Source organism: Castellaniella caeni NBRC 101664 (assembly GCF_001592225.1).
GTDB classification, from domain to species: domain Bacteria; phylum Pseudomonadota; class Gammaproteobacteria; order Burkholderiales; family Burkholderiaceae_B; genus Castellaniella; species Castellaniella caeni.
Genome location: NZ_BCWN01000022.1, coordinates 1 through 56,019, shown reverse-complemented (window position 1 = coordinate 56,019; position 56,019 = coordinate 1). Strand labels below are relative to the sequence as shown.

The 56,019-nt window shown below is 65.8% G+C and carries 50 protein-coding genes, 1 tRNA gene and 1 pseudogene; 21 read left to right on the top strand and 31 right to left on the bottom strand.

Going from position 1 to position 56,019, the window contains the following annotated elements:
• Positions 1-40: 40 nt before the first annotated feature.
• The 9 genes from ychF to CCA01S_RS12675 all read right to left on the bottom strand — a co-directional run bounded on the left by ychF (position 41) and on the right by CCA01S_RS12675 (position 8,327).
• Positions 41-1,132, bottom strand: a complete 1,092-nt coding sequence (gene ychF / locus CCA01S_RS12715; protein ID WP_066459093.1) for a redox-regulated ATPase YchF — start codon at positions 1,130-1,132, stop codon at positions 41-43.
• Between the two features lie 57 nt (positions 1,133-1,189).
• Positions 1,190-1,987 (bottom strand): CPBP family glutamic-type intramembrane protease, encoded by a 798-nt coding sequence (locus CCA01S_RS12710; RefSeq protein WP_066459091.1) that lies wholly within the window; start codon positions 1,985-1,987, stop codon positions 1,190-1,192.
• Positions 1,988-2,263: 276 nt separating this feature from the next.
• Positions 2,264-2,854 (bottom strand): aminoacyl-tRNA hydrolase, encoded by a 591-nt coding sequence (gene pth / locus CCA01S_RS12705; RefSeq protein ID WP_066459089.1) that lies wholly within the window; start codon positions 2,852-2,854, stop codon positions 2,264-2,266.
• Between the two features lie 197 nt (positions 2,855-3,051).
• Positions 3,052-3,666, bottom strand: a complete 615-nt coding sequence (locus CCA01S_RS12700; RefSeq protein WP_066459088.1) for a 50S ribosomal protein L25/general stress protein Ctc — start codon at positions 3,664-3,666, stop codon at positions 3,052-3,054.
• Positions 3,667-3,759: 93 nt separating this feature from the next.
• Entirely contained in the window at positions 3,760-4,710 is a 951-nt protein-coding gene (locus CCA01S_RS12695) for a ribose-phosphate pyrophosphokinase (RefSeq protein WP_066459087.1), read from the bottom strand.
• A 90-nt stretch (positions 4,711-4,800) separates the two neighbouring features.
• Positions 4,801-4,877: transfer RNA gene (locus tag CCA01S_RS12690), tRNA-Gln, on the bottom strand.
• 5 nt (positions 4,878-4,882) lie between these two features.
• Positions 4,883-5,785, bottom strand: coding sequence for a 4-(cytidine 5'-diphospho)-2-C-methyl-D-erythritol kinase (gene ispE, locus CCA01S_RS12685; protein ID WP_066459086.1), 903 nt, complete (start codon positions 5,783-5,785; stop codon positions 4,883-4,885).
• 119 nt (positions 5,786-5,904) lie between these two features.
• Positions 5,905-6,501 carry an outer membrane lipoprotein LolB gene (locus CCA01S_RS12680; RefSeq protein WP_232305121.1) on the bottom strand — a complete coding sequence of 199 codons (597 nt, stop codon included), beginning with the start codon at positions 6,499-6,501 and terminating at the stop codon, positions 5,905-5,907.
• A 53-nt stretch (positions 6,502-6,554) separates the two neighbouring features.
• Entirely contained in the window at positions 6,555-8,327 is a 1,773-nt protein-coding gene (locus CCA01S_RS12675; protein ID WP_066459085.1) for a tetratricopeptide repeat protein, read from the bottom strand.
• An 85-nt stretch (positions 8,328-8,412) separates the two neighbouring features.
• Here CCA01S_RS12675 and mutM point away from each other — a divergent pair, with 85 nt between their 5' ends.
• Positions 8,413-9,240 (top strand): bifunctional DNA-formamidopyrimidine glycosylase/DNA-(apurinic or apyrimidinic site) lyase, encoded by an 828-nt coding sequence (gene mutM / locus CCA01S_RS12670; protein WP_066459081.1) that lies wholly within the window; start codon positions 8,413-8,415, stop codon positions 9,238-9,240.
• Between the two features lie 87 nt (positions 9,241-9,327).
• Here mutM and CCA01S_RS12665 read toward each other — a convergent pair whose 3' ends face one another.
• Positions 9,328-9,672 (bottom strand): RidA family protein, encoded by a 345-nt coding sequence (locus tag CCA01S_RS12665; protein ID WP_066459079.1) that lies wholly within the window; start codon positions 9,670-9,672, stop codon positions 9,328-9,330.
• A gap of 155 nt (positions 9,673-9,827) precedes the next feature.
• Positions 9,828-11,246, bottom strand: a complete 1,419-nt coding sequence (locus tag CCA01S_RS12660; protein WP_066459077.1) for an FAD-binding oxidoreductase — start codon at positions 11,244-11,246, stop codon at positions 9,828-9,830.
• 166 nt (positions 11,247-11,412) lie between these two features.
• Here CCA01S_RS12660 and CCA01S_RS12655 point away from each other — a divergent pair, with 166 nt between their 5' ends.
• Complete coding sequence (locus CCA01S_RS12655; RefSeq protein WP_066459075.1) at positions 11,413-12,798, top strand: phosphomannomutase/phosphoglucomutase; 1,386 nt, start codon at positions 11,413-11,415, stop codon at positions 12,796-12,798.
• Between the two features lie 84 nt (positions 12,799-12,882).
• Here CCA01S_RS12655 and CCA01S_RS16325 read toward each other — a convergent pair whose 3' ends face one another.
• The 9 genes and pseudogenes from CCA01S_RS16325 to gabD form a co-directional block, all read right to left on the bottom strand.
• Positions 12,883-14,070, bottom strand: a complete 1,188-nt coding sequence (locus CCA01S_RS16325; protein WP_066459110.1) for a glycosyltransferase family 4 protein — start codon at positions 14,068-14,070, stop codon at positions 12,883-12,885.
• A 318-nt stretch (positions 14,071-14,388) separates the two neighbouring features.
• Positions 14,389-15,444, bottom strand: a pseudogene (locus CCA01S_RS16320) (glycosyltransferase); the annotation flags it as partial.
• A 73-nt stretch (positions 15,445-15,517) separates the two neighbouring features.
• The gene (locus tag CCA01S_RS12645; RefSeq protein ID WP_066459074.1) at positions 15,518-16,624 is read right to left on the bottom strand and encodes a glycosyltransferase; all 1,107 of its coding nucleotides are present in this window, start codon (positions 16,622-16,624) and stop codon (positions 15,518-15,520) included.
• Positions 16,624-17,751 carry a glycosyltransferase family 4 protein gene (locus CCA01S_RS12640; RefSeq protein WP_232305119.1) on the bottom strand — a complete coding sequence of 376 codons (1,128 nt, stop codon included), beginning with the start codon at positions 17,749-17,751 and terminating at the stop codon, positions 16,624-16,626. Before CCA01S_RS12640 ends, CCA01S_RS12645 begins: the two co-directional genes overlap by 1 nt.
• Positions 17,748-19,109, bottom strand: coding sequence for a murein biosynthesis integral membrane protein MurJ (murJ, locus tag CCA01S_RS12635; protein ID WP_066459068.1), 1,362 nt, complete (start codon positions 19,107-19,109; stop codon positions 17,748-17,750). The genes CCA01S_RS12640 and murJ overlap by 4 nt, the downstream gene beginning before the upstream one ends.
• Before the next feature lie 84 nt (positions 19,110-19,193).
• On the bottom strand, positions 19,194-20,219 hold the full coding sequence (locus CCA01S_RS12630; protein ID WP_066459063.1) for an NAD-dependent epimerase/dehydratase family protein: 1,026 nt from the start codon (positions 20,217-20,219) through the stop codon (positions 19,194-19,196).
• A 9-nt stretch (positions 20,220-20,228) separates the two neighbouring features.
• Positions 20,229-21,503, bottom strand: coding sequence for a Vi polysaccharide biosynthesis UDP-N-acetylglucosamine C-6 dehydrogenase TviB (tviB, locus tag CCA01S_RS12625; protein WP_066459062.1), 1,275 nt, complete (start codon positions 21,501-21,503; stop codon positions 20,229-20,231).
• Positions 21,504-21,545: 42 nt separating this feature from the next.
• Positions 21,546-22,628, bottom strand: coding sequence for an MraY family glycosyltransferase (locus tag CCA01S_RS12620; protein ID WP_066459108.1), 1,083 nt, complete (start codon positions 22,626-22,628; stop codon positions 21,546-21,548).
• Positions 22,629-22,871: 243 nt separating this feature from the next.
• Positions 22,872-24,326 (bottom strand): NADP-dependent succinate-semialdehyde dehydrogenase, encoded by a 1,455-nt coding sequence (gene gabD, locus CCA01S_RS12615; RefSeq protein WP_066459060.1) that lies wholly within the window; start codon positions 24,324-24,326, stop codon positions 22,872-22,874.
• Positions 24,327-24,480: 154 nt separating this feature from the next.
• Here gabD and CCA01S_RS12610 point away from each other — a divergent pair, with 154 nt between their 5' ends.
• The 8 genes from CCA01S_RS12610 (at position 24,481) to CCA01S_RS12575 (ending at position 33,876) form a co-directional block, all read left to right on the top strand.
• Positions 24,481-25,263: an IclR family transcriptional regulator gene (locus tag CCA01S_RS12610; RefSeq protein ID WP_066459058.1), complete on the top strand. Its 783-nt coding sequence runs from the start codon at positions 24,481-24,483 to the stop codon at positions 25,261-25,263.
• A 394-nt stretch (positions 25,264-25,657) separates the two neighbouring features.
• Positions 25,658-26,233 (top strand): cytochrome b, encoded by a 576-nt coding sequence (locus CCA01S_RS12605; RefSeq protein WP_066459057.1) that lies wholly within the window; start codon positions 25,658-25,660, stop codon positions 26,231-26,233.
• 265 nt (positions 26,234-26,498) lie between these two features.
• Positions 26,499-27,107 carry a TetR/AcrR family transcriptional regulator gene (locus CCA01S_RS12600; RefSeq protein ID WP_066459055.1) on the top strand — a complete coding sequence of 203 codons (609 nt, stop codon included), beginning with the start codon at positions 26,499-26,501 and terminating at the stop codon, positions 27,105-27,107.
• Positions 27,108-27,222: 115 nt separating this feature from the next.
• Complete coding sequence (gene hlyD / locus CCA01S_RS12595) at positions 27,223-28,263, top strand: secretion protein HlyD (RefSeq protein ID WP_066459053.1); 1,041 nt, start codon at positions 27,223-27,225, stop codon at positions 28,261-28,263.
• Complete coding sequence (locus CCA01S_RS12590) at positions 28,223-30,040, top strand: ATP-binding cassette domain-containing protein (RefSeq protein WP_232305118.1); 1,818 nt, start codon at positions 28,223-28,225, stop codon at positions 30,038-30,040. The genes hlyD and CCA01S_RS12590 overlap by 41 nt, the downstream gene beginning before the upstream one ends.
• Positions 30,037-31,206, top strand: coding sequence for an ABC transporter permease (locus CCA01S_RS12585; protein WP_066459050.1), 1,170 nt, complete (start codon positions 30,037-30,039; stop codon positions 31,204-31,206). The genes CCA01S_RS12590 and CCA01S_RS12585 overlap by 4 nt, the downstream gene beginning before the upstream one ends.
• 4 nt (positions 31,207-31,210) lie before the next feature.
• A complete protein-coding gene (locus tag CCA01S_RS12580; protein ID WP_066459049.1) occupies positions 31,211-32,329 on the top strand; it encodes an ABC transporter permease in 1,119 nt (372 codons plus the stop codon).
• The gene (locus CCA01S_RS12575) at positions 32,326-33,876 is read left to right on the top strand and encodes an efflux transporter outer membrane subunit (protein ID WP_066459048.1); all 1,551 of its coding nucleotides are present in this window, start codon (positions 32,326-32,328) and stop codon (positions 33,874-33,876) included. Before CCA01S_RS12580 ends, CCA01S_RS12575 begins: the two co-directional genes overlap by 4 nt.
• A gap of 27 nt (positions 33,877-33,903) precedes the next feature.
• Here the strand turns inward: CCA01S_RS12575 and CCA01S_RS12570 are convergent, their stop codons facing one another.
• Positions 33,904-34,236 carry an ArsR/SmtB family transcription factor gene (locus CCA01S_RS12570; RefSeq protein ID WP_066459047.1) on the bottom strand — a complete coding sequence of 111 codons (333 nt, stop codon included), beginning with the start codon at positions 34,234-34,236 and terminating at the stop codon, positions 33,904-33,906.
• Between the two features lie 289 nt (positions 34,237-34,525).
• Here CCA01S_RS12570 and CCA01S_RS12565 point away from each other — a divergent pair, with 289 nt between their 5' ends.
• The 10 genes from CCA01S_RS12565 (at position 34,526) to CCA01S_RS12525 (ending at position 45,378) form a co-directional block, all read left to right on the top strand.
• A complete protein-coding gene (locus CCA01S_RS12565; protein WP_066459045.1) occupies positions 34,526-34,744 on the top strand; it encodes a hypothetical protein in 219 nt (72 codons plus the stop codon).
• Between the two features lie 171 nt (positions 34,745-34,915).
• Positions 34,916-35,107: a YgaP family membrane protein gene (locus tag CCA01S_RS12560; RefSeq protein ID WP_232305109.1), complete on the top strand. Its 192-nt coding sequence runs from the start codon at positions 34,916-34,918 to the stop codon at positions 35,105-35,107.
• A gap of 32 nt (positions 35,108-35,139) precedes the next feature.
• Positions 35,140-35,274: a hypothetical protein gene (locus tag CCA01S_RS16240; RefSeq protein ID WP_258005657.1), complete on the top strand. Its 135-nt coding sequence runs from the start codon at positions 35,140-35,142 to the stop codon at positions 35,272-35,274.
• Positions 35,274-36,380 carry an efflux RND transporter periplasmic adaptor subunit gene (locus tag CCA01S_RS12555; RefSeq protein WP_066459042.1) on the top strand — a complete coding sequence of 369 codons (1,107 nt, stop codon included), beginning with the start codon at positions 35,274-35,276 and terminating at the stop codon, positions 36,378-36,380. The genes CCA01S_RS16240 and CCA01S_RS12555 overlap by 1 nt, the downstream gene beginning before the upstream one ends.
• The gene (locus CCA01S_RS12550; RefSeq protein ID WP_066459040.1) at positions 36,377-39,625 is read left to right on the top strand and encodes an efflux RND transporter permease subunit; all 3,249 of its coding nucleotides are present in this window, start codon (positions 36,377-36,379) and stop codon (positions 39,623-39,625) included. Before CCA01S_RS12555 ends, CCA01S_RS12550 begins: the two co-directional genes overlap by 4 nt.
• Positions 39,622-41,109, top strand: a complete 1,488-nt coding sequence (locus tag CCA01S_RS12545) for an efflux transporter outer membrane subunit (RefSeq protein ID WP_066459038.1) — start codon at positions 39,622-39,624, stop codon at positions 41,107-41,109. The genes CCA01S_RS12550 and CCA01S_RS12545 overlap by 4 nt, the downstream gene beginning before the upstream one ends.
• Positions 41,110-41,289: 180 nt before the next feature.
• Positions 41,290-41,700, top strand: a complete 411-nt coding sequence (locus CCA01S_RS12540; protein ID WP_066459036.1) for a PepSY domain-containing protein — start codon at positions 41,290-41,292, stop codon at positions 41,698-41,700.
• A gap of 28 nt (positions 41,701-41,728) precedes the next feature.
• Complete coding sequence (locus CCA01S_RS12535) at positions 41,729-42,205, top strand: DUF2271 domain-containing protein (protein ID WP_066459035.1); 477 nt, start codon at positions 41,729-41,731, stop codon at positions 42,203-42,205.
• 10 nt (positions 42,206-42,215) lie between these two features.
• The gene (locus CCA01S_RS12530) at positions 42,216-44,420 is read left to right on the top strand and encodes a PepSY domain-containing protein (RefSeq protein ID WP_066459034.1); all 2,205 of its coding nucleotides are present in this window, start codon (positions 42,216-42,218) and stop codon (positions 44,418-44,420) included.
• Complete coding sequence (locus tag CCA01S_RS12525) at positions 44,401-45,378, top strand: FAD:protein FMN transferase (protein WP_066459033.1); 978 nt, start codon at positions 44,401-44,403, stop codon at positions 45,376-45,378. The genes CCA01S_RS12530 and CCA01S_RS12525 overlap by 20 nt, the downstream gene beginning before the upstream one ends.
• A gap of 99 nt (positions 45,379-45,477) precedes the next feature.
• On the opposite strand, the gene CCA01S_RS12520 is transcribed toward CCA01S_RS12525, so the two are convergent.
• The 10 genes from CCA01S_RS12520 to CCA01S_RS12475 all read right to left on the bottom strand — a co-directional run bounded on the left by CCA01S_RS12520 (position 45,478) and on the right by CCA01S_RS12475 (position 54,981).
• Positions 45,478-45,867: a cupredoxin domain-containing protein gene (locus tag CCA01S_RS12520; protein WP_066459029.1), complete on the bottom strand. Its 390-nt coding sequence runs from the start codon at positions 45,865-45,867 to the stop codon at positions 45,478-45,480.
• Positions 45,868-46,166: 299 nt separating this feature from the next.
• On the bottom strand, positions 46,167-47,024 hold the full coding sequence (locus CCA01S_RS12515; protein ID WP_066459028.1) for a fumarylacetoacetate hydrolase family protein: 858 nt from the start codon (positions 47,022-47,024) through the stop codon (positions 46,167-46,169).
• Between the two features lie 77 nt (positions 47,025-47,101).
• Positions 47,102-47,437 (bottom strand): L-rhamnose mutarotase, encoded by a 336-nt coding sequence (locus CCA01S_RS12510; protein WP_232305123.1) that lies wholly within the window; start codon positions 47,435-47,437, stop codon positions 47,102-47,104.
• Positions 47,438-47,474: 37 nt separating this feature from the next.
• Positions 47,475-48,248, bottom strand: a complete 774-nt coding sequence (locus CCA01S_RS12505) for an L-fucose dehydrogenase (protein ID WP_066459027.1) — start codon at positions 48,246-48,248, stop codon at positions 47,475-47,477.
• Between the two features lie 19 nt (positions 48,249-48,267).
• On the bottom strand, positions 48,268-49,143 hold the full coding sequence (locus CCA01S_RS12500) for an amidohydrolase family protein (RefSeq protein WP_066459103.1): 876 nt from the start codon (positions 49,141-49,143) through the stop codon (positions 48,268-48,270).
• A gap of 5 nt (positions 49,144-49,148) precedes the next feature.
• Positions 49,149-50,432 carry an L-fuconate dehydratase gene (locus CCA01S_RS12495; protein ID WP_066459026.1) on the bottom strand — a complete coding sequence of 428 codons (1,284 nt, stop codon included), beginning with the start codon at positions 50,430-50,432 and terminating at the stop codon, positions 49,149-49,151.
• Positions 50,433-50,464: 32 nt separating this feature from the next.
• Entirely contained in the window at positions 50,465-51,235 is a 771-nt protein-coding gene (locus CCA01S_RS12490; RefSeq protein WP_066459101.1) for an SDR family oxidoreductase, read from the bottom strand.
• Between the two features lie 164 nt (positions 51,236-51,399).
• Positions 51,400-52,374 carry an ABC transporter permease gene (locus CCA01S_RS12485; protein ID WP_232305108.1) on the bottom strand — a complete coding sequence of 325 codons (975 nt, stop codon included), beginning with the start codon at positions 52,372-52,374 and terminating at the stop codon, positions 51,400-51,402.
• Between the two features lie 22 nt (positions 52,375-52,396).
• Positions 52,397-53,941 carry a sugar ABC transporter ATP-binding protein gene (locus tag CCA01S_RS12480; protein ID WP_066459023.1) on the bottom strand — a complete coding sequence of 515 codons (1,545 nt, stop codon included), beginning with the start codon at positions 53,939-53,941 and terminating at the stop codon, positions 52,397-52,399.
• On the bottom strand, positions 53,938-54,981 hold the full coding sequence (locus tag CCA01S_RS12475) for a sugar ABC transporter substrate-binding protein (RefSeq protein ID WP_084386746.1): 1,044 nt from the start codon (positions 54,979-54,981) through the stop codon (positions 53,938-53,940). The genes CCA01S_RS12480 and CCA01S_RS12475 overlap by 4 nt, the downstream gene beginning before the upstream one ends.
• 210 nt (positions 54,982-55,191) lie before the next feature.
• On the opposite strand from CCA01S_RS12475, the gene CCA01S_RS12470 reads away from it, so the two are divergent.
• Positions 55,192-55,971 (top strand): IclR family transcriptional regulator, encoded by a 780-nt coding sequence (locus CCA01S_RS12470; protein WP_066459021.1) that lies wholly within the window; start codon positions 55,192-55,194, stop codon positions 55,969-55,971.
• Positions 55,972-56,019 lie beyond the last annotated feature (48 nt).

Genomic DNA, 56,019 nt, shown 5'->3' with positions numbered 1-56,019 from the left:
TTTCGGTATTACTCGGACTATCTCGGATTTGACTGGCTGGCTAGACGTTGAACAAGAAGTTCATCACGTCCCCATCCTTCACCACATAGTCCTTGCCTTCGGCGCGCATTTTCCCGGCTTCTTTGGCGCCTGATTCGCCCTTGCAGGCGATGAAATCGTCAAAGCCGATGGTTTGTGCGCGGATGAAGCCGCGCTCGAAGTCGGTGTGGATGACGCCGGCGGCCTGCGGCGCGGTGGCGCCCACGGGGATCGTCCAGGCGCGCACTTCCTTGACGCCCGCGGTGAAGTAGGTTTGCAGGCCCAGCAGCTGGTAGCCCGCGCGGATGACGCGATCCAGGCCGGGCTCGGTCATGCCCATGTCTTCGAGAAACACGCCCTTGTCTTCTTCGTCGAGATCGGCGATTTCGGCCTCAATCGCGGCGCACACCGCCACCACGGGGGCGCTCTCGGCGGCGGCGTAGTCTTGCACGGCTTTCAGGTGCGGGTTGTCCTCGAAGCCGTCGTCGCGCACGTTGGCCACGTACATGGCGCGCTTGGCGGTAATGAAGCAATAGCCCTTGATGAGCGCCTGCTCTTCGTCGTCCAGACCCAGGCTGCGCACCGATTTGCCCGCATCCAGCGCCGCCACCACGCGTTCGAGCAGGCCCACCAGGTGGATGGCCTCTTTGTCGCCGGAATTGGCCAGCTTGCGGTTCTTCTGCAGGATTTTGTCGGCAGTGGCCAGGTCGGCCAGGGCAAGCTCGGTATTGATGACTTCGATGTCGGAAATGGGATCGACGCGCCCAGCCACGTGCACGACGTTTTCGTCTTCGAAGCAGCGCACCACGTGGACGATGGCATCGGTCTCGCGGATGTTGGCCAGAAACTGGTTGCCCAGGCCCTCGCCCTTGGACGCGCCCGCCACCAGCCCGGCGATATCCACGAATTCGACCACGGCGGGCACGATGCGCTCGGGGCTGACGATGGCGGCCAGCTTGGCCAGGCGCGGATCGGGCACTTCGACCACGCCCACGTTGGGCTCGATGGTGCAGAAGGGATAGTTTTCCGCGGCAATGCCCGCCTTGGTCAGGGCGTTGAACAGAGTGGATTTACCGACGTTGGGCAGACCAACGATGCCGCATTGCAGTGCCATGGGGTTCCTGGATCAGAAAAGAGGGAAAAATCAGGGCCTTATTGTAGCCGCTAGGGTTCAATACGCCGCCACCTCGGGCAGGAAATGCAGTACCAGGCCGATGAGCAGCAACGGGCCGCCATTGAAGATGGCGTGCAACGCCATCGAAGCGCCGATGCCGCGCTTGACACGCATCCAGCCCAGCACCAGGCCGGTGACCCACTGAGGCAGCACCAGCAGGGGCAGCAGCACCACATTGAGCGCATTGAGCTGATAGTTGTACAAGTGCACGGCGGCAAACGCCAGGGCAGCCGCGTGAAACAGCACCGGGTACGCCCGGTGCATGCGTCGCCGCCAGCGCCAGGCCGCCGTCCAGCCGTTGTGCCAGCGGTATTGCGCCGGATACCACAACGGTGCCAGGGCCAGCAGCAGGGCCACGGCGGCCAGCAGCACGGACGTTGCCCCCGCCCCCTGCATCAGAATGGCGGCCATGAGCGGCACGAACCACCAGATCATGGCGGGCCGCCGCAGGGCATAGCGGAACGTCAGTTCTTCGACGATGGGCGCCCAGACGAGCGCCGTCAGCCAGGGCAGGTTATGAATGTCGAGCCGGTGTACGGCACCGCTGGCTTGCGCGGCGGACAGCGCCAGCGGCGCAAAGACGAAAATATTGACCATCCACAACAGCACGGCCCAGTGCAGCAGGCGCCACCAGGGCGCATTGAGGCGGAAATCGGCCCGCAGGCCCTGGCCCGTGCGATGCGCCGCCAGGCGCGGCCCAGGACGCGGGTGGACGATGAATTTCAGGAAATCGACGATTTCCTCGCCCATGGTGGGCAAACCCGCGGGGCGGCGAAGAAGGGTCAATACGGTCATCTGAATCCTGCTCGATGCTTCTTACACGACATATCATGCCAGCCCGCACGCTTGCCCGGCCACAGGCACTTTCCCGCACAGGAAGCCGCGATGGCCAAGCGCGAGTCGGGCCATCCTGGGCCAGCCGACTTCAACCACGACACCGAGTCTAGACGGACAACACGGCCAGACCCGGCATAAGCCACAGCGAGAATCAGGCTATCGCCAGCCACCGCGACACGGCATGGCAAGAATCACGGACACCGCACGGGAACATGTGGTTCAGTCCAAAAAACGTTAATTGCCCTGATGCAGCTGCTCGGTGGCTCGGTCGAACTCGCCATCCAGCAGTCGTGGCAGCTGCACCCGGCAGCGGTTGATGACCTCATCGATGCCGGGCATGTCTTCCTTGCGCGGCGGATGCAGCACGAAGTTGATCACCGACTGCGCCAGCCCCAGGCTGCGCGGATGCCCGATGCCGATACGCAGGCGCCAGAACTTGGGCGTGCCCAGCACCGCCTGGATGTCTTTCAGACCATTGTGCCCAGCATGCCCGCCGCCGAACTTGAGCTTGACGGCACCGGGCAGCAGATCCATTTCATCGTGCAGCACCAGGATTTCTTCGGGCTTGAGCTTGTAAAAACTGGCCAGCGCCCCAACGGCCTGCCCGGATTTGTTCATGAAGGTGATGGGTTTGGCGAGAATCACGGCCTGTCCCGCGTGACGCGCCTTGGCCACCCAGGCGAAAAACCCTTTCTCCAAAGTGAAATTGCACTTCAGATCGTCGGCAAAGTGGTCGGCGAGCCAGAAACCGGCGTTATGACGGGTGATTTCATACTCGGGGCCGGGGTTGCCCAGGCCCACGATGAGGCGGATGGGCGCGGTCATCTAGGAATCTGATCAAAATTATCAACAGCCCGCATTTTACCTGTGTCCCAGCCGCAGCTCGGCAAAGCAAGCCGGAAGGAATCGTTCCTCCCCACGACCCGGCGGCCAGATGAGAAATGCCCGCGAACGGAACAGGCGTCCCATCACGCGGGCATTTGCACCGCCCGATGCAACATCGGGCAGTCGGCCTGGCAGACTTACTCGGCAGCCGGGGCGGCGGGCGCGGCGGCATCGTCGTCGCTGCCCGTGCCCTTGGGCGCGGCGGCCTGGGCCAGCAGCGGGTTGACGTCGTCGCCGTGGGGCACGTACTTCACGCCGATCGGCAGCGTGATGTCGGCCAGGTGCACGCGGGAGTTGCCGATCATGCCGCTGAGGTCAACCTCGATGAACTGCGGCAGATTGGCCGGCAGGCAGGTGATGTCGAGCTCGGCCGGGCCGTGCGTGACGACTTGGCCAGCCAGCTTGACAGCCGGGCTTTGGTCGGCGTTGAGATAGTGCACGGGCACCTTGGTGCTGACGGCTTGCGACGCGTCAACGCGCTGGAAATCGACGTGCAGAACCTGGGGGCGATACGAGTGCCATTGCACGGCACGCACCAGCACGGGCTCGACCTTGCCGTCGAGATCCATGTCCAGAATGGAAGCGTGGAATTCTTCCTTGTTCAGGGCGTGGTAGATCTCGTTGTGGTCGAGTTCGATGTTGGCCGGGGCCGACTTGCCACCGTAAACGATGGCGGGCACGCGACCGGCGCGGCGCAGGCGGCGGCTCGCACTCGAACCCTGGACGCTACGCGAAGTGGCGGTGAATTTCATGGAAAACTCCAAAAACGGGGCCCGTGGGCCCCTGCATACCAGCAGCCGAAGCTGCGATGAATCCCCCGCCGCGACCAGCGGGAGACGAAAAAATCAATCGGCAAACAGCGAGCTGACCGACTCGGCCGTGGCGATGCGCAGAATGGTTTCACCCAGCAGCGAGGCGCACGACAGCTGGCGGATCTTGCCGCACTGACGGGCGGGTTCGGACAGCGGGATGGTGTCGGTGACGACCACTTCGTCGAGGGCCGATTCCTGGATGCGCTTGACGGCCTCGCCCGACAGCACGGGGTGCGTGCAATAGGCGTACACCGAGCCGGCGCCACGGTCTTTCAGGGCCTGCGCAGCCTTGCACAACGTGCCGGCGGTATCGACCATGTCGTCCATGATGAGGCAGGTTCGGCCATTGACGTCGCCGATGATGTTCATGACCTCGGACACATTGGCGCGCGGACGGCGCTTGTCGATGATGGCGAGGTCGGATTCGAGCTGCTTGGCCAGCGCACGCGCGCGCACCACGCCGCCGATGTCGGGCGAGACAACCACCAGGTTCTGGAAATTGCGGCTCCAGATGTCACCCAGCAGGATGGGGCCGGCGTAGATGTTGTCGACCGGGATGTCGAAGAAACCCTGGATCTGGTCGGCGTGGAGATCCATCATCATGACGCGATCGACACCGACGGACTGCAGCATGTTGGCCACGACCTTGGCCGAGATGGAGACGCGTGCCGAACGTGGGCGACGGTCTTGCCGGGCATAGCCGAAATACGGGATGGCCGCCGTGATGTTGCGCGCCGAGGCACGGCGCAGGGCATCGACCATCACCATGATTTCCATGAGATTGTCGTTCGTGGGCGCACAGGTGGGCTGCAGCACGAAGACGTCTTTGCCACGCACGTTTTCGTTGATTTCGACCATGACTTCGCCGTCGGAGAAGCGGCCTACCGTCATCTTGCCCAGCGACATATCCAGATGATTAACCACATCGACCGCCAGCCGGGGGTTGGCCGTGCCGGTGAAAATCATGAATCTGTCTTGTGCCATGGTATCGATACCAGAGTGTCAAATGACAAGGCTGTTGACCAGCGCCCCGATGGGGCCGACTCAACAGCCTGAAAGTGTGTCTGCAGTAGATGGCTGGGGAAGAAGGATTCGAACCTTCGCATGCCGGAATCAAAATCCGGTGCCTTAACCAGCTTGGCGATTCCCCAACTGCTCAATCGAGCCAGCTCTTGAGCGGATGGTCGTCCAGCCCCTGGCAAACCCAGAAACCTTCGACCTGCTCAACAGATGAGCCCTGTATTTTACTGATAATCCGGTCGAGTTGCATCCGGGCCTGCGCAATGCCGTAGCACCCGGCAAACAGGCACGAACCCGAACCTGTCATGCGGGCATCCAGGCCTGCGTGGCGCATGACGCCCAATAATTGGGCCACCACGGGATGATGCCGACTGACCGTGGCTTCCAGATCGTTGCGGCCAAAAAGGCTGCGGTGTTCTGTTTGCCAATCAGTAAAGACCGAGATTTTTACCGATTCTGAATTTCTTGTCAAATCGGGGTCGCGAAAGATGGCCGCGGTCTCGACGTGCGCCCGCGGGCGGATGATGCAGTAGGCCTGCGGCGGCAGGGCTACTGCCTGCAACTGCTCGCCCACGCCCTCGGCAAAAGCCGACTGGCCAAAGACGAAAACCGGCACATCGGCCCCCAGCGGCAGGGCCAGGCGCAGCAAATCGGCGCGCGTGAGGCCCGTGCCCCACAGGCGGTTCAAGGCGATCAGCGTGGTGGCGGCATCGCTCGACCCGCCGCCCAGGCCACCGCCCGCCGGAATGTGCTTGGCGCAGCGGATGCGCGCACCGAAGCGCGTACCGCTGGCCTGCTGCAGACTGCGCGCGGCGCGCACCACCAGGTCGGCCTCTGGCGCCAGGCCTGGCAGGGTCTCGCCGTCGCGCAGGATCAGGCCGTCGCCGGTGCGCTCGAAATCCAGGCGGTCGCACAGATCGACGAAGCGGAACACCGTCTGCAACTGGTGATAGCCATCCGGGCGGCGCCCCACGACATGCAAAAAAAGATTGAGCTTGGCGGGAGCCGGCACGTCGTACAAAGTCGAGCACGAGAGCACCGGCGCCCGGGCTGGCTGCGGCGACCCCAGCGACCGTAGCGGCTCGATGGCACCTGACGCGGCGCCCTGTGGCCCTGCATCGGGCAATGACGCGCACCGCCCGCCTGGCTTGCCCGCCATCAGCCGTGATCCACGAGGAACTGCAGGCGCCACTCGCCCTGGGCGTCCTGCCGGAACAGGCGGATGCGCCGCGGCCCCTGATCGTCGTAGGACGACAGGCGCACGTCCCAGCCATTTTGCTGAAACCGGGTCAGGCGCCCTTGTTCGTCGCGCTGCGCGCCCAACACGGGCTGGCCGGGCTCGGGCGCGCCGCGCATCCAGTCGCGCAGCCCGGCCACCGGCATCGGGTGGCCCCAGAGGCGTTCCAGCAAATCGTCGGGCGAGGCGGCGGTCTCGCGCGAGCCGTCGGCCCGTTCGAGCACAGCCATGCCGGGGCCGACCTGGATGCGGGCCAGCACGCTGCCCAGGGGCGTGCTGAGATCGAGCCGCAAGGTGCGGCCATCGTCACGCCAGGAAAACCCGCCTTGCGCCGCGTACGGCGCCTGCGCCACGGGCTGCAGATTGACGGCGAACCGGCCCAGGCGCTCGAAGGCGGGCCCCTGCCCGGCGATGCGTGCGGGCGCGGCACAGGCAGCCAGCCCGGCCGCCAGCAGCGATACACAGACGAGCCGCCAGAGGCGCGCGACCGCCTGTTCGCCCAGCCAGGTACGCGGCACCTTGCCCTGCCCTCGTACCCACGCGGCTCGCCCAGAGCAAAAGCCCGGCGCCGTCATGGCAGCTTGACCTGCAGGCGCTTGAGGGTATCGAGCAGCGTGGCATTGGCGGGATCGGCCTTCAGGCCCTCGGCCCAGATGCGTCGGGCTTCTTCGCGGCGCTTGAGCATCCACAGGGTTTCGCCCAGGTGCGCGGCAACATCCGCCGCGGGCAGCTGATCGTACGAACGCCGCAGGTATTCAAGCGCCCCCTGGTAGTCGTGCGTGCGAAACAGATACCAGCCGACGCTGTCGAGGATGTAAGGATTGTCGGGATCAAGATCAAGCGCCCGTTCGAGCAGGTCGCGCGCCTCGGGCAGCTGACGGTTGTCTTCGACGAAGGTGTAGCCCAGCGAGTTGTAGGCATTGGCGTTGTCGGGGTCGAGCTGGATGACGCGGCGCATGAGCGCTTCGAACTCGGCCTTCTTGCCCTGCTGCTGCAGCAGCATGCCCAGCTCGTATTTGATCTCGGCGGTGTCCGGCATGTCGAGATCGGCGGCCTTGAGCAGATCGATGGCCTGGTCGGTGCGGCCCGCATCGCGGTAGATGGAAGCCAGGGTGAGGCGCACCACCACCCGTTCGCGCCGATCCACCGGCTTGATGGCGTCGAGCGTGGCGCGCGCCCGGGCGAGGTCGCCCAGCTTGCCGTAGAGCACGGCCTCGTGCGTGAGCGCCTGGAATTTGAGCGTGGGCTCATCGATGCGCTGCAGCTGGCGGATGGCTTCTTTGAGGTCGTTCTGCCGCTCGGCGATCTGCACCAGCAGCAGGCGCGCGTCGGACACGTCGGCCTGCGCATTGGAGGCGCCGTCGGCCACGGTCTTGCGGCGTTGCTGCTCGATGGAAATGTATTCGGCCAGCAAGGCCTTGGCGGCATCGTAGCGCCCGGCCCGGGCATTGACCTCGGCCTCGGTATACAGCAGGTCGAAGTCTTCGGGGGTCTGCTTGCGCATCTGCCCCAGCAGGCGCAAGGCTTCGTCGAACTGCCCCTGGCCGGTGAGTCGGCTGACCAGCAGCAGCTGCAAGGGCCGCTGGTTGGGATGATTGGCCAGGAAGCCGTAGGTGTCGCGGATGGCCTGGCGCGGTTCGACGCGCAGGCCGTATTCGAGGATGCGCTGGGCCGCGTCGGTGGAATCGGGGTCGCGCGCCTGCGCCTTGTAGGCCTCGTCGATGGCGCGGCGGGGCTCGCCCGCGGCCCAGGCGGCATCGGACAGCGCCAGGTGCGCCAGCGCCGAGGTCTTGGCGACCCCCGCCAGCGCCTTGTCGAGCACGTCCAGGGCCAGGCGCTTGTCGGTCATCTTGGAGACGATCGCCACGGCCTGGATGATGGCCTGATCTTTGTCGTCCGCCGATTCGATGCGCCGCGCCAGGGTTTTGGCCAGGCCATCGGTCTGGCCGCTGGAGGCCGACAGGGCCAGCGAGGCGGCCACGGCCTCGGGATTGCCGGGGTCGAGCTTGGCCCACTCGCGCGCCGTCTGCAGGGCAAGCGCCAGGTTGCGCCCGGACATGGCCACCTGGAAGGCCTGGTGCGCCAGGCGCGGATCGAGCGTGTCGCGCGCCAGGCTGAGCAGCTCTTGCGCGGCGTCGTCGTACTGGCCCTGCTGGGCGGACAGTTCGGCCACCAGGATGCGGTACAGCAGTTCGGGCGTGAGCGTGACGGCCGGGGGCTCGCCGGGGCGCAAGCGGATGGTTTCCACCGTATCTGCGGGTGCCGGCGGTGGCGCAGCCCAGGCAGTCTCGTGCACAGCAGCCAGGGCCAGCACCACGGGCAATACAGAGGCGGGGAATCTCATTGGCGGTAACCAGGGCCGCAACGCGAGAACAGCCCGCGTCTAGTGGCAAAATTGCATCATCGAACCAGGATGTTATCACCCCGCCATGCCCGAACTGCCAGAAGTGGAAACAACCCGTCGTGGAATTGCCACGGTCATGCCCGGACAAATTTTGCGACAGTTGGTCGTGCACGATGCACGGCTGCGCTGGCCCATCCCCGACAGCCTGCCGGGCATCCTGCGCGGCACCCGGGTGCTGGCCTGCGAACGCCGGGGCAAATACCTCTTGATCCGCTTTCCCCACGGCACGCTCATCGTGCATCTGGGCATGTCGGGGTCGCTGCGGCGGGTGCCGCTCGACGCGCCCTTGCGCAAGCACGACCATGTGGAATGGATATTCGACGATGCCCGGTTTCTGCTGCACGACCCGCGCCGCTTCGGCGCCGTCCTGTGGCACCCTGCCGAGGCGGGGCCCATCGAGGCGCACCCGCTGCTCGCATCCCTGGGTACGGAACCCTTCGATCCGGCCTTTACGCCCGCGCATCTGTACGCGGGCATCCACGACCATCGCCAGTCCATCAAGCAATTGCTGCTGGCGGGCCGTGTCGTGGTGGGGGTGGGCAATATCTACGCGTCAGAATCCTTGTACCTGGCGGGGATCGACCCGCGCACGCCGGGCGCGCGCATTTCCCGCCCGCGCTGCGCCAAGCTGCACGCGGCCATTCTGGCCACGCTCACGCAAGCGCTCGAAGCGGGCGGCAGCACCTTGCGCGACTACGTCAATGCGCAAGGCACGCCCGGGGCTTACTTCACCCTGCACGCGGCGGTGTACGAACGCGCCGGGCAGCCCTGCCCGCGCTGCGGCACGCCCATCCGCCGTATCGTGCAAGGCCAGCGCGCTACGTATTTCTGCCCAGGTTGCCAAAAGCGCTGAAGCGTACAAAAGCAAAAAACCCGCTCGAAACATCATCTGAGCGGGTTGTCTGCATCGGGGCGGCTCTTGGCAGCCCGGCTGGCAGGCTCAGTCGAGCGCGGCCACGATGATGACTTCGAACTTCAGGCCAGGGGCGGCCAGACGGGCTTCGCCGGTGGCGCGCGCGGGCGGGTTGGCCGGGTCGATCCAGGCTTCCCAGACAGGGTTCATGGCGTCGAAGTCGGCCATATCGCGCAGCCAGATCGTGGCTTGCAGAACCTTGGACTTGCTGCTGCCCACCTGGGCCAGCAGCTCATCGACTCGCGCCAGAGCCGAGCGGGCCTGGGCCTGCACGTCGTCGCCGGTGCCGGTCTGGCCCGAGAGGTACACCGTGTTGCCGTGGACGACGGCACCGCTCATGCGCTTGCCGGGTTCAATACGCTGAATCGTCATGATTCAATCTCCGAGAGGGGGAAAATGGCGCCATGATAACCCGTGAGCCTCGAAGGTGCCGACGCGCCCCGCCCGCCGCCCCCCTCTATCGGGGCGCGCACCAGGCGGCAGGCATCGGCCACGGACGAGACGCGACGCCGTGCGGTGGCATCAGATCAATCCGCCACTAAGACCTTGCCCGGGTTCATGATGCCCTGGGGGTCGAGCGCCGCCTTGATGCGATGCATCATGGCCATCTCGACCGGGTCTTTGTAGCGTGGCAGGGCGTCGCGCTTGAGCTGGCCCACACCGTGTTCGGCGCTGATCGAGCCGCCCACCGCGTTGACCCGGTCGTGCACCAGGGCATAGACCTGATCCTGGCAGGCCAGCAGCTGGCCTTCGGCCCACTCGGGGCCGCGCGCGACGTTGTAGTGCAGGTTGCCGTCGCCCAGATGGCCGAAGATGACGTGGCGGATGCCCGGAAAAGCGGCCTGCAGGGCGGCGTTGGTGCCCAGCACGAACTCGGCCATCCGCGAAACGGGGATCGAGACATCGTGCTTGATGCTCTTGCCCGTCTGTTTTTCGGCCAGCGGGATGCTTTCACGCAGGTGCCACAGGGCGTGGCTTTGCGCCACCGATTCGGCGATCACGGCGTCGAGCACGATGCCCGCCTCGATGGCTTCGCCCACCACGACCTCGAAGCGCTCGCGCGCATGGGCCTCGGATTCGCTGTCGGAGAGCTCGAGCACGGCGTACCAGGGCAGATCGGCCGAGGGGCCCTCGAAGGGCAGGCGCTGCTGCGGAAAACACCGCACGACGTCTTTGAGGCAGCTGCCCGCCATGAGCTCGAAGCCGGTCAGCGACGCCCCCATGCCCGCGCGCGCGCGCCCCAGCATGGCGATGGCGGACTCGATGGAATCGAAGGCCAGCAGCGCCGTGCAGCGCGCCACGGGCAGCGGGTGCAGCTTGAGCGTGGCGGCGGTGATGACGCCCAGCGTGCCTTCGCTGCCAATGAAGAGGTCGCGCAGATCGTAGCCGGTATTGTCTTTGCGCAGGCCGCGCAGGCCGTGCCAGATGTCGCCTTGCGCGGTGACTACTTCCAGCCCCAGGGTGAGCTCGCGCATATTGCCGTAGCGCAGCACCTGCGTGCCCCCGGCATTGGTGGCCAGGTTGCCGCCGATCGTGCAGCTGCCCTCGGCGGCCAGGCTCAGGGGAAACAGCCGCCCGGCGTCGCGCGCGGCCTGCTGCACGGCCTGCAGAACGCAGCCCGCCTCGACGTCCATGGTGTCGTTGTCGGTGTCGATGCCACGCACGCGGTTGAGGCGCTGCAGCGACAGGATCACCGCCGTGCCGCTATCGTCAGGCGTGGCGCCGCCGCACAGGCCAGTGTTGCCGCCCTGGGGAATCACCGGCACCCCGTGCTGCGCGCAGTAGCGTACGACGGCGGCCACCTCGTCGGTGGCAGCGGGGCGCACCACGGCCAGGGCCTGGCCGCGATAGCGTTCGCGCCAATCGACGGCGTAGGGCTGCGCGTCGGCCCCGGCCAGAACCTGCGACTCACCCACCATCGCCCGCAATGCTTTCAGATGATCCATGACGAGAAAACCCTATGTCCTGTGCGAAGAGGGATTCATTGTATATGGGCGATAATTGACGCTGCGTCCCGGTGGCGTGCTTGGCGTCTTCACGCAAGGAAAACGCCGCTGCACGGCCCCCGATGCGCGCCCTGCTTCCATTACCGTTTCCCATGCGAGATCTGCCGTGACCGATTCCCTGCCCGCCGCCGTCTTCAAAGCCTACGACATCCGGGGCACCGTGCCCGGCCAGCTCAACGCCGCGTTTGCACGGCGCCTGGGGCTGGCCCTGGCGGCCATGGCGCGTCACGAAGGCATCCGCACCCTGGTGGTCGGCCACGACGGGCGCCTGAGCAGCCCCGCGCTGTCCGACGCCCTGCAAGACGGCCTGCACGCGGGCGGCATCGACACCACCGACCTCGGTCTCGTCCACACCCCGCTGGTGTACTTTGCCGCGCACGTAGGCGGCAGCGGTTCGGGCGTGGCCATCACGGGCAGCCACAACCCGCCTGACTACAACGGCTTCAAGCTGATGATGGGCGGGCGTACCCTGCACGGCGACGACATCCAGGCGCTGCGCGCCGCCATGGCCAACATCGCCGCGCCCCAGGGCACCGAGCCGGGCAGCCGCACTGCGCAAGACCTGGTCGATACCTACGTGCGCACCATTGCCGATCACGTCAGGCTCGCGCGCCCCATGCGCATCGCCATCGACTGCGGCAACGGCGTGGGCGCCGTGGCGGCGGGGCGGCTGTTTCGCGCGCTGGGCTGCCAGGTGGACGAGCTCTTCTGCACGGTGGACGGGCGCTTTCCCAACCACCACCCCGACCCGGCCGAACCGCAAAACCTGCAAGACCTCATCGGCCACCTGCGCGACAGCGACTGCGAAGTGGGCCTGGCCTTCGACGGCGACGCCGACCGGCTGGGCGTGGTGAGCAAATCCGGGCAGATCATCTGGCCCGACCGGCAAATGATTCTCTTCGCGCGCGACGTGCTCTCGCGCGAACCGGGCGCGTCCATCATCTACGACGTGAAATGCAGCCGCCACCTGGGGCAGGCCATCCGCGACGCGGGCGGCGTGCCCGAAATGTGGCAGACCGGGCACTCGCTCATCAAGGCGCGTCTGGCTGAAACCGGTGCGCCGCTGGCAGGCGAAATGAGCGGCCACTTGTTCTTCAAAGAACGCTGGTACGGTTTTGATGACGGCCTGTACGCCGGCGCCCGCCTGCTCGAAATCCTGTCGCGCAGCACCAACCCCGGCCGGGTGCTCGAAGCCCTGCCGCAGGGCATCTCCACCCCCGAACTCAAACTCGCCATGCGCGAGGGCGAGCCGCACCCCTTCGTGCGGCAGCTGCAAAGCCAGGGGCAGTTTCCCACGGCGATCAGGCGCGTGACGATCGACGGCATCCGCGCCGAATACGCCGACGGCTTTGGCCTGGCCCGGGCATCCAACACCACCCCGGTGGTGGTGCTGCGCTTCGAGGGCGACACACCCGAGGCCCTGGCGCGCATCCAGGGCGAATTTCGCGCGGCCATCCTGGCCTTGCTGCCTGGGTGCGCCTTGCCGTTTTAAAACAGCGGCCAGCGCAAAAACAGCGTAGCCACTTCGGGCAGCGCCCGGCGCTGCCCGACCGGCACGCGACTCAAATACGCCTGATCACAGGGGGTGCTTGCCTGACAGCTCGTCGTACACCGCCAGGTGCGCCTGCACCACGCCCTGCAGGCCAAAGTCCCGCTCGGCCAGGGCGCGGCCCGCGGCCCCCATGCGGGTGCGCAGATCGGCGTCGGCGGCCAGGCGGGCCACGGCATCGGCCAGCGCCTGGGCATCGCGGGCGGGCACCAGCAAGCCGCTGACGCCCGGCTCGATGACGTCGCGGCAGCCCGGCACGTCGGTGGTGACCACCGGGCGCCCGCAGGCCGCCGCCTCGATCAGTGACTTTGGCAGGCCCTCGCGGTACGACGGCAGGGTGACGATGTGGGCGCCGGCATAAAAGGCCGCCACGTCGTGGCATTCGCCCACGTAGTCGATCACCCCCTCGCGCTGCCAGGCCTGCAGCTGGGCGTCTTGCACCGAGGCCGGGTTTTCGAGGTCGGGGCTGCCCGCCAGCCGCCAGATCACGCCCCCGCCCCGGGCCGCCGACAGGCGGGCCGCTGCGACGAATTCTTCCACGCCCTTGTCGCGCAGCAGCCGTGCGGCCATCGCCACCACGACAGGCCCGTCGGGCAGAGGCCGGGGCGAGAACTGATCGAGATCGACACCCGAACCGCGGATCATCACCACCTGGCCGGGGCGCACGGCGCCCGCCCGCATCAGCATGTCGCGATCGGAGGGGTTCTGGAAAATGACGCGGCAGCGCGCGTGGCCCAGCGCCAGGCGGTACAGCACCAGCGCCAGGCGGCGCAAGACCCGCCGCTTGAGGTCGCGGCTCTGGATGAAGACGTAGCCCAGGCCGGAAATGGCCACCACGTAGGCGGGCACGCGTGCCAGGCGGCAGGCGATGCCGCCATAGAGCACCGATTTAAGGGTAACCGCGTGCACCACGGCGGGCCGCAGGCGGCGCAACAGGCGCCAGATGGCCCAGAAACTGCGCGCCTCCGTCCAGGGGCGCATGCTGGTGCGCGACAGAGGCAGCGTGTGGTGCGTCAGGCCCAGGGCTTCGAGCTGGGCCACCGCGGGCCCGCCCATGGATGCCACGTGTACGTCGTAGCCCGCATCGCGCGCGGCGATCGCCAGCGGCAAGCGGTGCGACACCAGGAAGGCCGGATTGGTGATGAAAAACAGCAGCCGGGGCGCCTGATTCGCGCGCACGGCCTGGCCGTCACGCGAAGCCGCCGAGACCTGCATGCCAGCATGAACCCCGGCCTGTTCGCCGCCCACGACCGCCGTCCCCGTGGCCGGCGGCTGAACGCGTGCGGCCCGTTGCACCCGCAGCCAGCGCCCCAGGCGGCCCGCCACACCGGCGTCGGCGGGAGAATCCGCCGCCAGGCGCGCCCAGACGGTCTGATAGCGCTCGACCATGGTTTGCAAGCCGTAGCGCTGTGCCACCGAGGCGCGCGCGGCCTCGCGGCGCGCGGGCCAGTCGGGCTGGCGCACGGCGGCCACAGCCTGGCCGATGGCCTGCGACAGGGCTGACGGGTTCTGGGCCGGGGCCACCCAGCCATGGTCGGCGACGATATCGGCGGCATCGCCCACGTCGGTGACCACGCACGCGGCGCCCGAGGCCATGGCCTCGCAGACCACGTTGGGAAAGCCCTCGGCCTTGCTGGAGAGCACGTGCACGTCCAGCCCGCGCATGAGCGCCGGGACATCGTCGCGGCGCCCCAGGAAGATCAGCTGATCGAGCACGCCGTACTGGCGCGCCAGCGCGATCAGTTCAGCGTTGTCGCACGACATGCCCAGGCCGATGAGCACGCAGCGCAGCCGCGCATCGGCCTGCAGGCTGAGCGCCAGGGCGGCCAGCAGGTTGGCATGATCTTTCAGGGGGTTCCAGCGGGCCACGCAGCCCAGCACGACGGCATCGTCGGACACGCCCCACTGGGCGCGCAGGGCCTCGCGCTGGGCGGCGTCCGGATGCCAGCGCGAAAAATCGTAACCGTTGGGCACGACCAGCATGCGGTCGGCCCGGTAGCCCCAGGCGCGGTGTACCTGAGCGGCCTTGCGCGCGCAAACCACAATCACGCCTGGCAGCCAACCCGACACCCGCGCACACAGCCAGGCCGTGGCGCGCGACGAGCGGCTGCTTTCGGCCAGGCTGACGCCCGAATTGCGCACGCCCCAGGCCAGCGCCCGGATGCCCGCCAGGCGCGCCACCAGACCGCCGATGAGATCGGCGTGATACATCCAGGTCTGGACGACGTCCGGGCGGCGCGCCCGCAGCAGGCGATACAGCTGCCACAGGCCGCGCAGCGAACCCACGGCCCCCTGCATGTCCAGCGTGACGACCTCGACCCCAGCCTCGCGCAGCGCGACGCCGATCACCCCTTCGGTGGTCATGGAGACCACCGTGTGCCGCGCCGTGCCGCCCGGGGCCGTCACCAGGCGCTGCAGCACGGTTTCCGCCCCGCCATGCAGCAGGCCGGAGATGACGTGCACGACCCGCAAGGGCGGCTGCGCGGCGGACTCGTCGGCCGCGTCGGGCAACGCAGCGCCCGCCCCCTGGGCGGCCGCGCGCGGCGGCTGGCCGGCGTCCGGTGCGGGCAAAGGGTTCTCGTGTTCCATATCGCTCATGGCGTGTCCTGTGATGCCCCGGCGGCGGGCCACCCGCGCCCCGGGTCTGTCCAGTATTGAAAGTTCATGTCGATGCAGGGCCATCGTCCCAGGCAGTATCCCAGGCTCGCAGCACCGCATCCAGACCGTAGCGGGCGCGCACGCTGGCCGCCGCCGCGTGCCCGGCGGCCACGCGCTGATCCGGGCTTTGCCGCATGACGCGCAGCAGGGCCTGCGCCAGCGCCGCTTCATCCTGAAACGGGACGAGTTCGGCGTAGCGGCCCGCCTGCGTGAGTTCTTGGGGCCCCGACGGGCAATCGTTGGCCACGCAGGGCAGGCCCAGCGCCATGGCTTCGAGCAGGGCATTGGGAAAGCCCTCGACGCGCGAACTGAGCACGAAGGCGTGCGCCGTGTACAGGTCGGCCCAGGGGTCGGCGCTGAAGCCCGGCAGCAGCACGCGGCCGGACAGGCCCAGCGCCTCGACCCGCTGTTGACAGGCGGCGCGCTGGGCGCCATCGCCCCAGATGACGAGATCCCACGCGGGGCAACGCTCGGCAAGCGTAGCAAACACCTCGATCAGGCGGTCGAACTGCTTGATGGGGTTGAAGCGCCCCAGCGCGGCCAGGCGGTAGCGCGGCCCGGGCGGTTCGACCTCGCGCACGCCCGGCAGATGATCGGGCAAGGGGTTGGGAATGGCCATCAGGCGGCGCACGCCGGGCGCCACCTGGCGCAGGTGTGGCACGCTTTGCCGCGTCTGCACCACCACGCGCCGCGCCCACGGGTACAGACGGCGGCGCGCCCAGCGCAGCACAGGTTCGAGGTTGACGCTGTGGGCGGGGTCGGTGCGTTCGGCCACCACCACGGGCAACCCCAGGCCGCGGGTGGCCAGCAAGGTGGTGACGTTGACGTTGGTGAGAAAGGACAGCACGCGGTCGGGGCGCAGCGCGCGAGCCAGCGCCCGCAAGGCCAGGATCTTGCCCAGCGGACGCCACCAGCGCGGCCCGCGCAGCCGATCGGCCAGCCACAGCAGCTCGACACCTGGTTCGAGCTGCTGCAGGCAGGTGCCGTGGCCGGAATAGCAGCACACCAGCGTGACGCGGTCACCGCGCCGCGCCCAGGCGTTGGCCAGGGTGGCGGCCACCCGCTCGGCCCCGCCGCCGTGCATGGAACTGACCAGAAACAGCGTATGCATCAATTCACCCGTCGTCCCTGAAAGACCTGCTCCCATAGCGCCATGATGCGCGCCGCGCTGAAGCGGTCGCGCACGTCCACCGCCCGGGCAGCATAGCGCGTCCGCAGCGCGGGGTCAGCCATCAGGTTTGCCAGTTGATGGGCCAGGGCGTCGGCATCCTGCACGGGACGCACCAGCACGCCGTCGATGCCGTCGCGGATGATCTCGCGCGGCCCGGTCTCGCAGTCGAAGGCCACGCAGGGCAGGCCGCTGGCCATGGCTTCGAGCAAGGTGTTGGACAAGCCCTCGGCCTGCGAACTCAGCACGTACAGATCGGACGCCGCGTACCAGGCGGCCATATTGCCCACGCGGCCCGGCAGCGCCACCCGGTCGCGCAGGCCCAGTTCGTCGCGCAACGCCTCCAGCGCGGCGCGTTCGGCGCCCTCGCCCAGAATCGTCAGATCCCAGTCGGGATGGATGCGGCTCAGCTGCGCGAAGGCGCGCAGCAGGCAGTCGAAGCCCTTGACCGCATGCAGGCGCCCGACGGCCAGCAGCCGATGGCGCCCCGGGTTCGGCGCGGGCGCGATGACGGGCGCGCCGTCTTCCAGCGGCCAGCGCACCGAATTGGGGATGACCTGCGCCCGCACGCCGGGCAGGTGGGCGTCGAGCCACTGCGCCGTGCCCTGGGTGAGCGCCACGACGGCATCGGCCTGCGGGTAGGTGCGCCGCCGCAGGCGCTGCCAGAGTTCGGGCAGGCGCTGGATGGGTGGATGGGTGTGCTCGGTGGCGACCACGCGACAGGCGCGCCCGCGCGCGGCCAGCACGGCCAGCACCGAGCCGCGCGTCATCATCCCCAGCACCACGCGCGGGCGCAGCCGCCGCACCAGGCGGCGCAGGCCCCAGTAGCGGCGCAGATTGCCCCAGACAGCGCCCAGCGGCCCCGTGCTGTTGCCCGCCAGCCCGAGGGCGTGGCGCTGCACGCCCTCGGCCAGCGCATAGGCATCCTGCTCCGCGCCCGTCTGGGTGACGACGGCCACCTGATACCCGCGAGCCTGCCAGTAGGCCGCCATATCGACCGCCACCCGCTCCGCCCCGCCCCCGCGCAGCGAATGGATGACGATCATGAGGTCGAGTCGAGAGGTGCTCATGGCGCTTCGTTCTGTGAAATCGGGCCGCCGGGCCGCACGCGCAGGGCCAGCAGCAGATAGCCCGTGTACGACATGGCGTACATCAGGCTGGTGGCCAGCATGATGCCGGCCACGCCCATGCGCGGGGCCAGCACGGCGTTCATCCCGGCCTTGACGAGAAAATTGACGACGGCAATCGTGGCCATCCAGCCATAGCGGTTCTGGCTGGCCAGCAACTGCACGAGAATCAGCACGCCGAAGAAAAACGGCAGCTGCAGCAGCCCCCAACGCAAGACTTCGGCCACGGCCAACGTGTTCTGGGCGGTGAAGGCGCCGCGCTCGAACAGCAGCGAGACGATCCAGGGCGCCAGCCACCAGCCCAGCACGACCACCACGGCGCCCACGGCCAGCATCGCCGCCGACCATTTCAGCGCCATGGCGCGCGCGTGCGCGGCGTCGCCGCGCCCCTGGATGTCGGCCAGCACCGGCAGCGCGGCGCGACCCACCGAGGCGGCGCCCAGGCCGATCATGAGCGACAGCAGGCGGGCCGCGTAGCCCAGCGTGGCGTTGGCGTTTTGCCCCAGCCGGGCCGCCGTGTATTGGTCGATGGGCCCGACAAAGCTCATGGCCAGCTGGCCCACCAGCATGATGCCCGCCGCCGCAGCCAGGCTGGACCACTGCGGCGACTGATGCCGCAAGCGCAGGCGCGTCGGCACGCCATCGGCGCGCTGCGCCAGGCGTCGCTGCAAGAATGACTGCAGGGCATAGCCCAGCAGCGTGCCCCACAGCAACGGCATCACGCCCGCCCCCGGCGGCGCCAGCAGCACCCAGACCAGGATCATGAGCGCGGGCACGCTGTCGAGCAAAGTATTGATGTGGCGCTCGTGCGCGCGCAGGCGCGCCGCGCTCAGTCCCGTCGAGATGGTGAACAGCGCCGCCGGGGCAAACCCCAGGATGAGCAGTCGGCTCATGCCCTGCACCGGGGCCGACAGCCCCTGGCCCGCCCACTGCAGCACCCAGGGCCAGACGGACACCAGCAACAGGCCGACGACGACCCCCAGGCCGATCGCCCAGGCCTGCAGCTCGCCCAGAAAGCGCCCGTGCAGATCACGATCCCCCTGGCGGCTGCGCACCAGCGCCGGGATGAGCACCACGGAGCACGAGCCCACCAGGGTGACCGGCAGCCAGTTGGCCATCGTCAGGGTGAACTGATAGGCGTCCACCACGTCGCTGATGCCGTAGCGGTAGGCCACCGCCATTTCCTTGAAGGCGCCGACGGCCTTGCCCATCAGCAGGAAAAACGCCACGCGCGCGGCGCCCAGGGCAATGCGCCGATGATCGGCGTGCAAGGTCATCAGCCGTTGCTTGAAGGAACGCATGGCCTAATCCGGAAAGAAGCTGCCAGGCCTTACGCGACTGCCCCTGTCTCGGTGGACGAAAACCCCCGGCACGCCGCTGCAGCCCTAGCGCAGGAACTGGATGTACCAGGGCATGGCCAGCTCGAGCCCGTGGAGGATGTCGAATTGCGGCTCGTAGCCCAGCAGTTCGCGCGCCTTGGAGACATCGGCCTGGGAATGGCGCACGTCGCCGGCGCGGAAGTCGGCGTAGCGCGGCGTGCGCGCGTAGCCGACCCCGTTGCGCCCGAGAATGTCGCGCAGGTAGCCGAACAGCTGGTTGAGGCTGGTGCGCGCATTGAAGGCCACGTTGTAGACCTGATTGACACCTTCCGACCCCGCCATCGATGCCAGCAGATTGGCCTGCACGACGTTCTGGATATAGCAGAAATCGCGGCTGGTCTCGCCGTCGCCGTTGATGACGACTTCCTGGTCGCGGATCATCGACGACACCCACTTGGGGATGACGGCGGCGTAGGCGCCGTCCGGGTCTTGCCGCTTGCCGAAGACGTTGAAGTAACGCAGCCCGATGGCGCGAAAATCGTAGGCGCGGGCAAAGACGTCGGCATACAGTTCGTTGACCAGCTTGGTGACGGCGTAGGGCGACAGCGGCTTGCCGATCTGGTCTTCGACCTTGGGCAGGCCCGGATGATCGCCATAGGTGGAACTGGACGCCGCATAAACGAACGACTGCACCCGCGCGTCGCGCGCCGCCACCAGCATGTTGAGCTGGCCGCCCACGTTGACAGCGTTGGTGGTCATCGGGTCTTTGAGCGAGCGCGGCACCGAGCCCAGGGCCGCCTGGTGCAGCACGTGCCGCACCCCTTCGACGGCGTGGTGGCAGGTGTCGATATCGCGGATGTCTCCCTCGATGAAGCGAAAGCGCGCCCACTGCTGCGGCGTGACCAGGCGCTGGACTTCGTCGAGGTTGTGCTGATAGCCGGTGGCGAAGTTGTCCAGCCCCACCACGGTCTGATCCAGGCCCAGCAGCGCTTCGAGCAGGTTGGAGCCGATGAAGCCGGCACACCCCGTGACCAGCCAGGTGCGCGGGCTGGCCTGAATCTCGGCGCGCGCCGCATCGTAACGTGTCGTCATGGCAAAACCTCAGAGACGCAGGTCGGATTCATTGGCCGCCAGCAGGTATTTCAGGTCGTAGAGCACGTGCTCGGACTTGCCCAGGGCGCGGATGGCCGCAGCCCCCATCTCGGCAAACTGGTGGTGCGCGACCGCCAGGATGATGCCATCATAGGCACCCTGCTGCGGCTTGGCCACCGGCGTGATGCCGTATTCGTGCTGCGCCTCGGCGGGATCGACCCAGGGATCATAGACATCGACGTCGATGCTGTATTCGCCCAGTTCGCGCACGATGTCCACGACACGGGTGTTGCGCAGGTCGGGGCAGTTTTCCTTGAAGGTCAGGCCCATCACCAGCACGTGCGAACGCTGCACCTGGATGCGGCGCTTGGTCATGGCCTTGACCAGCTGCGACACCACGTAGCCGCCCATCGAATCGTTGAGACGACGCCCCGCGAGGATGATCTCGGGGTGGTAGCCGATGGCCTGCGCCTTGTGCGTGAGGTAGTAGGGATCGACACCGATGCAGTGGCCGCCCACCAGCCCCGGGCGGAAGGGCAGGAAGTTCCATTTGGTGCCGGCGGCTTCGAGCACGTCGAGCGTGTCGATGCCCATGCGGTTGAAGATGAGCGCCAGTTCGTTGATGAGGGCGATGTTGACGTCGCGCTGGGTGTTTTCGATCACCTTGGCGGCTTCGGCCACCTTGATGGACGAGGCCTTGTGCGTGCCCGCCGTGATGATCTGACGGTACAAGGTATCGACCAGCTCGGCGACTTCGGGGGTGGAGCCCGAGGTCACCTTGCGGATGGTGGACACACGGTGCTGCTTGTCGCCCGGGTTGATGCGCTCGGGGCTGTAGCCCGCGTAGAAATCGACGTTGAATTTCAGGCCCGAGGTGCGTTCGAGCACGGGCACGCAGACTTCTTCCGTGGCCCCCGGATAGACGGTGGATTCGTAGATGACGGTGTCGCCGCGCTTGAGGATGCGGCCGATGGTTTCGCTGGCGCGCTCGAGCGGGGTGAGGTCGGGCTGTTTGTATTCGTCGATGGGCGTGGGCACCGTGACGATGAAGACGTTGGCACTCGCCAGTTCGGCGGGGTCGCTGGAAAAGCGCAGATGTGCGGCTTCGGCCAGTTCGGGGCCGGAAACTTCCAGGGTGTGGTCACGCCCGGCCCGCAGCTCATCGACACGCCGCGTGTTGATGTCGAAGCCCAGCACATCGCGCTGCTTGCCGAATTCGACAGCCAGCGGCAGGCCCACATAGCCCAGGCCGACGACGGCCAGACGGACGTCCTGAATGTTCATGAAACTCTCCCCGGCATCATTGCCGTATTGATCGAAGGAATTTTACTCGCGCCGACTGCGCCGCCCGATGGAAGGCAGCAGCAGCCAGCGGGGTCGCCGCCAGGTGACCAGGCGGATGTACAGCCAGATATAGACGGCGGCAAACAGCGCCATGCTCAGGCACAGCAGCCAGGCGCTGTCCCACCAGAGGGTGGCGGGCACCAGCCCGATGAGCGCCAGCACCCAAAGGTAGGGCGAGGTCATGGCGTTGCACAGGGCGGGCACGTCATGGCGGCTGTCGCGGCTGAAGGTGACGCGCACCAGGCGCCGGAAGACCAGCTGGTGCAGGTGCAGGGCGTCGGGCTGATCCACCGGCACGCCGCGCTTGAACTTGCGCCGCCAGATGGAAAAAAGGGTTTCGAACACCGGATAGAACAGCACCGCCAGCGCATAGAAGGGCGACACGCCGGGGTTGCGCACCACCAGCTGCACGGCCAGCTCGGCCAGCATGAAGCCCAGGAAATACGCCCCGCCGTCGCCCAGGAAGACGCGCCCGAAAGGGAAGTTCCAGACGAGAAAACCCAGGGTGGCCGACGCGAGCGCCAGGGCGATCATGAAGATGGGAATGTCTTGCACCTGCAGGGCCACCAGGGCCAGCGAGACGGCCATGAGCGTGGCGATCATGCCCGCCAGGCCGTTCATGCCGTCGATGATGTTGAGCGCGTGTGTGCAGCCGCCCACGGCGACGATGGTAAACACCAAGGAAATGACGGGCCAGTTGGACAGCAGCATGTCCACCCAGGACAGCCCCACGCGGGACACCCCGCCCAGCACCCACCAGGCGATGCCCGCCGAGATGAAGGCGGCCAGCAGCCGCTTGCCCGAACCGATTTCTTTGGTGATGTCTTCGAGCAGGCCCGCCACGAACACGGGCAGGGCCGCCACGAACAGGGCCGGCCACAGCCAGGTGAGCGTCATATTGTGCGGCCCCAGCACCAGCAGCCCGGCCAGACTGCCGGCCACGACGGCCAGGCCGCCCACGCGCGGCGCGGCCCGCTTGTGCATGGCCTGCGGCTTGTGCAGATCGTTGTCGCCCGTGAACCGGCCATGCCAGCGTTCGGACACGACGATCAGCCCGCCGACCATGAAGGCCACGATTCCGATAAGGGGCCAACTGAGCGAGGCGGACAAGCTGGAGACGTTCAAGGCGATCCTAAAAAGGCAAAACGAGATTATCGGCCAATTTTGTAACTTATGCTGCTGCGCGGAAGATACAGATGCAACAAAAGCGCCATGGAGGCGCTTTTGTTGCTGCCGCGTCCGGCGAACACAACGGTTCTTTGGACGCGTGGCGGCCCGCCCACGCGGGCCACTTGCCTGAACGTGGACTTAGAGGGCCATGCACAGGTACTTCACGACCAGGTAGTCGTCCAGCCCGTAGTGCGAGCCCTCGCGCCCCAGCCCCGACTGCTTCACGCCGCCAAAGGGCACGGCTTCGTTGGAGATGAGGCCGGTATTGATACCCACCATGCCGTATTCGAGCGCTTCGGCCACTTTCCAGACACGACCGATGTCGCGGCTGTAGAAGTAGGATGCCAGGCCGTACTCGGTATCGTTGGCCAGGGCGATGACTTCGGCGTCGTCCTTGAAGCGGAACAGCGGCGCCAGCGGGCCGAAGGTTTCTTCGCGCGCGAGCTTCATGCTGGTGGTGGCGTCGGCCAGCACGGTGGGCTCGAAGAAGGTGTGGCCCAGCGGGTGCGGCTTGCCGCCCGTGAGCACGCGTCCGCCGTGCGCCACGGCATCGGCGATGTGTTCCTGCACCTTGACCACGGCGGCGGCATCGATGAGCGGCCCCTGGGTGACCCCGTCTTCCAGGCCATTGCCCACGCGCAGCTTGTTCACGGCCCGCACCAGCTTCTCGCTGAAGGCGTCGTAGACGGCGTCTTGCACATAGAAGCGGTTGGTACACACGCAGGTCTGCCCGGCGTTGCGGTACTTGCTGGCGATGGCGCCTTCGACGGCGGCATCGAGGTCGGCGTCATCGAACACGATGAAGGGCGCGTTGCCCCCCAGTTCGAGCGACATCTTCTTGATGGTGGAGGCGCATTGTTCCATCAGCAGGCGCCCCACCTCGGTGGAGCCGGTGAACGACACCTTGCGCACCAGCGGATTGCTGGTCATTTCGCCGCCGATGGCCGACGCGCTGCCCGTGAGCACCGAGAACACCCCGGCGGGAATCCCGGCCTCTTCGGCCAGCACCGCCAGCGCCAGCGCGGAGAACGGGGTCTGCGAGGCGGGCTTGACCACCAGCGGGCAACCGGCGGCCAGGGCGGCGCCAGCCTTGCGGGTGATCATGGAGGAAGGGAAGTTCCAGGGCGTGATGGCGGCGCACACCCCGATGGGCTCTTTGGTGACCACGATGCGGCGGTCGGCGGCAAACGAGGGGATGACGTCGCCATAGGCGCGCTTGCCTTCTTCGGCGAACCATTCGAGGAAAGCGGCGCCGTAGGCGATTTCACCCTTGGATTCGGCCAGCGGCTTGCCCTGCTCTGCCGTCATGATGACAGCCAGGTCTTGCGCGTTGGCCGTCATGAGGTCGAACCAGCGGCGCAAGATGACGGCGCGCTGCTTGGCGGTGAGGGCGCGCCAGGCGCCCCAGGCGGCCTGCGCGCCTTCGATGGCGCGGCGGGTTTCGGCGGCGCGCATATTGGGCACCGTGCCAATGGTTTCGCCGGTGGCCGGGTTGGTGACGGGAATGGTCTCGGTTGAATCCGCCGCGCACCACTGGCCGTTGACGTAGGCCTGCTGGCGCAGGAGATCGGGTCGTTTCAAAGGCAACATCATCTCGCTCCGATTGATCGTTCATTATACTGAACGATATATGATATATTGAACGGAAAGATGATAGCGGCCCCTCTGGATTTCGTCAATCCGCGCGGTGGCGGCGCGTCCGTACCCGCCGCATATGGCGGCAACCTTACTCCGCCCCACGAACCCCATGCCCGCCGACAAACTCGCCGCCCCCGCCGTCGCCCGCGCCACCGCCGTCCTCGACTTCATGGCGCGCACCGGCAGCCCCGTCTCGCTGGCCACCCTGGCCAAGGCACTGGCCTTGCCCAAGAGCAGCCTGCACGGCCTGTGCACGACACTCGAACAGCTCAATCTCATCACCCGGGTGGACAGCGGATTGATGACGCTGGGCCCGCACGTCATGATGTGGGCCAACGCCTTCATGGCGCGGCTGGACATCACGCAAGAGTTTTTCGCCTCCTGGGATGACATGCGCGTGCTGCCCGAAGAAACCATCACCCTGTCGGTGCGCGACGGCGAGGAAGTGGTCTACATCGCCTGCCGCAACGGCAAGCATCCCCTGGGGCTGAGCTTTCACGCGGGCATGCGCATGCCCGCGGTGTACACGGCCACGGGGCTGGCCATGCTCAGCACCCTGCCCGACTCGGGCATCCGCAAGCTGTTTGGCGCACCCGCATACGCCTGGCCCGCGCCCTTCACCGCCAAGGGGGTGCGCGACACCGAGGGGCTCATCACCGAACTGCAGGACACCCGGCAGCGCGGCTACTCGATGGATCACGAGGGCGTGCGCGAGGGCATGTACTGCTACGGCGCCCCGGTCTTCGATTCGCACCACCCCGAAGCCGTGGCCGGCGTGGCCGTCAGCATCCGCTCGCTGGAAGCCAACCCGGCGCTCGAAGCGCGCGCGGGCCAGGCCATCCGCAAGCTGGCCGACCGGCTGTCCGAGCGGCTGGGGGCCTGGCGGGGATAAACACACTAAAACAACTCATGTTCCAGGCAGAAGGAAATCAGCTCCTGGTTGTTTTGCGCCAGAGCCCGCAGTTCACCCGCGACGAATTCACGGATCGTGAAGATCAGCATGGACGGGCGGCAGCGCTGTCATAACAACATCTTCGCAGAACGGCTCTGGCACTCGGCAAAATATGCAAGTTCGTATTCATCAAGGAAGGCCTTATAGCAACATCCGGATGAATGACAGATGAATACGTCCTTCATCATTGGTTCACCTGGTAATGCCCAGAATGACATCAAGCCCCGGCTCAATACCGGAACAATTCGGTGATATTCAAAGGAGCCATCACTATGCCTGCCAACACAAACATCGTTGCCCCTGATCCCTTGTGAACCTCGTCCAGGATGCCATCATGCAACAGCAGCCACTTGCCAACATCCAGGTTTCGTCATTTCATCCAATGTCAATCGCGGCGCACTGGTTGACCGTGATCCTTCTGATTGCCGTCTATGCGCTCATAGAATTACGAGGGATCTACCCCAAGGGCACTGCTGCGCATGATCTGATGAAGATATGGCATGAAATGCTGGGCCTGACGGTCTTCGGCCTTGTGTTCATCCGCCTGATCCTTCGCGGGATTTTTCCGGCCCCGGACATTCACCCCGCGCCACCCCTCTGGCAACACAGGCTGGCGACTGCCATGCATTGGACCCTGTATGCCTTTCTAGTGGTGATGCCGGTGCTGGGCTGGGTCGTCCTGAGCGCAAAAGGAAAGCCTGTGCCGCTGTATGGCTTGAATTTGCCAGCACTCGTTACGGCGGATCCCGCCTTTGCCAAGTCTATGGAGGCAATCCACGAGACCATTGGCAAAATTGGCTATGGCTTGATTGGTCTGCACGCGTTGGCGGCGCTTTGGCACCATTACATAATACGTGACGACACCTTGCACAACATGCTGCCTTCAGCGCACGCCAAAGGGTCGCTCTGATGCCAGTGAACTAACCTTGTTTTTCATTTGCTGACGCGATCTCGAGATCGCGTCAGCTTCATGGAAGCCAGCATACATGGATGGCCACCCACAGGTGACCATCACCTTCTCTCAGGCCCGTCACCCATCCGCAGCCCCATCGAAGTCTCGCCGAAGACTTGGCGCAGCAAGACTTCTTCCCGCAGGACGATCCAACTCGTCTTGCACCATCTGCATTTAACATATTATGATAGTGACTACTTACTAACTATTTGGAATCTGAACCGTGCGTCAACGTCCTCAATACCTGTCCGCCGAAGATCGCCGTGAAGCCACAGTGCAGGCTGTCGTCGACCTGGCGGCCGAGCAAAACCCGGCCGAGATCACGACTACGGCAATTGCCGACCGAATGGGTCTGACGCAGGGCGCATTGTTTCGTCACTTTCCTACCAAGGAAGCCATCCTGGAGGCGACGATGTCTTGGGTTGGCGAACGTCTTCTGGTTCGCGTGGACGAGGCCGCCGAAGACGCGGCATCCCCCGCTGCCGCACTCGAAGCCATGTTCATGACGCATATTGACTTCGTGGCCAAACGTCCCGGCGTTCCCCGCATGCTGTTCGGAGAGCTGCAACGCGCTGAGGAAACGCTGGCCAAGCGCATGGTGCAAAACCTGATTCGCCAGTACGAACAGCGCCTGCGCCGCCTGATGGAAGAGGGCAAGGCGCAAGGCGAACTGAGCGCGGAACTAAACGTGGAAGTCGCGGCGGCACTATTCATCGGCACAATCCAGGGCCTGGTCATGCAGTCTCTGCTGGCCGGCAATGCCAGCCAGATTCGCAGAGATGCACCCGCTGCATTTGCCATCTACCGCCGCGGCATCGGCAACAGCAAATGAAGCATTTGTCCAGTCTTCAGACAGCAGAACAATCCGCAGTCTGCTCAGGACTCCCGACCAATCAACACGGTGACACGCAGTGCAGCGCAGGATCTACTTTCGGCGGGAACCATCGATGACAAATTTGCACTTTCGCATAAGAAAAACCCATTGGGTCGTGATCATTCTTGCCCTGCTCGCTCTTGGCTGCGCACTGGCGTTCTGGTTCGCGCGCAGCCATGACCAGCAAGAGACATTGCGTCTTTACGGCAACGTCGATATCCGCGAGGTTCAACTGGCGTTCCGCCAGCCTGGGCGCGTCACACAAATGGCTTTTGACGAGGGCGATTTCGTCACAGCCGGCACGCGCCTGGCCGCGCTGGATGCGCAGCCGTATCGAGAAGCCCTTGGGGCGGCACAAGCCCAGGTACAGGTGGCGCAGGCAGAACTGGCCAAGATGCGCCGCGGCCTGCGTCCGCAGGAAATCACCCAGGCACGCGAGGCACTTAAGAAAGCGCAAGCGCTTGCAATTGATACCGAGCGCAACTTTCAACGTCAGAGCGGCCTGCTTGCGTCGGGTGCCAGCAGCCAGCGCACGGTCGATGCAGCACGCACTGCAAGAGATCAGGCGGTTGCGGGCGTCGAATCAGCCAAGGCCGTCCTGTCGCAGGCATCCGAGGGCTTTCGCAAGGAAGACATTGCTGCAGCAGAGGCGCGCCTTGCGGCCGCGCAGGCAGCCGCGGCGCAAGCCAGCACGGCCCTGGCGGACACCGAACTGACGGCACCCAGCAACGGCACCATCATTGCCCGGGTGCGCGAGCCCGGCAGCATGGTCGCCAGCCAGAGCACGGTCTACAGCCTGAGCCTGGACAAGCCCGTGTACGTGCGCGCCTACGTGGGCGAGCGGGATCTGGGCCGCATCGCACCCGGCACCGTGGTGCACGTCAAGAGCGACTTCGGGGAAAAGGTCTATCGCGGCCAGATCGGCTTCATCTCGCCGCGCGCCGAGTTCACCCCCAAGACGGTAGAGACGACGGACTTGCGCACGGATCTGGTCTACCGCCTGCGTATCGTGATCGACCAAGCCGACAGCGACACTGCCTTGCGTCAAGGCATGCCGGTGACGATAGCGATCGATGCCGAGCCAGCCTCCAGCGCGCGCACAGGGGAGCGTTAAGGTGCAGGAAAACGACACCATAGCCGCCACGCCGGTCAGTGCAAACACGGCTGCCACAGCCGTTGTCATCAAAGGCGTGGACAAGCATTTCGGCCAGGTACAGGCCCTGCGCGGGCTGAGCGCACACATCCACTACGGGCGGCTGACCGGTCTGGTCGGCCCGGATGGCGCCGGCAAGACCACGCTGATGCGCATCCTGACCGGCCTGCTGGTGCCCAATGCCGGCCACGTCACCCTGGCTGGCTTTGACGTGGTCAAGGACAACGACGCCATCCACGCCGCCAGCGGCTACATGCCGCAGCGCTTTGGCCTCTACGAAGATCTGTCGGTGATGGAGAACATGCGCCTGTATGCGCAGTTGCGCGGCATGGACGCCAATCGCAATGCCGATCTATTTGCGGAGTTGCTCGATTTCACTCGACTCGGGCCCTTCACCAAGCGCCTCGCCGGCAAGCTCTCCGGCGGTATGAAGCAAAAGCTGGGGCTGGCCTGTGCGCTGATGGCGCGGCCCAAGGTGCTGCTACTGGACGAGCCGGGTGTCGGCGTCGATCCGGTCAGCCGCCAGGATTTATGGCGCATGGTGCAGGCATTGACCGATAAGGGCATGGCCGTGGTCTGGTCTACCGCCTACCTGGACGAGGCCGAACGCTGCGAGAGCGTGTTGCTGCTGAACCAGGGGCAACTCTTGTTCGATGGCCCGCCGCAACAGCTGACGGCGCACCTCGAAGGTCGCAGCTTCCGACTGGAAAACGTCGGCACCGAGCGCCGGGCGGTTCTGACCGAGGCACTCGAACTGGAAAGCGTGAGCGATGGCGTGATCCAGGGCGCCGGGGTGCGCGTGGTACTGCGGGACGGTGCGCGGGCAAGCCAAATCCAAGCGCTGGCCGATAGCGTGCGTGTCGAACTGGCGCAGGTGCCCGCGCGCTTTGAAGACGCCTTCATTGATCTTCTCGGTGGTGGGCCAGGCGGTACATCAACCCTGGCAGAACGCCTGCCGCCGGTCGACCTGGGTTCCGACATTGCCGTCTCCTGCTGTAATCTCACCAAGCGTTTCGGCGAGTTCACCGCCACCGACCAAGTCAGTTTTGAAGTGCAAAAAGGCGAAATCTTCGGCCTGCTTGGCCCCAATGGTGCCGGCAAGTCCACCACCTTCAAGATGCTGTGCGGCCTACTGAAACCCACTGCGGGCGAGGCGCATGTGGTGGGGCACGATCTGCGCCGCGCCACCGGCGCGGCCAAGAGCCGGCTCGGCTACATGGCGCAGAAGTTCTCGCTCTACGGTCTGCTCTCGGTGCAGCAGAACCTGGAATTTTCGGCCGGTGTTTACGGACTGGAAGGCAACACCAGGCGCGAGCGCATCGCGGAAATGATCGAAACCTTCGACCTGGGCGACTGGCTGTCCGCCACGCCCGATTCCCTGCCGCTGGGGCACAAGCAGCGCCTGGCACTGGCTTGTTCGCTCATGCACCGTCCACCCGTGCTGTTCCTGGACGAACCCACCTCAGGCGTGGATCCGATCACCCGGCGCGAATTCTGGACCCACATCAACGGCTTGGCGCGCAAGGGCGTGACCATCATGGTCACCACCCATTTCATGGACGAGGCGGAGTACTGCGACCGCGTTGCCATGCTCTCGCGCGCACGCCTGATCGCACTCGACACGCCCGATGCGCTCAAGCGCGCCGCCGCGAATGCCGAACACCCCGACCCGACCATGGAGGACGCCTTCATTCACCTGGTCGAGTCGGCCGACCGCGAGTTGGAGGCCGCCGCATGAACGCCGTTGCAGAACACAAGGAAGGAGCTGCTTCGATGCAGCCCGACTTGCGCCGTTTCGACCTGCGACGCCTGGTGGCCCTGGTCACCAAGGAAAGTTACCAGGCGCTGCGTGACCCCTCGACGCTCTTGATCGCCTTCGTGCTGCCGGTGGTGTTGCTGCTGCTGTTCGCCTATGCGGTGTCGCTCGATGCCAAGGAGGTCCGCGTCGGCGTGGTGCTGGAAACGTCTGGCGCATCGGCGCAGTCGCTGGCCGCCGCCTTCTCGGGCACTCGATTCCTGAAGACGCAATTCGCCCACGACCGGCGCGAGGTGGCCGAGCAACTCGTCTCCGGTGCGCTGCGCGGCTACATCGTCATTCCGCAGGATTTCGAGCAGCGCCTGACCCAGCGCGGAGCAGAGCCGCTGGTGCAAATCATCACCGATGGCTCCTACCCCAACACGGCCAACTACGTCGAGAACTACGCCCGCGGCGTGGTGCAGTCCTGGCGCGCGGGGCTGGATGTCGCGGCACCCGCGCAGTCCGTTGTGCTGGAGCCGCGCTACTGGTTCAACCCCGAGCTGGAAAGCCGCCGCGCGCTGATCCCAGGCGCGATTGCCATCGTCATGACCATCATCGGCACCATGCTCACCGCGCTGGTGGTGGCGCGCGAATGGGAGCGCGGCACCATGGAAGCGGTGCTGTCCACGCCCGCCTCGGTGGCGGAAATCCTGATCGGCAAGCTGCTGCCCTACTTCGTGCTCGGCATGCTGTCCACGCTGGGCGCGGCGGCGCTGGCGGTGTTCGTCTTTGGCGTGCCAATGCGCGGTTCGCTGGCGGCGCTGCTGCTCTTGTCGGCGATGTTCATGGTGCCAGCGCTGGGCCAGGGCCTGCTAATTTCGTCGCTGGCGCGCAACCAGTTTCTGGCGGCGCAGATCGCGCTGTTCACGGGCTTTCTGCCAGCCTTCATGTTGTCGGGTTTCCTGTACGAAATCGACGCCATGCCAGCGCCGATCCGCGCCATTACCCGAGCCGTTCCGGCACGCTACTTCGTCGATTCGCTCAAGTCCGTGTTCCTGGCTGGCGACATCTGGGCGGTGTTCCTGCCCAACCTGGCGGCCATGGCTGCGATCGGGGCACTGTTCTTCCTGATCGCCAAGCGCGCCACGCGCAAGAACCTGGAGTGATGCCATGTGGACCTCCGCCTTCTCATTCACCCGCCTGCGCGCCCAGTTCATCAAGGAAGTGCTCAGCGTGCTGCGCGATCCGCGCAGCCGCATGGTGGTGTTCGTGCCGCCCATCCTGCAGCTGCTGGTGTTCGCCTTTGCCGCCACGCTCGAAGTGCACAACGTCGACATCGCCGTCTACAACCAGGACGCCGGACGTTGGTCGCACGAGCTGGTGCAGCGCCTGGACAGCGCCCGCTTCATCACCCACGTCCGGCATGTGGACAGCCAGCGGCAGCTGCACGAGATGATCGATCGGGGCGAGGTGATCGCCGCGCTCGCCATCCCCGTGGATTTCTCGCGTACCATCGCCGCCGGTGGCAGTGGCAAGGCCCAGGTGGTAGTCGATGGCCGTCGCAGCAACTCGGGCCAGATCACCGTCGCCTACCTGTCCACCATCGCCGCCGACGTCGGCGCCGAAGCCGTGCCCGACGCGCAGGCGCCGACGCCCGTGGTCGTGCGCCACTGGTTCAATCCAAACCTGATCTACCGCTGGTTCATCGTGCCCGGCCTCACAGGCATCCTGGCGCTATTCAGCGCGCTGCTCATCACCTCGCTGTCGATCGCACGCGAGCGCGAACTGGGCACCTTCGACCAGCTGCTGGTGTCACCCACCTCGACGCCGGAGATCATCATCTCCAAATCACTGCCGGCGCTCGCCATCGGCACGCTGCTGGGCCTGTCCATGATCAGCGTCGGCGTGTTCCTGTTCGGCATCCCGTTCACCGGCTCGTTTGCGCTGCTGCTCGTGAGCCTGGTGCTGTTCATCCTGTCGGTGGTCGGTATCGGCCTGATGATTTCCGCCGTCAGCATGACCCAGCAGCAGGCCATCCTGGGAGCGTTCGCCATCGGCGTGCCGGCGGTACTGATGTCGGGCTTTGCGACGCCTGTGGAAAACATGCCCCTCGTCCTGCAATGGCTGGCCCAGGCGATTCCGCTGACCCACTTCCTCATCATCGTCGAGGGCAGTTTCCTCAAGGCCATGCCGCCCGGCGACATTCTCGCCAGCCTGTGGCCCCTGGCGGCCATTGCCCTGACCACGCTCACGATGGCCACCGTATTCGTCCGAGGACGTCTGCAATGAAAACCACAGCCCGTCACTCTTCCTCGCGCACGCCCGCTGCGGAGCCAACACCCAGGCGCCTGCACCCACTCGCACTGGCCCTGTCCTGCGTGCTGTTGACTGCCTGTGCGGCCGTGGGCCCCGACTACCGCGAGCCGCCTCCGGTGGATATCGGCGCCGGTTGGACCTTGCCACTGACGAGCGAATCGCAGTCTGCAGATCTGGCGCGCTGGTGGTCCGCGTTCCATGACCCCATCCTCGACCGTCTGATGGGCACGGCGCTGGCACAGAACCTGGATCTGCGCCAAGCCGCGGCACGCATTGACGAAGCGCGTGCGCTGCGCGACCGCGCGGCAGGAGATCGACTTCCCGCCGTTAGCACCGGGGCCAGCGTCAATCGGCGCCGTCAAAGTAAAAACGGCCCCTTGCCCGTGGGCTCCGTCCCTGGGCTCGACGCCACCCAGACCATTTACGACGCGGGCTTTGACGCCGCCTGGGAGGTCGATCTGTTCGGCGCCAAGCGCCGCGCCCTGGAAGGCGCCAGCGCTCGCCTGCAAGCCACCGAAGTCGAAACACAGGGTGTGCGCATGCGCATCGTGGCCGAGGTCGCTCGCACTTGGTTCACCGCTGTTGGCGCTCATCAGGAATTACAAGCACAAAGAGCCATATTGGGCACGCTGCAGAAAACTCTGGAGCTGATACGCTTACGCCACGCGTCCGGCGATGCATCCGCCGCCGACGTGGAGGCTGCGTATGCGCAATGGGCCGCTGTCAATGCGCTGCTGCCGGATATCCAGGCACGTCAGCGCGCCGCAGTGCTTGGCCTGAGCGTGCTTTTGGGCGCCCCACCAGAGCGTGAATTGGCCTTGCTCGACGGCCCCTTGGTGCCGAGCACGCTGCGGGCCCTGCCGGTGGGCGAGCGTGCCGACCTGCTGCGCCGCCGCCCCGACGTGCTAGCTGCGGAGCGGCGCCTGGCGGCAAGTTCCGCCGATATCGGCGTAGCCACGGCCGAGCTGTTCCCCAAACTCTCCATCGGTGTGGGCGGGGGGTTCCAGGCGCTCAGCACAGGCAACTGGTTCGATGCGTCCAGTTCGCGTTTCTCCATCCTGCCGCTGGTTTCCTGGCGCCTGTTCGACGGTGGCCGCGTGCGCGCCGAAATCCGGGCGCGCGAGGCCGCCGAGCGGCAGGCTGCACTCGCCTATGAGCAAGCGGTATTGGCGGCGCTGGGCGACGCCGAACGCGCCCTGGGCGACTATCACGGCGGACTGGACACATTGAAGCGCCGCGCCATGGCCCTGGATGCGGCACGAACCAGCTACGGCTATGCCAAGGCCCGCTACGCCGCGGGCGATGTGCCTCTGGTGGAACTGCTGACCGCCCAGCGCAGCCTGCACGAAGCCGAGACCGCCGTTGCACGCGCGCACACCAACGCCGCTGTGCAATTGGTGGCGCTGTATAAGGCGCTCGGGGGCGGCTGGGATGCGCCTGCGCGAACAGCGTCAACCCCGGCCCGGTTCCTGCGGAAGTCCGGCGCAGAAACGCTTTCCATCCCATCCATTCATGGGTGAACGAACCCACGCCGCTCTTGCCGCGATTCAAGGATCGCTTTCTTGCGGCGCGCAATAAATACGATAGAGCGTCGCGATGATGACCTGCGCAGGGCCTTGCGGCAGCGAATACCACATGCTTTGCGCCTCGCGCCGCGTGGTCACGAGACCTTGACGCCTGAGCCGCGCCAGGTGCTGCGACAAAGCCGACAGGCTCAGATCAGGCAACTGCTCGTTAATCTGGCCCACGGTCATTTCATCGCCCGACAGCAGGCAAAGGATGCGCAGCCGCTGCGCATTCGCCAGCGCGCGCAGTAGTCGCGCTGCGTCGTCCGAGCTGGCCTGCAGCGCATCGGCGTCGAATGTGGATTCCTGAGTCATGGTGCCTCGTGCACTTGATCTGGTGGAGTGTTGAATCGTATTTTACCAATCGCTAATTAAGCGTATACTAAACTACGTACGGTGGGACAGTAGAAAAGGTTTGACGCCCATCAAGCAGCCGCTGCGAGCGGCGAATTACCTTGAGGCTTGATCTTCTGGAGGATCCCGCCATGGCAAGCATCGTCATTCTCGGCGCCGGTATCGGGGGCATGTCGGCAGCCTACACCATCAGGGATGCGCTCGCCCATCCAAGGCGCGCGCCACCTGGAACGCCCTGTGCCTCGCCGACATGGGCGACAGCGGCTTCGCTTTCATCGCGTTGCCGCAAATCCCGCCGCGCAATGTGACCAAGGCGATGACGGGCAAGTGGGTTCACCTGGCGAAAGTGGCCTACGAGAATTACTTCTTGCGCAAGATGCGCAAGGGCCAGGCCGACCCGGCCTACGAAACCACGGTCATGAAAATGTTCGGCATCACGCGCCTCAAGCGTGATGTCGCGCAGGAGTAAGACCGCATGGCTGCACACCGCGTCAGCACGCACCGCCCACGAGCTATCGAGCCTGGGGGGTGCGCACGACGCCTTGCCGTAGAAGCTGCCGCGGCAGGTATTGAAAAGTCTCACCGTCCGGCAGCGCGGCCCATCTGAACTCCGGGAGTTACGAAGATGAATATCGATCGAATGGTGATGCGTTTTGCCGGAACCATGGTGATTGCGAGTGTGGCGCTCGCGCACTTTATTTCGCCATGGTGGTTGCTGCTCGCGCTTTTCGTCGGCGCCAATTTGCTGCAGGCGTCGTTCACGGGCTTCTGCCCGCTCGCCCGCATCCTCGCCAAGCTGGGCCTGCAGCCGGGCTGTGCCTTCCAGAAATGACGGGCGGAATTCATTGCAACCAGGAACAAATCATGTACTACATCGTGGATAGCAAGAAACCGTTTGACCAGGCCGCGACCGATCTGGACGCCGCCGTCAAGCGCCACCATTCGGTTTACACCGAAGTCGGCGCTACGCGGATCGGCATGATCAACGAGGCAGCCTGATGCTCCTGCGTCGCCGACCGTCGGTCTCGCTGGCGAGCGTGCTGTTCCTGGCTGGCGTGCTCGCCTCCTGCGGGCAACGCCCGCAGGAAGTACCGCCTTTGCTTGCGCCGCCACCCTTCGCCACGCTGGAAATCGAGCCGCAGCAGGTAGTGCATGAGCAGCGGTGGGATGGCGTGATCGAGGCGGTTCAATCCACGATCGTCGCGGCGCAGACGAGCGGGCGCGTGGCCGAAATGCGCGTCGACGTGGGCGACCACGTCAAAAAAGGCGACATGCTGCTGCGCCTCACCGACGTGGAGCAGCAGTCGGCTCGCCACGGCGCCGACGCCGCCGTGGCGTCGGCGCGCGCCAATCGCGACGAAGCGCTGGCCAACTGGAAGCGCGCCTCGGAACTGTCACAGCGGGGATTGATCGCACGCGCACAACTGGATCAGGCGCTCGCGCGGCGCGACAACACCGAAGCCGCACTGCAGGCGGCTCAAGCCGCGCTGCGCGCCGCCCGGCAGCAAACGGATTACACCGTGGTACGCGCGCCGTTTGACGGCGTGGTCACGCGGCGTTTCGCGGACGTGGGCCAGGCGGTGCAGCCTGCACCGCCGCAGCCACTGATTGCCGTGGCGTCACTCGCCGCCTTGCGCGTCGACGTAGTGGTGCCGCAGAGCGCAGCGGCGGAGATCCGCTCGAACCCGGTGGCCGAGGTGTTGCCGACGCCTGCGCACACCGAACGCGTGCGCGCGCAGAGGGTCACGGTTCTTCCCTACGCCGATGCGGCCAGCCATACCTTTCAGGTACGTGTCGATCTGCCTGCCGGAACGCCGGGACTGTATCCGGGCATGACGGTGAAAGTGGCCTTCCGTTCCGCTCATGGGAGCGAGCAACTGCTGGTGCCCGAGCCGGCGCTCGTTCGCCACGGCGAAGTGCGCGGGGTTTACGTCGTCGGTGCCGACAACATCGTGACTTTGCGTCAGCTGCGCCTCGGCGAGCGCCGTGGTGACGCCGTCGAGGTGCTGTCGGGGCTGAGCGCGGGCGAGCGCGTCGCGGCCGATGCGGACGCTGCGGTCGTCTATCTCGCAAAGCTGCGTTCGAACGCAGGAAAAACACGATGAATGCCCTCGGCCAAATCGGATTTGCCGGGCGTGTCGCGCGCGTTTTCCAGGATCACCCACTCACGCCCATTCTGGCGCTCGCGGCGCTGCTGATCGGCTTTGCCGCGCTGATGATCACGCCGCGCGAGGAAGAGCCGCAGATCGACGTGACCATGGCCAATGTGATCGTGCCTTTTCCGGGTGCCGGCGTGCACGAGGTCGAACGTCTCGTCGCTACTCCGTTGGAGCAGCAGCTCGCCGGCATTCAAGGCATCAAGCACGTTTATTCGGTAAGCCGTCCGGGTGTGGCTGTCTTGACCGCCGAGTTCCAGGTCGGCGTGCCGCGCCAGGAGGCGCTGGTGCGCCTCTACAACCAGGTTTTCCAGAACCGTGACCTGTGGTCGCCGAATCTCGGCGTCGGGCAACCGCTGGTTCATGCGCGCGGTATTGATGACGTGCCGGTCATGGCCTTGACGCTCTGGAGCGATGATCCGGCGAGCGGCCCAGTGCAGCTCGCACAGGTCGCCCGCACGCTGGAAACCGAGCTCAAGCACATTGCCGGCACACGCGACGTCTACACGCTGGGCACGCCCGACCGCGCCGTGATGGTGCGGCTCGACCCGGCGCGGCTCGCGAGCTACGGCCTGACGGTCGAAGACCTCGCTCATTCGCTGCAAGCGGCCAACGTCGTGACGCAGGCTGGAGCGCGCGTCAACGACGATCGCGACATCCCGGTGACGGCCGGCAGGTTCCTCGCACATGCGAGCGACGTGAGCAACCTCGTGATCGGGCTGAAAGGCGGTCAGCCGGTATTTCTCTCCGACGTGGCTACTGTCCAAACCGGCGCCGACCTGCCCGACAAATATGTCTGGTTCGGGAGCCCGCCCGGTCGCGTCGGCCCCGCCAGCGGCACGGCTCTCGCCGTGACGCTGGCGATCACCAAGCTCTCCGGCGCCAACGCCGCCGACATTACCGCCACTGTCCGTGGGCGCATCGCTCAGCTCGAAGGCATCGTAATTCCCTCGGATGTGCACGTGGTGGTGACGCGCGACTACGGCAAGACCTCCACGGCCAAGGCCGACAGTCTGTTCCACGAACTCTCCTTTGCGACGCTCGCGGTGGTGCTGCTGGTGCTGCTGGCCCTCGGCTGGCGCGAAGGCCTGGTGGTGGGCGCGGCGGTCGTGATCACGTTGCTGCTGATGATGTTTGCGTCATGGGCCATGGGCTTCACCATCAACCGCGTATCGCTGTTCGCGCTGATTTTTTCCATTGGCATCCTGGTCGACGATGCCGTGGTCGTGGTGGAAAACATCCACCGTCACATGGCGCTTGGCGGGCGCACACTGCGCGCCGCGATTCCGGAAGCCGTGGGCGAAGTGGGTGGGCCCACCATCCTCGCCACCTTCACGGTGATCGCGGCGCTGCTGCCGATGGCCTTCGTCTCAGGCCTCATGGGGCCGTACATGCGGCCCATCCCGGTGAACGCCTCCGTCGGCATGCTGCTCTCGCTCGTGGTCGCGCTGGTGGTGACGCCTTGGCTCGCGCTCCATGTGCTGAAGCACACGTCGGCGACGGTGTCCGGGTTGACGCAGAGAGACGAACCCGCGACCACGCGGGAGACGCGCCTGCTGCGCTTCTTCCGCCATCTGATGACGCCCTTCGTTCACGGCAGACGTGCCCGGCGCCACCGCAACCTGCTGTTTGCGGCCATGGCCGCGCTAGTGCTGGCGGCAGTGGGGCTGATGGCCGTCAAGGCAGTGGTGCTGAAGATGCTGCCGTTCGACAACAAGTCGGAATTCCAGGTAGTGGTGAATATGCCCGCCGGTGCCACGCTGGAGGCCACCAACGCGGTGCTCGCCGAAATGGCCGGCGCACTGAACAGCGTGCCCGAGGTGAAGAACTACCAGGGCTACGCCGGGATCTCCTCGCCCATCACCTTCAACGGCCTAGTGCGCCAGTACTACCTGCGCTCCGGGCCCCTCGTGGGCGACCTTGAAGTGAATCTGGTCGACAACGGCGAACGCAAGCGCCAAAGCCACCAGATTGCGCTGGCGGTGCGTCCCATGCTCGCCGCCATCGGTGCGCGCCACGGCGCTGCGGTGCAAGTAGTGGAAGTACCGCCCGGCCCGCCGGTGCTGGCGCCGATCGTGGCGGAGATCTACGGCCCGGACTACGACAAGTTGCGCACTTTGGGGCTTGGCGTTGCAAAGCTCTTTCGCGGCGATAAGGATCTGGTCGATATCGACACCAGCGTCGAAGCTGGTGCGCGGCGCGATGTCATCGTGGTCGACCGTGAGCGCGCGGCGCGGCTGGGCGTGAGCCAAGCCGACATCGCGCGCACGCTGCAGGCGGCGCTCTCGGGCTACGACGCGACCTATCTGATGGACGGCGTGGCGCGCCATGCGATCCCGATCCGCCTGCGCCTGTCGGCCAGTGGCCAGGCATCGATGGAAGAGCTGCTCGCGCTGCGCGTACGCGCCGCTCGCGGCGCGCTGGTGCCGCTTTCGGCGCTGGTCACCGTGCACAAAGCCGACGCGGAGCAAGCGATCTACCACAAGGATCTGTTGCCTTACACCTACGTGACTGCGGACGATGCGGGCCACACCGACAGCCCGCTCTACGGCATGTTCGACATGGTGTCCAAGCTGGCGCACACCGCCGTTGCCTGGCAGCAGCTCGCACAGAACTTCGTCCACCAGCCCACCGGCGCCGCCGGTTACGCGGTCAAGTGGGACGGCGAATGGCAGATCACTTACGAGACCTTCCGTGACATGGGCATCGCCTATGGCGTCGGGCTGGTGCTGATTTATCTGCTGATCGTCGGCCACTTCCGGCGCTACGTGGTGCCGCTGATCATCATGGCGCCGATCCCGCTCACGGTGATCGGCGTGATGCCCGGGCACGCGCTCATGGGCGCGCAGTTCACCGCGACTTCGATGATCGGCATGATCGCACTCGCCGGCATCATCGTGCGCAATTCGATCCTGCTGATCGACTTCATCGACCTGGAACTGGGGCGTGGACAGCCGCTGGCGGACGCGGTGATTTCCGCCGCCGCGGTGCGCGCCAAGCCGATCGCGCTCACCGCCATAGCCGCGATGATCGGCGGCTTTTTCATCCTCGCCGACCCGATTTTCCAAGGGCTTGCGGTCTCGCTGATCTTCGGCGTGCTGGTGTCCACCATGCTCACGCTGCTGGTGATTCCGCTGCTGTATTACGCGTGGATTGCACGCGGCCACGACCCGGAAAAGGATGCCGCCCGATGATCGTCGCCCGAGCTCTCCGTGGGCATCACGTCCGCACTGCCCTGGTCATGGCGTTCGCCCTTGCAGGTTGCACCGCCGGCCCGGACTTCCACGCGCCCGCCGCGCCCGACGTGAGTCGCTACACCGCGCAGCCGCTCCCAGAAAAAACGGCCTCCGCGGCAACGGAGCTGGGCGCAGCGCAGCGCTTTCGCGTGGGACAGGACGTGGCCACCGAATGGTGGCGCAGCCTGGGCTCGGCACGGCTCGATGCGCTCATCCAGCAGGCACTCGCCGCCAACCCGACGCTCGCGGCCGCCCGCGCAACCTTGCGCCAGGCGCAAGAGACATACGCCGCGCAGGCCGGCGCCACGCGATATCCGCAAATCGATGCCAGCCTCGGCGCGCAGCGCCAGCGCGTCAACCCGACCGCGATGGGGCTGGTCGACGAGCCGCAGGCGCTTTCCATGTTCAACGACGATTTCAACCTGGTGAACGCCGGCATCGGCGTTCGTTACCGCTTCGACTTCGCGGGCGGCAGCCGACGCGCACTGGAGGCCCTGGCGGCGCGCACCGACTATCAGCACCGCGAACTCGATGCGACTCGCTTGGCGCTGGCGACGAACGTGGCCACTGCGGCCATCGTGCGTGCCCGGCTGGCGGGCCAGATCGCTGCGACGCAGGCCATGATCTCCGCACGAAGCGAACAGTTGGAACTGACGCGCGAAGGCGCGCGCATCGGTCAGATCCCGCCGGACGACGTGCTCTCGTTGCAAGCCCAGGTCGAAACGGCGCGCACCGCACTGCCGGCGTTGCGCACGCAACTCGAAAAAACGGAGCACCTGCTCGCGATTCTCGGAGGCCAAGCCCCAGGCGCAGCGAGTGTGCCGAATTTCACGCTGGCCGAATTCAAGCTGTCGGCAGAGCTGCCAGTCTTGCTGCCATCTGAATTAGTACGTCGCCGCCCCGATATCCAGGCTGCCGAAGCGCTGCTGCACGCGGCCACCGCCAACTATGGCATCGCGGTCGCCAAGCTCTACCCGCAACTGGACCTGAGCGCCAACCTCGGAGCGCAGGCGCTCACCATGGGCGCTTTGTTCGGCCCCGGAACCGCAGTCTGGAGCGCGATCGCGCAACTGACGCAACCGCTTTTTCGCCCTGGCCTTCCGGCGGAAAGGCGCGCGGCGCTGGCGGCGATCGATGCTGCGGCCGCAAACTATCAGGCAGTGGTTCTCAGCGCCTTGCGCGAAGTGGCCGATGCGCTGCGCGCGCTCAACAACGACGCCGAGGCGCTGGCAGCTTCAGCCGCCGCCGATCAAGCCGCGCGCGCTTCGGTGGAGAACATCCGCGACCAGCACGAACTGGGCGCGGCGAGCCATGTGCAACTGCTGGTCGCACAGCAGCAAGCCGACAACGCACGTACCCGCTTGATTGCGGCGCAGGCGCAGCGCTTGATCGATAACGTGGCGCTCTATCAGGCGCTGGGTGGGGGCGCATCTTCACAGTAGGCAAGCCCTTTCACCTTGCCTTCTATTCCGGGCGCGGGGCTACCCGCACTGGCAAGAACCCGACCTACCATTGCCTCGGTCGGATGAACGCAAGATGAACCATCGGTTCAACACCGGTTCACGCGCGGTTTGCCAGAATCATCGGCATCAGCAGCGCTTGTGCTGTGAAAGGAACCGATGATGAAACAAGCCCCACATTTCAAACCACAGCGGGCCATCCTGGCCTTGATATTGACGGTGGTCTCCTTACCAGTGTTGGCATCCAGCGATTGCGACGCGCCGACCTCGCAATGGCAGTCGCGCGAGGCCGTGCGCGAGCTGGCGGCGCAGCAGGGCTGGCAGATTGAGCGACTGAAGATCGATGACGGTTGCTACGAAATCCGTGGCACCGACGCCCAGGGTCGGCGCTTCAAGGCCAAGCTCGATCCCGAGACCCTGCAGGTGCTGAAGATCAAGTCGCGCGAGCACGATGACCATCACAAGGATCGGGAGCGCGAGCACCGGCGCGACCACACATCGCAGGACGCCGACGCCGCCCCTTCCTCACCCCTCTTTACCCCGGGCGGCACGCCGCGCGGCCAGGTGCAATGAACTTCTTCTCATCTTCCAGGAGAATCCCATGTCCAAACCCCTGATCACCGCCATTGCCGCAGCCTGTGCGCTGGCCGTGCCCGCCCTCGGCCAGGCGCGCGAAGTCACCATCGCCACCCAGCTGAAGAACTACGGCGGCGACGGCGCCTACCTGGCGGTCTACCTGATCGATGCCAAGGGTGCCTACGTCGGCACACTCTGGGTGGCCGGTGGCAAGGCCAAGTACTACAAGCACCTGGCGGACTGGAATCGCTTCTCGTCTGGTGACGCCAAGCGTCTGCAAGGGGTGACCGGCGCCAGCGTCGGCGCCGGTCGCACGCTCAAGGTGACGGCCGATCTGGCTGATGCGCTGATTGACGCCGGCTATGAAATTCGCATCGACGCCGCAGTCGAAGACATGCGCGACAGTCCGGCCGAGGTGCGTCTGCCTCTGACGGCGGCAAACGTCGGCAAGCCGCAGGCAGGCAAGCAGTACATCCAGTCGGCCAGCTTCCAGCTGAAGTAAGGAGTCAGACATGAACTGGAAAGCCATCCATCGATGGCTAGGCCTGAGCCTGGGCACACTGGCGCTGGTACTCAGCCTCTCGGGTGCGCTGCTGGCACTGGATCCGGTGCAACAGGCCTGGCAGGCGCCGACGGCGTCGACCGACCTGCCGGTGGCCACGCTGGTGCAACAGGTGCGGCAGGCCATGCCCGACGTCGAGGAAATCCGCCGCCTGCCCTCGGGCGCAATCGCGGCCTTCGGTTTCGACGGCGATCAGGCGCAGGCGCGCTACGTCGATGCGACCAGCGGCCAGTTACTGGGCAACTACCAGCCCTCCAGCCTGCCGCGCTGGGTCAAGAACCTGCACCGCGCGCTACTGCTGGGCGATGGCGGACGCTGGGGCACGGCGGCCACCGCGCTGGCCATGGTGGTGCTCTCGATCTCGGGCCTGGTGCTGTTGCTGCACCGCATGGGCGGTTGGCGCCATGTGGCAGGCCGGGTGCGCGGCACGCTGGCGCAGCGCCTGCATGTGCTGGCGGGTCGGATAGTCCTGGTCTTGCTGCTGCTGTCATCGATCACAGCGCTGACCATGAGCGCCTCGACCCTGGGATTGGTCGAGCTGGAAGCCGGGCCCGAGCCCGACGTCATTTCCAGTGTCAGCGAGGAGGCCGACCTGGCGCCGACGCAGCTTGCGCTGCTGCGCGATCTTGGCGTCGGCGAGCTGCGCCGCGTCAACCTCCCCGGTGCGGATGATCCCACCGATACCTGGCAGGTGGCGACGACGCGCGGCCAGGGCTGGATCGACCGCCACAGCGGTGATACCTTGGCTTGGCAAGAGGCGACCCTGATGCAGCGGCTCGATGACTGGGCACGTGTGCTGCACACTGGCGAGAGCGCCTGGCCCTGGGCCGTAGTGATGGGTCTCGCCGGCCTCTCCGTGCTGCTGTTCTGGCTCACCGGTGTACTGATCTGGCGGCAAGTTCGACAAAACTTCATACGCATTGATGACAACAGCGCGTTGCAGCAGGCCGAAGTGCTGATCTTCGTCGCCAGCGAGGGCGGCAGCACCTGGGGCTTTGCCCAGGCGCTGCACGCCGCGCTGGTTCGTGCCGGGCGGCGCGTGCACAGCTCGGGTCTGGAGCACTTTCAGATCACGCCGACGGCACGCCAGGTGTTCGTCCTCGCCGCCACGCACGGCGACGGCCAGCCACCCACGCATGCACGCCATGCGCTGGCGCGCATCACTGCACAAGGTGTCAGCAGCGTGCCGGTGACCGTGCTGGGCTTTGGCGATCGCCAGTACCCGGCCTTCGGCGCTTTTGCCCAGACGATCGACGAGGCGCTGCGCACCAAGGGACACCCGACCTTGCTGCCGCTGGAGATCATCCACCAACAGTCGGCGCAGCAGTTCGTCCGCTGGGGCGAGGCGCTGGTGCAGACGTTGGGCCAGCCGCTGGCGATCGAATACCGGCCACGCCTGCCAACCACCACGGCGCTGATGCTGGTCGAGCGGCGCGACTACCCCAGCCAGGCGGATCGACCCACGGCCATCCTGCGCTTTGCCTGGCCGCGCCAGCCGTGGTTGGCGCGCGTGCTCGGGCGCGGCCTGGCGCGCTTCGAGGCGGGCGACCTGGTGGGTATCGTAGCGCCCGGCAGCACGGTGGCGCGCTATTACTCGCTGGCTTCAGGCAGCGCCGACGGTTTTCTGGAAATCTGCGTGCGCCAGTGGCCCGGTGGTGTGTGCTCGACGCACCTGCTGGGACTCAAGCCGGGGGACAGCACACAGGCCTTCATCCGCGCCAACCCAGGCTTTGCCCTGAGCGGTCGGCATCCGAGCGTGCTGCTGATCGGCGCCGGCACCGGCGTAGCGCCGCTGGCAGGCTTCATCCGGCGCAACGACCAGCGCACACCCATGCATCTGTACTTCGGCGCGCGCGACCCGGCCACCGATTATTACTTCGGGTCCGAGATCGAGCGCTGGCGGGCCGAGCAGCGCGTGGCCAGCGTCAACACCATCTTCTCGCGCGTGCCCGGCGGCGGCTATGTGCAAGATATCCTGCGCCGCGATGCTGAACGCCTGCGCACGCTGCTGGCCGCCGGCGCCGCCGTGCGCGTCTGTGGCAGCCGCCCCATGGCTCAGGGCGTGATCGAGGTACTCGACGCGCTGCTGGCGCCGCTGGGCCTTGACGTGAACACACTGAAAACCGAGGGGCGCTATGCCGAAGACCTGTTCTGAGCCATTACACCGGCTGCAACTGTTCGGGCCGACCATGGGCACACACTGGGCCGTACGCTGCGACGTACCGTCGGCGCTGGACGTGGGTGCGCTGCGCCAGGCGCTGACTGATACAGTCGAGCAGGTGGACGAGCAGATGTCGCCCTGGAAGCCCGAGAGCGCACTGAACCAGCTCAACCGCGCGCCGGTGGGCGATTGGCTAGCGCTACCGCCCCAACTGCTGGAGGTACTGGCGCGCGCGCTCGAAGTCTGCCGCCTGAGCGACGGAGTATTTGATCCCGCCGTCGGTGCACTGGTCGATGCCTGGGGCTTTGGCGCGGCGCGCGACACGCCGGATGCCGAGGCCATCCGCGCCGCTCGCCATACCGAACGCCCGCCGACACCGCAAGCCCTTGAGCTGGATCTGGCCGCGGGCCGGGTGCGCAAGCACGCGCCGCTACAGCTCGACCTATGTGGCATCGCCAAGGGCTATGCGGTCGATCGCCTGTGTACCGTGCTTGGGCAGCACGGCGTGCACCACGCTCTGGCGGCGCTCGATGGCGAGTTGCGCACCATCGGCGCCCAGGCCAGTGGCGCGCCCTGGGCCGTGGCACTGGAGAATCCCCGACCCGATGTACGCACCGCACAGGGCGTGATCGAACTGCAGGATCTGGCAGTCGCCACCTCGGGTGACTACCGGCATTTCGTGCAGGTCGGCGAGGTGCGTCTGGCGCACAGCATGGATGGGCGCAGCCGCACGCCAGTGAACAACGGCGTCGCCAGCGTCACGGTGCTGGCGCCCGCCTGCATCGATGCCGACGCCTGGGCCACCGCATTGCTGGTGGCCGGCCCGAGCGAGGGTCTGGCGTTGGCACACCGGCACGGCCTGGAGGCGCTGTGGCTGTTGCGCCGAGGTAAGGCGCTGGTTGAGTTGGGTTCGGGGCGTTTTGCCACGCCTACGGCGCCGGACGCGGCATGAGCGCGCGGCGAATAGCACAATCGGCATCGCCGCAGCCCTGCTGCGGCATCAGCGCGCTGGCCGACGACCACCAGGATCGTCCCAACCGGCAGCAGCCCATCACTCTTGGCTGACGACGAATTGCCCTTTCATGCCCGCTTCGTAGTGTCCTGGGATCAGACAGGCAAAGTCGAGTGTGCCGGGAGTGGCAAATGTCCAGGTAAGGGTGCCTTGGTGGCCAGGATCGAGCGTGATGGCATTGGCTTCATGGTGTGCGGGCATGTCAGGGTGCTGACGCATTTGTTGCGCGTGTGCCTGAAGCTCATCGAGTTTGCCAATGGTCAGTTCGTGTTGCAGTTTGCCTGTATTTTTGATGTCCAGGGTGATGGTTTCACCGACATGCACGGCGATGGTGCTGGGGTGAAAACGCATGGTGTCGTCCATGGCGACGTGAACGATGCGCGTGGCCGACGGATGGCCCGCATGCGTGCCTGTGGCGGGGTGGGACATTGTTGCACCATGAGCGCTGGCTACGCCGCTGAGACCGGCAAAAGTGAGACTGAAAAGTATTGATGTTGCCTGGTGGTGTCGGCGCATGGGGTCTCCCGGTGAATTAGAGGAATTTCCGGATTTTGATGCTTGTCATGGTGGCAAGGTCAACGGGTAACGATGGCCAGGGCCAATGAGATATCCGCAAGCGGTGCTAGGCTGCTGTTCAAAACTGAAGGGTGCGCAAGGGCAAAAAAAGCCCAGGTTCCGAAGTTCCTGGGCCAAGTCCCTGCTGAGAACTACACTACGGAAACCATACGTCAGTCGAGCAGCGACTGATTCCAAGGGTGCACGATCTGCGTCTGTTCACCCAGCCCTTGAATACCCAGGCGCACCACATCACCCGCCTTCAGATAGACCGGCGGTTTTTGCCCCAGGCCAACGCCCGGGGGCGTCCCGGTCGAAATGACGTCTCCTGGATACAAGGTGGTGAACTGGCTGATGTAGTGCACCAGATACGCGACATTGAAAATCATGGTGCGGGTATTGCCATCCTGATAGCGGTGCCCATTGACGTCGAGCCACATCGACAAGTTCTGCGGGTCGGCCACCTCGTCCGCGGTGACCAGCCAGGGCCCCAGGGGGGCGAAGGTATCGCAGCCCTTGCCTTTGTCCCAGGTGCCGCCGCGCTTGAGCTGGTATTCGCGCTCGGAAACATCGTTGATCACGCAGTACCCGGCGACGTGCGCCAGGGCTTCGGCCTGGCTGACATAGCGCGCCTGCGTCCCGATGACGACGCCCAGCTCCACCTCCCAATCGGTTTCGACCGACCCCTGCGGCAACACGATGGGATCATTCGGCCCGGTCGGCCGCGACCACTTGGAAAACAGGACGGGCTCCTGCGGAATCTCAGCCCCGGTTTCCGCCGCATGATCGCGATAGTTCAAGCCCACGCAGATGAGCTTGCCGACCCGCGCAACGGGCGGCCCGATACGGACGGCGTCGTCCAGGATCGGCAGCGCGCCCAGATCCAGCGCGCGCAAGGCGGACAGGCCGGCTGGCGCCAGCACATCGGGCGTGACGTCCGGCACGACACCGGACAAGTCCCGCAAACGCCCATCCGGATCCAGCACGGCCGGCTTTTCTTGCCCTGACGGGCCCACACGCAACAACTTCATTTCACTCTCCTCGTTTCATGCCCGGAACCAGGGCCCAGCGGCCCGCCTCATATCAGGCCGACAGATCGAACCACCGTTCAAACCGCATCAGCGCCCGACGACAGCCGAAAAATACAGCGCGCAGGCACCCACTTGCACCCATCGGGCGTCCATGGCGTAGGCTGCTGGAACGTCCACATCAAACGCTCCCACGCCTGCAGGCTGGGGTCTTCCTGCTCGGCCTGCCGCATGCGCGCGGCGTCAAATTTCTGCTCGTCCACCTCCATCACCATGCACAGGCGCGTGCCCAGACGGTAGATCTCCATGTCGAGCACCCCCTGCCGTTCCAGATGCGCCCGCACCTCCGGCCAGACCGCCCGGTGGTGGGCCTCGTACTGTTCAATCAACAGCGGATCATCCCGCAAATCCAGCATCAACACGTCGCGACGTATCATCGTCCGCTCCGTCACGCTACAGGGCCCGATCCAGATGGACGTACCCACCATCGGGCACGAGCCACTGCCCGGTGGTGTGGGACGAACGAGCGGACAACAGAAAGACGACGGTATCGGCGATCTCCGCATCCGTGGTCATGCGGCGTCCCAGCGGGATGCGCGATTCGATCCGCTGGCGCGCCTGTTCAGGGTCGGCAAATGTCCGCAGCCACTTGGCGTACAACGGCGTCATGACTTCCGCGGGCAGCACGGCATTGACGCGCACGCCATCGCCCGCCAGCGCCGCGGCCCACTCCCGCGTCAATGCCAGTTGCGCCCCCTTGGCGGCACAATAACCGCTGGTATGACCCTGCCCGGTCAGGGCCGTCTTGGATGAAATATTGACGATGGCACCCCGCGAAGCCTTCAAGGCATCCAGGCAGGCATGCGCCATCACGTAGTAATGAATCAGGTTTTTTTCCAGCGACTGGACAAAGGCGGCGCGCCCCGCCTCCAGGCCGACACTGTCGTTGACCCCGGCGTTGTTCACCAGGCCATCGATACGCCCCTGCTGCCGCAGCACACTCGACACGGCCTGCAGACACGCGGCTTCATCCTGCAAATCCAGTTGGTGAAACACATGACGCCCCCCCGTTGCCCGCAGGGCGGCCAGAAACTCGGGGCTCAGGGGGCTGCGCCCGAAAATCACGGGAATCGCCCCTTCGCGGGCCAACTGCAGGCTGATGGCGCCGCCAATACCGGCCCCGCCACCGGTCACGATGACCACTTTGTCTTGCAACTTCAAGTCCATGTTTGCCTCGAACGGATACTTACACTAACTGATAGATCCGGGCGGCATTCACCCCCCGGAAGCCACGTAACTCGTCATGCGACAAGCGGGCCTGAGACCAGGCGCGAACCAGCGCAAGAACCTGCGCATAGGGCCGCGCCACCGTGCAGACCGGCCAGTCGGAACCAAACAAGATGCGGTCTGCCCCGAACGCTTCCAGCACCACGTCCAGATAGGGCCAGAACAGTGCGGCATCCGTGGCGGCCTGCCCAGCGACCTGGGCGGAGACTTCCGTCACCAGCCCCGAGAGCTTGACCGACACATGCGGCAAAGACGCCAGGTGCTCTACCTGCCGCCGCCACTGCACGAAAGCCGGCGCATGCACCTTGCCGTCGATGGCCGGCTTGCCGATATGATCCAGGATCATGGGCTGGGCATCATGTGCCCGGCAAAACGCATACAGCCCGGAAAATTGATGCGCCCGCACCAGCAACTCGAAGACTCGACCGGCGTCTTGCACCGCCCGGACACCCTGGTTGAAAACCGGGCTGGCCAGCAGGGCGGCGGGGTCTGGCTCATCTTGCAACATGGGCCGGCAGCCGCGAAACAAGGGATCCGCCGCCCAGCGCTCCAGGCGCTGCGGCGCCGAGGGCGACGACAGATCGAGCCAACCAACGACGGCCCGAATCCAGGGATGCCGATGCGCCAGGCCCAGCAGCCAGTCGTTCTCCGCTTCCGAGGCCCGGGCCTGCACCGCGACCCCCGCCTGCACCCCGTTCGCGGACAACAGCGGCCACGCCTGCTCCGGCAGGCAATCCCTTCCAAGCGCCGACATCTCTGGGCCGATCCACGGATATTTCGCCGGAACGTAGCGCCAGAAATGCAGGTGTGCGTCCACGCCGAGCTCTGCCTGCATCACGATCACCCCCGGTAGCGGTAGGTTTCCAGCGACTGGCGCTTCATCTCGATGGAGTAGCCAGGGCGCGACGGCGGCATGTAGGCCGCGTGACGAATAGTGCAGGGGTCCAGGAAATGCTCGTGCAAGTGATCGACGTATTCGATGACGCGGCCTTCTTTCGTACCCGAGACGCAGAGATAGTCGATCATCGACAGATGCTGCACGTATTCGCACAAACCCACGCCGCCCGCATGCGGGCACACGGGCAGCCCGTACTTCGCCGCCATCAGCATGACCGCCAGGACTTCATTCAGCCCGCCCAGACGGCAGGCATCGATCTGTACGACGTCCACCGCGCCTTCCATGATGAACTGCTTGAACAGGATCCGGTTCTGGCACATTTCCCCGGTCGCCACGCGCATCGAGCCCGCCACGGCTTGCCGGATACGCCGGTGGCCGGCAACGTCGTCCGGGCTGGTGGGTTCTTCGATGAACCAGGGGCGGGAAAACGCCAGCTGCTTCAGCCAGTCGATCGCCTGATCGACTTCCCAGATCTGATTGGCGTCGATCATCAGAATCCGATCGGGCCCCAGCACTTCCCGGGCGATGTGCAAGCGCCGGATATCGTCGTCGAGATCGCGTCCGACCTTCAATTTGATGTGCGTGAAGCCTTGATCGACCGCTTCTTGCGCCAGACGCCGCAGCTTCGCATCATCGTAGCCCAGCCAGCCGGCGGACGTCGTGTAGCAGGGGTAGCCGTTTTCCAGCAGATCGGCGCGGCGCGCGGCCTTGCCCGCTTCACCACGCCGAAACAGCGCCAGCGCCTCGTCAGGGGTGATGCAATCGGTGATGTAGCGAAAATCGATCAGCTTGACCAGTTCTTCCGGGCTCATGTCCGCCACGAGCTGCCAGACCGGCTTGCCCACCACCTTGGCCCATAAATCCCATACGGCATTGACGACCGCCCCCGTCGCCAGATGGATGGCGCCCTTGTCCGGCCCGATCCAGCGCAGCTGGCTATCGGACGTCATGAACCGCCAGAACCGGCCCAGGTCCTCGGTGATCCAGGAGAGTTCCATCCCCACCAGCCGATCGGCCAGCGCGCGGATGGCGGCGCAGCAGACTTCGTTGCCCCGACCGATGGTAAACGTCAGGCCATGCCCTTCCAGGCCCGCCACGCTCGTTCGCAACACGACGTACGCCGCGGAATAGTCGGGGTCCAGGTTCATGGCGTCCGATCCGTCCAGCTGCTTCGAGGTGGGGAAACGGACATCCAGTACTTCAAAGGATTGAATGACGGTGGTCATAGATTGCGGTCCCTTATCGTCTACTTGGCGCATCAGTTCGACCAGCCGCCGTCGATGACGTGGACCGTGCCCGTCGTGAATGCCGACTCGGGCGAAGCCAGGTAGACCACCAGGGCGGCGACCTCTTCGGGGCTGCCGATCCGGCCCACCGGCTGGCGCGCCACGAAGGCGGCGCGTACCGCCGCGCTGTCCATGCCGCTTTTCTCGGCCTGGGCGCTGATGCGCCCGGCCAGCGACGGGGAGTCGATGGTTCCGGGACAAATGGCATTGCACCGGATGCCCGCTGTCACGAAGTCCGCCGCGACCGCCTTGCTCAGGCCGATGACGGCGGCCTTGGTCGTGCCATAAACGAAGCGGTTCGGCACGCCCTTGATGCTGGACGCCGCCGACGACATATTGATGATGGAACCCGATTGCCGCGCCAGCATGCCGGGCAGAAACGCGCGGATCGTCCGGTACATCGACTTCACGTTCAGCTCGAAGCTGAAGTTCCAGTCGTGCTCCGTGCTGTCGAGAATCGTGCCGCTGGCCACGAACCCGGCGCAGTTGAACAGGACATCGACCGCGCCAAGCCGGGCGGCGAAATCGGCCACGGCCGCATCGTTGCAGACATCCAGCACGGCGGTCTTTACCGCCAGGCCTTCCGCCGCGGCCTCTCGGGCCAGCGTTTCGAGCGCATCCGGATTGATGTCCGTTGCCCAGACCAGCCCCCCCTCACGCGCCAGCGCCAAGGCGCTGGCACGCCCGATGCCCTGCCCGGCGGCGGTAATCACTGCGGTTTTATTTGCGATTCTTCCTGACATCATTATCAACCTCGACTTGATCAATCACTTTCCCAGGGCGCGCACAAGGTGCGAAACCCCCTGGTGCGCAGGGCACTGCCCTTGCACACCACGACAAAATTCGGATTTCCGGATTGCCCGGGCGGCGTACGGGCACGGCGGCCCGCCCGTCTCCGTCCGTACGGCTATTGCTGGTTCTCGCCCGTCAATTTCGCCAACATGAGCGACCCCAGGATGATGGCGCCGTAAATGGCCTGAATCCAGAAGGACGGCACCTGCGCCAGGGTCAACAGGTTCTGCACGACGCCCAGCAGCAGCACCCCGCACAAGGCGCCAAACATCGTGCCCTTGCCGCCGTCCAGCGATACGCCGCCGATCACGGCCGCGGCAAACACGGTGAAAATCATGCCATTGCCCTGGTTGGCGCTGACCGCCCCCACGTAGCCCATCATGATGACGCCCCCCAGCGCGGCCAGCATGCCCGCCAGCACGAACACGCCCCAGACCACACGATCGACCTGAATGCCGGCGGCCCTGGCCGCGGCGGCATTGCCGCCAATGGCATACAGGGCGCGCCCCAGGCGGTGCCGCTTGAGGAACAGGCCGGCCAGCATGAAGGCCACCAGGGCAAGCCAGACCGACAGGGGCAGGCCCGCGAATTTCTCGGTTGCCAGGGCAAAAAACACGGGCGGCATGTCAAAGAGCGTGCCGCCTCGGGTCGCGCCCACCAGGATGCCGCGCAGGACGATCAGCATCGCCAGGGTGACGATGAAAGCATTCAAGCGCAGCTTGACGACCAGAAACCCATTGACCAGCCCGATCCCGGCCCCGACGACGAGAATCGCCAGCAGCCCGAGGGCGACCGGCCACTCGGTGCCAAACCCGGAAGCGCTTGCGGGAATCACCAGCATGGCGCCCAACGCCGGAGCGATCCCCACGGTGGATTCCAGGGACAGGTCGAACTTCCCCGTCAGGATGACCAGCGACTCGGCCAGCACGACCAGTGCCAATGCGGCGGACGCACTGAGGATGCTGATCAGGTTGGCTTCCGTCAGAAAGATCGGATTGGTGATCGCCCCGACGAGGCACAACACGATCAACGCGGGAATCAGGGCGAAATCGCGCACCCGCCCCAGACTCGGTATTTTTTTCTGGCTCATGATTGGCTTTTTCATCATTGCATCAGCACTCATCGAGAACTACCCCCTCTATTGCGGCAATCAGCTCGCCGTCTTCCCAGCCTGCGGGAAACTCGGCATGCACCTCGCCATGCAGCATGACCACGACCCGATCGCACACGCGCAAGTCATCCAGCTCGGTACTGACCAGCAACACGGCCTTGCCCTGTGACTTGAGTTCATCCACCACAGCCAGCAGCGCCTGCTTGGACTTCACATCGACACCCGCGGTCGGATCGATCAGCACCAGGACATCGGGATGCGTGGAGAGCGCCCGGGCCATCACGACCTTTTGCTGATTGCCGCCGGACAGCCCCGACACCGCTTGCTCTGGCCCCTGGGCCACGACACCAAGCGAGCGCATCGCGGCCAATGCCGTTGCCCGCTCGCGCGCCAGGCTGATGAAGCCTGCCCGGCCCAGGCGGCCCATAACCGGCATCGTGGCGTTACGGGCAATCGACTGCCCCAGGACGAGCCCTTCGTGGTGGCGCTCTTTGGGCACGCAGCCCACCCCCAGCGCCAGGGCCGCCGCGATATCGCCCGTCGGCAGCGTCCGCCCACGAACCCGGATGGCGCCCGTGGCATACGGCTTCAGCCCGGCCACCGCCTCGCCCAGTTCGGTGCGCCCGCTGCTGGTGGAACCCGTCAGGCCCAGCACCTCGCCCTGGCGGATCGCGAGATCGACGTGCTTGAAATGCTCGCCACCGACCCCTTCCAGGGACAACAAGACCGGCGTATCGGCGGCCAAGGCGGCACTGGCCCGAGGCGCGCTGCTTCTGTCAGCCGCCTCGCCCGTCATCGCCTCGATCAGGCGGGTCTTGTCGATTTCGCCCACCGGGCCGGTGACGATATGGCGCGCGTCGCGCAATACCGTGACGGTCTGGCAGATGTCGTAGATCTCCTGCAGATGATGGGAGATGAACAGAAAGGTGACCCCTCTGTCCTGCAGCTCGCGGATGCGCTTGAACAAACGCCGGATTTCTTCACCATCCAGCTGCGCGGTCGGTTCGTCCAGAATGATGAAGTGCGCCCCATACGACAGCGCCCGGGCGATCTCGACTTGCTGCCTGGACTCGATGCCCAGGCTGTCGGCCAGCGCGTCCTCGGCCACGTCGATGTGCCATTCGTCCAGCAGCGCGCGGGCCGCTTCATTCAGGCGGCGCCAGTCGATCAGTCCATGGCGGCACGGCTGCCGATTGATGAACAGGTTCTCCGCAACCGTCAGGTTGCGGATGATGGTGGAATGCTGATAGACGCAGGCAACATGCTTGCGCCAGGCCAGCGGGTCGCTCACGGGCGGAGCAGCCTGCCCACCGAACAGAACCTGGCCGACATCCGGCGCCCTCAAGCCCGTCAGCATCGACACCAGCGTGGACTTGCCCGCTCCGTTACGCCCGACCAGCGCATGCGACTCTCCGGCATATACCGCCAGACTCACGTCATTGAGCGCCGTCATGGCCCCGAAGCGTTTGACGAGCCCGCGCGCCTCGACGACGGGCGCCTGGCTGGGCGCCGCTGCGGCGGCGGGCGAACGAGACAGCTGGCTCATTTCTGGTTGGCCCACAGCCGGGGGTTATCGACGTTCTCGCGCGTCACGACCGGCGCGGGCAACTGATCTTCGAGAATACCAGGCGCCACTTCGACAATCGTGCTGCCGTGGTCGGTCGGGCCCGGCTTGAACGTCGTCCCTTTCATCGCCTCGCGCGCATAGTAAAGACCATACATGGCGTAGAGGTCGGCGGGCTGGGAGATGGTGGCATCGATTTCGCCCTTGCGAATCGCATCGTATTCTTGCGGAATACCGTCATTGCTGACGACGACGATGTGCTTGGGGTCGCCGACCGGATAGAGCAGGCCTTTGCGGCGCAGTGTCTGCAGGGTGGGCGAAAGATAGACGCCCCCGGCATGCATGTAAATGCCCTTGACGTCCGGATTGGCCGACAGCAGGCTGTCCAGCCCGGCGGCGGCCGCATCGGCCTTCCAGCCCGCGGCGATCTCGAGCACCTGGAGATTCGGATACTGCTTCATGCAGGTGCGAAACGCCTCGGCCCGGTCGCGCCCGTTGACGGAGGCCAGATCGCCCATGATCTGTACGACCTTGCCGGTTTTCACGTGCTCGCCCAGGTATTGGCATGATTTCGTGCCATAGGCCACGTTATCGGCACGCACCACCATCGCCACCTTGCCGCTCGTGGGCGCCACGTCCACCGCCACGACCGGGATGTTCTTGGCGGCGGCATTGTCCAGGGCCCGGCGCACGGCGGCGGAATCAAGCGGCGCCACCACAAGACCCTTGGCCCCCAGGTTGATCAGGTTCGACACGTCCGTGATCTGCTTGACCGGGTCCTGGTCGGAGTTCAAGGGTGCGAGAATATCGACCTTCAGCTTGGCCGCCATCTCGGGGATGTATTTGTTGTAGGCCTGCCAGAAGGGCGACGTCAGCATCGGCAAGACGACCCCCACGGGCTGGCTTGCCTGAGCCTGGCTGGCAACGCCCAGGCCGGACACCAACGCCGCGACGGCCACCAGCCTGGCAAACCCATGCCCCGCCCGCAGCCCCCGTTTGAACCCACGCTTTGATTGCACCATGCTTGTCTCCGAAAAGCCCTCTTCAAAGGAGTTGATGAGGGTGTTGTTGATATTTTCATTAGTGAACATAATGTTCATATATTGATATAAAGAAGTCAATTGCCCAAGAATCGGTGTTTACCCTAAACACACACCGACAGCAGAAGCTTCAACGATTGAATACACTGAAGGCCGCATTACCCCCCTGAAAGAGACTCCAGCCACAGGCATATGAACGCTGCACCCAAGGCCACACCAGAAGACACTCGATACCGCGCACCGGCCCTCGACAAGGGGTTGGACATCCTGGAACTGCTTGCGGGCCATCTGCAAGGCATGACGCGCGCAGAGATCATCAAGGCGCTGAACCGCAGCCCCAGCGAGATCTACCGCATGCTCGAACGGCTGGTCGCCCGCCGCTACGTCATCCGCTCAACCGAGGGCGATCGCTACTCGCTCAGCCTGAAGCTGCTGGCGCTGGGCCTGTGCCATCCGCCCATTGGCCGCCTGGTCGCGCTGGCGCAACCCCTGATGAACCAGTTCTCGGCACAAGCGGAACAATCCTGTCATCTGGGTGTATACGACCAGGGCAATGTGCTGGTCATCGCCCAGGTGCCGGGCCCCGGGGTCTGGGGAATGGCCGTGCGCATCGGCGCCCACGTCGGGCTCGTCGATACCTGCTCGGGCCAGGTGCTGCTGGCATTCCAGACGGCAGAGCAGCGCGCGCGCATGCTGGCGGAACACCGTGCCGTCCAGGGTGAAGTCCCCTTTCCGCAAGAAAAACTCGAGGCGTCCTGTCAACGGATCGCCGCGCAAGGCCACGAGTGCCGGGAAAGCCTGCAGTCGTATGGCGTCACGGATATTTCCAGCCCCATCCTGGGGCCCGACGGTCACGCCATCGCCGTGCTCACGTCACCCTATATCCGCCGGATCGACCAGCACGCGGGCCCCTCGCTCGAAACCGCCCTGACGCTGCTGCAAGAGGCGGCTGCCGCTCTGTCTCCAAGATAGGCACACCCGGCGCTTTCTTGTCCCGCGCCGGATCTGGCCCGTCGGCGG

What these genes read in the sequence shown, in the direction of transcription:
- CCA01S_RS12585 (WP_066459050.1), top strand. Translation starts at nt 30,037, where the DNA reads ATGAACGCCGTTGCAGAACACAAGGAAGGAGCTGCTTCGATGCAGCCC.
- CCA01S_RS12610 (WP_066459058.1), top strand. Translation starts at nt 24,481, where the DNA reads ATGCCCGCCGACAAACTCGCCGCCCCCGCCGTCGCCCGCGCCACCGCC.
- CCA01S_RS12570 (WP_066459047.1), bottom strand. Translation starts at nt 34,236, where the DNA reads ATGACTCAGGAATCCACATTCGACGCCGATGCGCTGCAGGCCAGCTCG.
- CCA01S_RS12530 (WP_066459034.1), top strand. Translation starts at nt 42,216, where the DNA reads ATGAACTGGAAAGCCATCCATCGATGGCTAGGCCTGAGCCTGGGCACA.
- CCA01S_RS12550 (WP_066459040.1), top strand. Translation starts at nt 36,377, where the DNA reads ATGAATGCCCTCGGCCAAATCGGATTTGCCGGGCGTGTCGCGCGCGTT.
- CCA01S_RS16325 (WP_066459110.1), bottom strand. Translation starts at nt 14,070, where the DNA reads ATGCAGGTCTCGGCGGCTTCGCGTGACGGCCAGGCCGTGCGCGCGAAT.
- CCA01S_RS12620 (WP_066459108.1), bottom strand. Translation starts at nt 22,628, where the DNA reads ATGGTCGGCGGGCTGATCGTCGTGTCCGAACGCTGGCATGGCCGGTTC.
- CCA01S_RS12645 (WP_066459074.1), bottom strand. Translation starts at nt 16,624, where the DNA reads ATGCATACGCTGTTTCTGGTCAGTTCCATGCACGGCGGCGGGGCCGAG.
- CCA01S_RS12515 (WP_066459028.1), bottom strand. Translation starts at nt 47,024, where the DNA reads ATGAAGTTGTTGCGTGTGGGCCCGTCAGGGCAAGAAAAGCCGGCCGTG.
- CCA01S_RS12510 (WP_232305123.1), bottom strand. Translation starts at nt 47,437, where the DNA reads ATGCTGGATTTGCGGGATGATCCGCTGTTGATTGAACAGTACGAGGCC.
- CCA01S_RS12555 (WP_066459042.1), top strand. Translation starts at nt 35,274, where the DNA reads ATGCTCCTGCGTCGCCGACCGTCGGTCTCGCTGGCGAGCGTGCTGTTC.
- CCA01S_RS12470 (WP_066459021.1), top strand. Translation starts at nt 55,192, where the DNA reads ATGAACGCTGCACCCAAGGCCACACCAGAAGACACTCGATACCGCGCA.
- tviB (WP_066459062.1), bottom strand. Translation starts at nt 21,503, where the DNA reads ATGAACATTCAGGACGTCCGTCTGGCCGTCGTCGGCCTGGGCTATGTG.
- CCA01S_RS12660 (WP_066459077.1), bottom strand. Translation starts at nt 11,246, where the DNA reads ATGGATCATCTGAAAGCATTGCGGGCGATGGTGGGTGAGTCGCAGGTT.
- CCA01S_RS12695 (WP_066459087.1), bottom strand. Translation starts at nt 4,710, where the DNA reads ATGGCACAAGACAGATTCATGATTTTCACCGGCACGGCCAACCCCCGG.
- CCA01S_RS12580 (WP_066459049.1), top strand. Translation starts at nt 31,211, where the DNA reads ATGTGGACCTCCGCCTTCTCATTCACCCGCCTGCGCGCCCAGTTCATC.
- hlyD (WP_066459053.1), top strand. Translation starts at nt 27,223, where the DNA reads ATGACAAATTTGCACTTTCGCATAAGAAAAACCCATTGGGTCGTGATC.
- CCA01S_RS12675 (WP_066459085.1), bottom strand. Translation starts at nt 8,327, where the DNA reads ATGAGATTCCCCGCCTCTGTATTGCCCGTGGTGCTGGCCCTGGCTGCT.
- CCA01S_RS12560 (WP_232305109.1), top strand. Translation starts at nt 34,916, where the DNA reads ATGGTGATGCGTTTTGCCGGAACCATGGTGATTGCGAGTGTGGCGCTC.
- CCA01S_RS12565 (WP_066459045.1), top strand. Translation starts at nt 34,526, where the DNA reads ATGGGCGACAGCGGCTTCGCTTTCATCGCGTTGCCGCAAATCCCGCCG.
- CCA01S_RS12590 (WP_232305118.1), top strand. Translation starts at nt 28,223, where the DNA reads ATGCCGAGCCAGCCTCCAGCGCGCGCACAGGGGAGCGTTAAGGTGCAG.
- CCA01S_RS12605 (WP_066459057.1), top strand. Translation starts at nt 25,658, where the DNA reads ATGCAACAGCAGCCACTTGCCAACATCCAGGTTTCGTCATTTCATCCA.
- CCA01S_RS12700 (WP_066459088.1), bottom strand. Translation starts at nt 3,666, where the DNA reads ATGAAATTCACCGCCACTTCGCGTAGCGTCCAGGGTTCGAGTGCGAGC.
- CCA01S_RS12495 (WP_066459026.1), bottom strand. Translation starts at nt 50,432, where the DNA reads ATGACCACCGTCATTCAATCCTTTGAAGTACTGGATGTCCGTTTCCCC.
- CCA01S_RS12710 (WP_066459091.1), bottom strand. Translation starts at nt 1,987, where the DNA reads ATGACCGTATTGACCCTTCTTCGCCGCCCCGCGGGTTTGCCCACCATG.
- murJ (WP_066459068.1), bottom strand. Translation starts at nt 19,109, where the DNA reads ATGCGTTCCTTCAAGCAACGGCTGATGACCTTGCACGCCGATCATCGG.
- CCA01S_RS16240 (WP_258005657.1), top strand. Translation starts at nt 35,140, where the DNA reads ATGTACTACATCGTGGATAGCAAGAAACCGTTTGACCAGGCCGCGACC.
- CCA01S_RS12545 (WP_066459038.1), top strand. Translation starts at nt 39,622, where the DNA reads ATGATCGTCGCCCGAGCTCTCCGTGGGCATCACGTCCGCACTGCCCTG.
- CCA01S_RS12540 (WP_066459036.1), top strand. Translation starts at nt 41,290, where the DNA reads ATGAAACAAGCCCCACATTTCAAACCACAGCGGGCCATCCTGGCCTTG.
- gabD (WP_066459060.1), bottom strand. Translation starts at nt 24,326, where the DNA reads ATGATGTTGCCTTTGAAACGACCCGATCTCCTGCGCCAGCAGGCCTAC.
- mutM (WP_066459081.1), top strand. Translation starts at nt 8,413, where the DNA reads ATGCCCGAACTGCCAGAAGTGGAAACAACCCGTCGTGGAATTGCCACG.
- CCA01S_RS12535 (WP_066459035.1), top strand. Translation starts at nt 41,729, where the DNA reads ATGTCCAAACCCCTGATCACCGCCATTGCCGCAGCCTGTGCGCTGGCC.
- CCA01S_RS12665 (WP_066459079.1), bottom strand. Translation starts at nt 9,672, where the DNA reads ATGACGATTCAGCGTATTGAACCCGGCAAGCGCATGAGCGGTGCCGTC.
- CCA01S_RS12525 (WP_066459033.1), top strand. Translation starts at nt 44,401, where the DNA reads ATGCCGAAGACCTGTTCTGAGCCATTACACCGGCTGCAACTGTTCGGG.
- CCA01S_RS12505 (WP_066459027.1), bottom strand. Translation starts at nt 48,248, where the DNA reads ATGGACTTGAAGTTGCAAGACAAAGTGGTCATCGTGACCGGTGGCGGG.
- CCA01S_RS12520 (WP_066459029.1), bottom strand. Translation starts at nt 45,867, where the DNA reads ATGTCCCACCCCGCCACAGGCACGCATGCGGGCCATCCGTCGGCCACG.
- CCA01S_RS12480 (WP_066459023.1), bottom strand. Translation starts at nt 53,941, where the DNA reads ATGAGCCAGCTGTCTCGTTCGCCCGCCGCCGCAGCGGCGCCCAGCCAG.
- CCA01S_RS12490 (WP_066459101.1), bottom strand. Translation starts at nt 51,235, where the DNA reads ATGTCAGGAAGAATCGCAAATAAAACCGCAGTGATTACCGCCGCCGGG.
- CCA01S_RS12575 (WP_066459048.1), top strand. Translation starts at nt 32,326, where the DNA reads ATGAAAACCACAGCCCGTCACTCTTCCTCGCGCACGCCCGCTGCGGAG.
- CCA01S_RS12475 (WP_084386746.1), bottom strand. Translation starts at nt 54,981, where the DNA reads ATGGTGCAATCAAAGCGTGGGTTCAAACGGGGGCTGCGGGCGGGGCAT.
- CCA01S_RS12640 (WP_232305119.1), bottom strand. Translation starts at nt 17,751, where the DNA reads ATGAGCACCTCTCGACTCGACCTCATGATCGTCATCCATTCGCTGCGC.
- CCA01S_RS12630 (WP_066459063.1), bottom strand. Translation starts at nt 20,219, where the DNA reads ATGACGACACGTTACGATGCGGCGCGCGCCGAGATTCAGGCCAGCCCG.
- CCA01S_RS12485 (WP_232305108.1), bottom strand. Translation starts at nt 52,374, where the DNA reads ATGAGCCAGAAAAAAATACCGAGTCTGGGGCGGGTGCGCGATTTCGCC.
- CCA01S_RS12500 (WP_066459103.1), bottom strand. Translation starts at nt 49,143, where the DNA reads ATGCAGGCAGAGCTCGGCGTGGACGCACACCTGCATTTCTGGCGCTAC.
- pth (WP_066459089.1), bottom strand. Translation starts at nt 2,854, where the DNA reads ATGACCGCGCCCATCCGCCTCATCGTGGGCCTGGGCAACCCCGGCCCC.
- ychF (WP_066459093.1), bottom strand. Translation starts at nt 1,132, where the DNA reads ATGGCACTGCAATGCGGCATCGTTGGTCTGCCCAACGTCGGTAAATCC.